This window comes from Oceanobacillus salinisoli, from assembly GCF_009733865.1.
GTDB lineage: Bacteria > Bacillota > Bacilli > Bacillales > Amphibacillaceae > Oceanobacillus > Oceanobacillus salinisoli.
Genome location: NZ_WOFB01000001.1, coordinates 288,358 through 346,028 on the forward strand (window position 1 = coordinate 288,358; position 57,671 = coordinate 346,028).

The 57,671-nt window shown below is 38.0% G+C and carries 53 protein-coding genes, 1 riboswitch and 1 other annotated feature (1 of these 55 running past the window's edge); of the genes, 30 read left to right on the forward strand and 23 right to left on the reverse strand.

Features of this window, described 5'->3' with window-relative positions; genetic code table 11:
- A protein-coding gene (locus GMJ66_RS01295) for a 3D domain-containing protein (RefSeq protein WP_156288531.1) crosses the window boundary here: on the forward strand, nucleotides 1–107 show its 3' portion. Its footprint begins 577 nt before the window's first position; the window shows 107 of its 684 coding nt (coding positions 578–684); its start codon lies beyond the left edge, outside the window; its stop codon occupies nucleotides 105–107.
- Nucleotides 108–152: 45 nt separating this feature from the next.
- Here the strand turns inward: GMJ66_RS01295 and GMJ66_RS01300 are convergent, their stop codons facing one another.
- The gene (locus GMJ66_RS01300) at nucleotides 153–626 is read right to left on the reverse strand and encodes a divergent PAP2 family protein (protein ID WP_156288532.1); all 474 of its coding nucleotides are present in this window, start codon (nucleotides 624–626) and stop codon (nucleotides 153–155) included.
- A gap of 531 nt (nucleotides 627–1,157) precedes the next feature.
- Nucleotides 1,158–1,865 (reverse strand): purine-nucleoside phosphorylase, encoded by a 708-nt coding sequence (deoD, locus tag GMJ66_RS01305; RefSeq protein ID WP_156288533.1) that lies wholly within the window; start codon nucleotides 1,863–1,865, stop codon nucleotides 1,158–1,160.
- Nucleotides 1,866–2,081: 216 nt separating this feature from the next.
- Between deoD and GMJ66_RS01310 the strand changes: the two genes are divergently transcribed.
- Nucleotides 2,082–2,345: a phosphocarrier protein HPr gene (locus GMJ66_RS01310; RefSeq protein WP_156288534.1), complete on the forward strand. Its 264-nt coding sequence runs from the start codon at nucleotides 2,082–2,084 to the stop codon at nucleotides 2,343–2,345.
- A 66-nt stretch (nucleotides 2,346–2,411) separates the two neighbouring features.
- Here the strand turns inward: GMJ66_RS01310 and kapB are convergent, their stop codons facing one another.
- Nucleotides 2,412–2,816 (reverse strand): sporulation phosphorelay system protein KapB, encoded by a 405-nt coding sequence (gene kapB / locus GMJ66_RS01315; RefSeq protein WP_156288535.1) that lies wholly within the window; start codon nucleotides 2,814–2,816, stop codon nucleotides 2,412–2,414.
- Nucleotides 2,817–2,936: 120 nt separating this feature from the next.
- Here kapB and GMJ66_RS01320 point away from each other — a divergent pair, with 120 nt between their 5' ends.
- Nucleotides 2,937–3,140: a hypothetical protein gene (locus GMJ66_RS01320; protein ID WP_231514776.1), complete on the forward strand. Its 204-nt coding sequence runs from the start codon at nucleotides 2,937–2,939 to the stop codon at nucleotides 3,138–3,140.
- Between the two features lie 154 nt (nucleotides 3,141–3,294).
- Entirely contained in the window at nucleotides 3,295–3,888 is a 594-nt protein-coding gene (locus tag GMJ66_RS01325; RefSeq protein ID WP_156288536.1) for a superoxide dismutase family protein, read from the forward strand.
- Between the two features lie 55 nt (nucleotides 3,889–3,943).
- Here GMJ66_RS01325 and GMJ66_RS01330 read toward each other — a convergent pair whose 3' ends face one another.
- From GMJ66_RS01330 to GMJ66_RS01350, 5 genes are all read right to left on the reverse strand, one after another.
- Nucleotides 3,944–5,113: a MalY/PatB family protein gene (locus GMJ66_RS01330; protein WP_156288537.1), complete on the reverse strand. Its 1,170-nt coding sequence runs from the start codon at nucleotides 5,111–5,113 to the stop codon at nucleotides 3,944–3,946.
- Between the two features lie 482 nt (nucleotides 5,114–5,595).
- Entirely contained in the window at nucleotides 5,596–6,942 is a 1,347-nt protein-coding gene (locus GMJ66_RS01335) for a glucose-6-phosphate isomerase (protein WP_156288538.1), read from the reverse strand.
- Between the two features lie 814 nt (nucleotides 6,943–7,756).
- Nucleotides 7,757–8,146, reverse strand: coding sequence for a S1 domain-containing post-transcriptional regulator GSP13 (yugI, locus tag GMJ66_RS01340; protein ID WP_156288539.1), 390 nt, complete (start codon nucleotides 8,144–8,146; stop codon nucleotides 7,757–7,759).
- A gap of 139 nt (nucleotides 8,147–8,285) precedes the next feature.
- Nucleotides 8,286–9,284, reverse strand: a complete 999-nt coding sequence (locus GMJ66_RS01345; protein ID WP_156288540.1) for a potassium channel family protein — start codon at nucleotides 9,282–9,284, stop codon at nucleotides 8,286–8,288.
- Nucleotides 9,285–9,605: 321 nt separating this feature from the next.
- Nucleotides 9,606–10,151: a thioredoxin family protein gene (locus GMJ66_RS01350; RefSeq protein ID WP_156288541.1), complete on the reverse strand. Its 546-nt coding sequence runs from the start codon at nucleotides 10,149–10,151 to the stop codon at nucleotides 9,606–9,608.
- A gap of 117 nt (nucleotides 10,152–10,268) precedes the next feature.
- Between GMJ66_RS01350 and GMJ66_RS01355 the strand changes: the two genes are divergently transcribed.
- Nucleotides 10,269–11,327 (forward strand): M20/M25/M40 family metallo-hydrolase, encoded by a 1,059-nt coding sequence (locus GMJ66_RS01355; RefSeq protein WP_156288542.1) that lies wholly within the window; start codon nucleotides 10,269–10,271, stop codon nucleotides 11,325–11,327.
- A 476-nt stretch (nucleotides 11,328–11,803) separates the two neighbouring features.
- Complete coding sequence (locus GMJ66_RS01360) at nucleotides 11,804–12,415, forward strand: YdcF family protein (RefSeq protein WP_156288543.1); 612 nt, start codon at nucleotides 11,804–11,806, stop codon at nucleotides 12,413–12,415.
- A gap of 114 nt (nucleotides 12,416–12,529) precedes the next feature.
- Here the strand turns inward: GMJ66_RS01360 and GMJ66_RS01365 are convergent, their stop codons facing one another.
- Complete coding sequence (locus tag GMJ66_RS01365; protein ID WP_156288544.1) at nucleotides 12,530–12,919, reverse strand: hotdog fold thioesterase; 390 nt, start codon at nucleotides 12,917–12,919, stop codon at nucleotides 12,530–12,532.
- A gap of 236 nt (nucleotides 12,920–13,155) precedes the next feature.
- Nucleotides 13,156–14,094: a 1,4-dihydroxy-2-naphthoate polyprenyltransferase gene (locus tag GMJ66_RS01370; protein ID WP_156288545.1), complete on the reverse strand. Its 939-nt coding sequence runs from the start codon at nucleotides 14,092–14,094 to the stop codon at nucleotides 13,156–13,158.
- 302 nt (nucleotides 14,095–14,396) lie between these two features.
- Here GMJ66_RS01370 and GMJ66_RS01375 point away from each other — a divergent pair, with 302 nt between their 5' ends.
- The 8 genes from GMJ66_RS01375 (at nucleotide 14,397) to ytkD (ending at nucleotide 22,997) form a co-directional block, all read left to right on the forward strand.
- Nucleotides 14,397–15,788 (forward strand): isochorismate synthase, encoded by a 1,392-nt coding sequence (locus GMJ66_RS01375; RefSeq protein WP_156288546.1) that lies wholly within the window; start codon nucleotides 14,397–14,399, stop codon nucleotides 15,786–15,788.
- Nucleotides 15,788–17,542 carry a 2-succinyl-5-enolpyruvyl-6-hydroxy-3-cyclohexene-1-carboxylic-acid synthase gene (gene menD / locus GMJ66_RS01380; protein WP_156288547.1) on the forward strand — a complete coding sequence of 585 codons (1,755 nt, stop codon included), beginning with the start codon at nucleotides 15,788–15,790 and terminating at the stop codon, nucleotides 17,540–17,542. The genes GMJ66_RS01375 and menD overlap by 1 nt, the downstream gene beginning before the upstream one ends.
- A gap of 4 nt (nucleotides 17,543–17,546) precedes the next feature.
- Entirely contained in the window at nucleotides 17,547–18,347 is an 801-nt protein-coding gene (menH, locus tag GMJ66_RS01385; protein ID WP_231514777.1) for a 2-succinyl-6-hydroxy-2,4-cyclohexadiene-1-carboxylate synthase, read from the forward strand.
- Nucleotides 18,348–18,371: 24 nt separating this feature from the next.
- Nucleotides 18,372–19,190: a 1,4-dihydroxy-2-naphthoyl-CoA synthase gene (gene menB, locus GMJ66_RS01390; protein WP_156288548.1), complete on the forward strand. Its 819-nt coding sequence runs from the start codon at nucleotides 18,372–18,374 to the stop codon at nucleotides 19,188–19,190.
- A gap of 372 nt (nucleotides 19,191–19,562) precedes the next feature.
- Complete coding sequence (locus GMJ66_RS01395) at nucleotides 19,563–21,017, forward strand: o-succinylbenzoate--CoA ligase (RefSeq protein ID WP_156288549.1); 1,455 nt, start codon at nucleotides 19,563–19,565, stop codon at nucleotides 21,015–21,017.
- 471 nt (nucleotides 21,018–21,488) lie between these two features.
- The gene (locus GMJ66_RS01400; protein WP_156288550.1) at nucleotides 21,489–21,809 is read left to right on the forward strand and encodes a hydrolase; all 321 of its coding nucleotides are present in this window, start codon (nucleotides 21,489–21,491) and stop codon (nucleotides 21,807–21,809) included.
- A 137-nt stretch (nucleotides 21,810–21,946) separates the two neighbouring features.
- Complete coding sequence (locus GMJ66_RS01405) at nucleotides 21,947–22,489, forward strand: hypothetical protein (protein ID WP_156288551.1); 543 nt, start codon at nucleotides 21,947–21,949, stop codon at nucleotides 22,487–22,489.
- Between the two features lie 28 nt (nucleotides 22,490–22,517).
- Nucleotides 22,518–22,997 (forward strand): RNA deprotection pyrophosphohydrolase, encoded by a 480-nt coding sequence (gene ytkD, locus GMJ66_RS01410; RefSeq protein WP_156288552.1) that lies wholly within the window; start codon nucleotides 22,518–22,520, stop codon nucleotides 22,995–22,997.
- 545 nt (nucleotides 22,998–23,542) lie between these two features.
- Here ytkD and GMJ66_RS01415 read toward each other — a convergent pair.
- The 4 genes from GMJ66_RS01415 to pckA all read right to left on the reverse strand — a co-directional run bounded on the left by GMJ66_RS01415 (nucleotide 23,543) and on the right by pckA (nucleotide 28,046).
- On the reverse strand, nucleotides 23,543–24,343 hold the full coding sequence (locus tag GMJ66_RS01415) for an ABC transporter permease (protein WP_156288553.1): 801 nt from the start codon (nucleotides 24,341–24,343) through the stop codon (nucleotides 23,543–23,545).
- Nucleotides 24,340–25,116: an ABC transporter ATP-binding protein gene (locus GMJ66_RS01420; RefSeq protein ID WP_156288554.1), complete on the reverse strand. Its 777-nt coding sequence runs from the start codon at nucleotides 25,114–25,116 to the stop codon at nucleotides 24,340–24,342. The genes GMJ66_RS01415 and GMJ66_RS01420 overlap by 4 nt, the downstream gene beginning before the upstream one ends.
- 13 nt (nucleotides 25,117–25,129) lie before the next feature.
- Entirely contained in the window at nucleotides 25,130–26,119 is a 990-nt protein-coding gene (locus GMJ66_RS01425; protein ID WP_156288555.1) for an ABC transporter substrate-binding protein, read from the reverse strand.
- 340 nt (nucleotides 26,120–26,459) lie between these two features.
- Nucleotides 26,460–28,046, reverse strand: a complete 1,587-nt coding sequence (gene pckA, locus GMJ66_RS01430; protein ID WP_156288556.1) for a phosphoenolpyruvate carboxykinase (ATP) — start codon at nucleotides 28,044–28,046, stop codon at nucleotides 26,460–26,462.
- A gap of 491 nt (nucleotides 28,047–28,537) precedes the next feature.
- Nucleotides 28,538–28,645: riboswitch (SAM riboswitch) on the forward strand.
- 210 nt (nucleotides 28,646–28,855) lie between these two features.
- Here pckA and metK point away from each other — a divergent pair.
- Nucleotides 28,856–30,052 carry a methionine adenosyltransferase gene (metK, locus tag GMJ66_RS01435; protein ID WP_156288557.1) on the forward strand — a complete coding sequence of 399 codons (1,197 nt, stop codon included), beginning with the start codon at nucleotides 28,856–28,858 and terminating at the stop codon, nucleotides 30,050–30,052.
- Between the two features lie 475 nt (nucleotides 30,053–30,527).
- Here metK and GMJ66_RS01440 read toward each other — a convergent pair whose 3' ends face one another.
- On the reverse strand, nucleotides 30,528–31,049 hold the full coding sequence (locus GMJ66_RS01440; RefSeq protein ID WP_156288558.1) for a gamma carbonic anhydrase: 522 nt from the start codon (nucleotides 31,047–31,049) through the stop codon (nucleotides 30,528–30,530).
- A gap of 112 nt (nucleotides 31,050–31,161) precedes the next feature.
- Here GMJ66_RS01440 and GMJ66_RS01445 point away from each other — a divergent pair, with 112 nt between their 5' ends.
- Both GMJ66_RS01445 and GMJ66_RS01450 read left to right on the forward strand, forming a co-directional pair.
- Nucleotides 31,162–32,238 (forward strand): tetraprenyl-beta-curcumene synthase family protein, encoded by a 1,077-nt coding sequence (locus GMJ66_RS01445; RefSeq protein ID WP_156288559.1) that lies wholly within the window; start codon nucleotides 31,162–31,164, stop codon nucleotides 32,236–32,238.
- 59 nt (nucleotides 32,239–32,297) lie between these two features.
- Nucleotides 32,298–32,585, forward strand: a complete 288-nt coding sequence (locus GMJ66_RS01450) for a TIGR04104 family putative zinc finger protein (protein ID WP_156288560.1) — start codon at nucleotides 32,298–32,300, stop codon at nucleotides 32,583–32,585.
- Between the two features lie 591 nt (nucleotides 32,586–33,176).
- Here GMJ66_RS01450 and GMJ66_RS01455 read toward each other — a convergent pair.
- The gene (locus GMJ66_RS01455; protein ID WP_156288561.1) at nucleotides 33,177–33,743 is read right to left on the reverse strand and encodes a class I SAM-dependent methyltransferase; all 567 of its coding nucleotides are present in this window, start codon (nucleotides 33,741–33,743) and stop codon (nucleotides 33,177–33,179) included.
- A gap of 178 nt (nucleotides 33,744–33,921) precedes the next feature.
- Nucleotides 33,922–34,147, forward strand: a binding site (T-box leader).
- Nucleotides 34,148–34,398: 251 nt separating this feature from the next.
- On the opposite strand from GMJ66_RS01455, the gene leuS reads away from it, so the two are divergent.
- Nucleotides 34,399–36,816, forward strand: coding sequence for a leucine--tRNA ligase (leuS, locus tag GMJ66_RS01460; protein WP_156288562.1), 2,418 nt, complete (start codon nucleotides 34,399–34,401; stop codon nucleotides 36,814–36,816).
- A gap of 1,825 nt (nucleotides 36,817–38,641) precedes the next feature.
- On the opposite strand, the gene GMJ66_RS01465 is transcribed toward leuS, so the two are convergent.
- Complete coding sequence (locus GMJ66_RS01465) at nucleotides 38,642–39,403, reverse strand: hypothetical protein (protein WP_156288563.1); 762 nt, start codon at nucleotides 39,401–39,403, stop codon at nucleotides 38,642–38,644.
- Between the two features lie 328 nt (nucleotides 39,404–39,731).
- Here GMJ66_RS01465 and GMJ66_RS01470 point away from each other — a divergent pair, with 328 nt between their 5' ends.
- Nucleotides 39,732–40,280 carry a phosphatase PAP2 family protein gene (locus GMJ66_RS01470; RefSeq protein WP_156288564.1) on the forward strand — a complete coding sequence of 183 codons (549 nt, stop codon included), beginning with the start codon at nucleotides 39,732–39,734 and terminating at the stop codon, nucleotides 40,278–40,280.
- 311 nt (nucleotides 40,281–40,591) lie between these two features.
- Nucleotides 40,592–41,734 (forward strand): glycosyltransferase family 4 protein, encoded by a 1,143-nt coding sequence (locus GMJ66_RS01475; protein WP_156288565.1) that lies wholly within the window; start codon nucleotides 40,592–40,594, stop codon nucleotides 41,732–41,734.
- A 172-nt stretch (nucleotides 41,735–41,906) separates the two neighbouring features.
- On the opposite strand, the gene GMJ66_RS01480 is transcribed toward GMJ66_RS01475, so the two are convergent.
- The 3 genes from GMJ66_RS01480 to GMJ66_RS01490 form a co-directional block, all read right to left on the reverse strand.
- A complete protein-coding gene (locus GMJ66_RS01480; RefSeq protein ID WP_156288566.1) occupies nucleotides 41,907–43,076 on the reverse strand; it encodes a dicarboxylate/amino acid:cation symporter in 1,170 nt (389 codons plus the stop codon).
- Nucleotides 43,077–43,232: 156 nt separating this feature from the next.
- The gene (locus tag GMJ66_RS01485) at nucleotides 43,233–43,406 is read right to left on the reverse strand and encodes a hypothetical protein (protein ID WP_156288567.1); all 174 of its coding nucleotides are present in this window, start codon (nucleotides 43,404–43,406) and stop codon (nucleotides 43,233–43,235) included.
- A gap of 112 nt (nucleotides 43,407–43,518) precedes the next feature.
- Nucleotides 43,519–44,790 carry a BaiN/RdsA family NAD(P)/FAD-dependent oxidoreductase gene (locus GMJ66_RS01490; RefSeq protein ID WP_156288568.1) on the reverse strand — a complete coding sequence of 424 codons (1,272 nt, stop codon included), beginning with the start codon at nucleotides 44,788–44,790 and terminating at the stop codon, nucleotides 43,519–43,521.
- 998 nt (nucleotides 44,791–45,788) lie between these two features.
- On the opposite strand from GMJ66_RS01490, the gene GMJ66_RS01495 reads away from it, so the two are divergent.
- The 5 genes from GMJ66_RS01495 to GMJ66_RS01515 all read left to right on the forward strand — a co-directional run bounded on the left by GMJ66_RS01495 (nucleotide 45,789) and on the right by GMJ66_RS01515 (nucleotide 50,740).
- Entirely contained in the window at nucleotides 45,789–47,411 is a 1,623-nt protein-coding gene (locus tag GMJ66_RS01495; RefSeq protein WP_156288569.1) for a putative polysaccharide biosynthesis protein, read from the forward strand.
- Between the two features lie 18 nt (nucleotides 47,412–47,429).
- A complete protein-coding gene (locus GMJ66_RS01500) occupies nucleotides 47,430–48,143 on the forward strand; it encodes a pseudouridine synthase (RefSeq protein WP_156288570.1) in 714 nt (237 codons plus the stop codon).
- Between the two features lie 11 nt (nucleotides 48,144–48,154).
- Nucleotides 48,155–48,724, forward strand: coding sequence for an RNA 2',3'-cyclic phosphodiesterase (gene thpR, locus GMJ66_RS01505; RefSeq protein ID WP_156288571.1), 570 nt, complete (start codon nucleotides 48,155–48,157; stop codon nucleotides 48,722–48,724).
- Nucleotide 48,725: 1 nt separating this feature from the next.
- The gene (locus tag GMJ66_RS01510) at nucleotides 48,726–49,697 is read left to right on the forward strand and encodes an NERD domain-containing protein (protein ID WP_231514778.1); all 972 of its coding nucleotides are present in this window, start codon (nucleotides 48,726–48,728) and stop codon (nucleotides 49,695–49,697) included.
- A 230-nt stretch (nucleotides 49,698–49,927) separates the two neighbouring features.
- Entirely contained in the window at nucleotides 49,928–50,740 is an 813-nt protein-coding gene (locus GMJ66_RS01515; RefSeq protein WP_156288572.1) for a phosphotransferase family protein, read from the forward strand.
- On the opposite strand, the gene GMJ66_RS01520 is transcribed toward GMJ66_RS01515, so the two are convergent.
- Entirely contained in the window at nucleotides 50,732–51,019 is a 288-nt protein-coding gene (locus GMJ66_RS01520; RefSeq protein WP_156288573.1) for a YtzH-like family protein, read from the reverse strand. The two genes, GMJ66_RS01515 and GMJ66_RS01520, sit on opposite strands and share 9 nt — an antisense overlap.
- Nucleotides 51,020–51,099: 80 nt before the next feature.
- Between GMJ66_RS01520 and trmB the strand changes: the two genes are divergently transcribed.
- The 3 genes from trmB to GMJ66_RS01535 all read left to right on the forward strand — a co-directional run bounded on the left by trmB (nucleotide 51,100) and on the right by GMJ66_RS01535 (nucleotide 53,937).
- Nucleotides 51,100–51,741 carry a tRNA (guanosine(46)-N7)-methyltransferase TrmB gene (gene trmB, locus GMJ66_RS01525; RefSeq protein WP_156288574.1) on the forward strand — a complete coding sequence of 214 codons (642 nt, stop codon included), beginning with the start codon at nucleotides 51,100–51,102 and terminating at the stop codon, nucleotides 51,739–51,741.
- 289 nt (nucleotides 51,742–52,030) lie between these two features.
- Nucleotides 52,031–52,531, forward strand: coding sequence for a spore coat protein (locus tag GMJ66_RS01530; RefSeq protein ID WP_156288575.1), 501 nt, complete (start codon nucleotides 52,031–52,033; stop codon nucleotides 52,529–52,531).
- Between the two features lie 791 nt (nucleotides 52,532–53,322).
- Nucleotides 53,323–53,937, forward strand: a complete 615-nt coding sequence (locus GMJ66_RS01535) for a YitT family protein (protein WP_156288576.1) — start codon at nucleotides 53,323–53,325, stop codon at nucleotides 53,935–53,937.
- A 2-nt stretch (nucleotides 53,938–53,939) separates the two neighbouring features.
- Here GMJ66_RS01535 and GMJ66_RS01540 read toward each other — a convergent pair whose 3' ends face one another.
- Together GMJ66_RS01540 and GMJ66_RS01545 are read right to left on the reverse strand one after the other, a co-directional pair.
- Entirely contained in the window at nucleotides 53,940–55,157 is a 1,218-nt protein-coding gene (locus tag GMJ66_RS01540) for an MFS transporter (RefSeq protein WP_156288648.1), read from the reverse strand.
- Between the two features lie 46 nt (nucleotides 55,158–55,203).
- Entirely contained in the window at nucleotides 55,204–55,704 is a 501-nt protein-coding gene (locus GMJ66_RS01545; RefSeq protein WP_156288577.1) for a DUF3231 family protein, read from the reverse strand.
- Between the two features lie 170 nt (nucleotides 55,705–55,874).
- On the opposite strand from GMJ66_RS01545, the gene GMJ66_RS01550 reads away from it, so the two are divergent.
- Together GMJ66_RS01550 and GMJ66_RS01555 are read left to right on the forward strand one after the other, a co-directional pair.
- Nucleotides 55,875–56,834, forward strand: a complete 960-nt coding sequence (locus GMJ66_RS01550) for a sulfonate ABC transporter substrate-binding protein (protein WP_156288578.1) — start codon at nucleotides 55,875–55,877, stop codon at nucleotides 56,832–56,834.
- Nucleotides 56,835–56,860: 26 nt separating this feature from the next.
- Nucleotides 56,861–57,625, forward strand: a complete 765-nt coding sequence (locus tag GMJ66_RS01555; protein ID WP_156288579.1) for an ABC transporter permease subunit — start codon at nucleotides 56,861–56,863, stop codon at nucleotides 57,623–57,625.
- Nucleotides 57,626–57,671 lie beyond the last annotated feature (46 nt).

The window sequence follows — 57,671 nt, forward strand, 5'->3', positions numbered from 1 at the left end:
ATGTGGTTGAACAAGGTGATGGAAGTCTGACGGAAGAAGAACTGACAGTATTAAATGAAAATGAAGCATTGCAGGTATTCAGACAGCAAATTGTATCTGAGGAATAAAAGCTAAATAAAGAAGACTCCAAAAGTGGGAGTCTTCTTTTTCTTTTAAAAAAGTGGATAAAGCACAAATGCAACAATGACACCTGTAATTAAACCAAAAAATACTTCACTGGGTTCATGTCCAAGCAGTTCTTTTAATTCCTTACGTTTTTCATATTCTTCTTTTCTGTTCCAGTCTTTAGCGTGCTCGAAAAATAATTGGAAGTCATCAATCAACCGATTCAGGGCTACAGCATGTCTACCAGCATGGCGACGAACTCCGGAAGCGTCATACATTGTGATGACACTAAATATGGCAGCAATCGCAAACATGGATGAGGACACTCCTTCTACCATGCCAATAGCTGTAGTCAGTGCTGCCACAGCAGCTGAGTGACTGCTTGGCATACCACCGGTACTAAAAGCGATACTTGGTGTAAATTCTTTTGTAACTAAAAATTTTATTGGGACTTTAATTATCTGAGCAAAAACAATGCCAGAAAACGCAGCCCATATTGGAAAGTTAGTAAATATTTCCATGTACGTATAAACACCTTCCTAGTCTAATTTTCATTTTTTCTAAGGTAAAACATACTATTTGATCTTTACTAAATTTGAGGAAGAATGTACTTGAAAAGATCATAAATTATCGTCACAAAGTTCAAAAGTATGATAAGTTTAAAAACATATTAGTGATTTCACGTGGTTAACTGGAACGGATTTAAAATTCAATTTATGGGATATGAAACCCGGTAATTGTATATTATGTAGATGTAGTTATTTTACCATACCGATTTAGGTAGGTAAACGAAAGAAAAAAGAGAGTGAAGCCGTGAAAATCTAGGCTGGATGCTTATTTAGAGTTATTTCTTGATAAAAACATTCTTTTTCATAATGGAGTAATTTGTTAACATTGCCGTTCAGAGGTGAGGGAGGTCTCGCTACAGCTTTACAAGTGTAGTGTATTTCCGGAGCGGTTAACCGCACAGAACATCATTTTAAGTTATATGTCGTACTCTGTACATCTTTTAGAAAAAAAGCCAATAAAAAAGACGAGGATATCCTCGTCTTTTATTTAATAATCGTATCTAATGCAATTTCCATCATTTCGTTAAATGTGGTTTGACGTTCTTCTGCTGTTGTCTCTTCCCCGGTTAAAATATGATCAGATACTGTTAATACAGATAATGCATTACGGCCGTATTTCGCAGCAAGTGTATAAAGTGCAGTAGTTTCCATTTCAACAGCGAGCACCTGATAACTTGCAAGCAGCTCATTGATTTCCTGTCCATTATCACGGTAGAACGAATCACTTGTGAAGACATTTCCAACTTGAAGGTTCAATCCTTTTTCATTTCCAATTTCATAGGCATTTTTTAGAAGTTCAAAATCTGCTAATGGGGCGAAATCAATGCCATTAAATATGAGACGGTTTGTTTGAGAATCTGTGGTAGCTCCTTGGGCTAAGATTACGTCACGTACTTTGACATCTTTTTGTAATGCACCACAAGTACCAACACGGATTAGTTTTTGAACATCATATTCACGAATTAATTCGTTCACGTAAATGGAGATGGATGGTACCCCCATTCCTGTTCCCTGAACAGATACTCGCTCACCTTTATATGTTCCGGTAAATCCTAACATACCGCGTACCTCATTGTACTGTTTTACATCTTCCAAAAAGTTTTCTGCAATAAACTTTGCACGTAATGGATCTCCAGGTAATAAGATTTTATCGGCAATTTCTCCTTTTTTTGCCCCAATATGTACACTCATTGAGTATTAATCCTCCTTTACAGTATTCAGTTTCAGAACTAACGGTATCATATTGTAAAAAAGAAGACAAATTTTAGTAAAAGACTCCATTCTTTATATACTTTTTGGTTTCATAAATCAATATAATTGTATATAATAAACATAGTCATTTCGTACATACTATAGTTAGAAACGTACGATCATGAATTTTAAAGTACTGGAAGGATGAATATATTAATGAAAGCACAAACATTTAAAATTACAGCGGAGACTGGAGTTCATGCAAGACCAGCAACATTACTGGTTAATAAAGCAGGGCAATTTGAATCCGAGATTAATGTAAACTATAAAGGGAAGAGTGTAAACCTAAAATCTATTATGGGTGTCATGTCATTAGGTATTCCTAATGGGGCGGAAATTGAAGTCACTGCAGAAGGAAATGATGAAGACGCTGCAATTGAAGCGTTAGCAGAGGTTATTAAAGAACATTTGGGTGAATAATAGATGAACTATTGATACGCCGATTTCCTTAAGTGGGATCGCCATATAAAAAGCTAGAGGCAATCTCTAGCTTTTTACATGGTAATAACGTTTTTTGTAATAATTCTCTTCCAAATTGCTTAATGTTTGTAGAGCTTGTTTATGATAAGCAGTATCTTCCTGGAGCAGTTTTTCTTTGTAGCTGTTCACAGCTTCTTTTAATGATTCTCCATAAGGTGGAACTTCTTCATCATAGAGATGTACAGCAGGTTTCTTTACATTCATTTTCTCCCGATAAAATAATGCTTTCCGTTCATGGAAAAAGACATTCTCCACTTTTCCGGGATTATGCAAATCTCCCTGCATTGGATGTTTATAAACAGATAATACTTCTACAAGATAATTGGCTCCGCGGTCTTCTATGACCCTACCTATGTACGTACCAGAATGATAATGTGCTTTTACAATATCTCCAATGTTTACTTCTGCCATAACATATCACCTCTATTATGTATTTTGCCAAAAATAGAAGGAATTAGCGAATAATAAGATTAGAATGGTTTGGTATATAGTTTATATTTGCTATAATAAGAATGGAAGGAAGGGATACGAATGTATATTTTTATGCCATTTCTATATTTTCCAGAAGATAAAGCAGAATATATTCCTGCAGTTATTTCTTTAGCCGTTTTCATGGCTTTAGCAGGTTTTGCCATGTACTTATTTTATAAAAAGTCCAAGAAAGATGAAGCTGAATTTAACAAAAAATATGAAAAAAGATTGCAGGAAGCTGCTAATCCCCCAAAAAGTGAATAACAAGCATATAAAAATAGTCCTCTAATAGTAAAATGAGGACTATTTTTTGCTTTCGACAAAATTGGGAAGTGCCAGGCACCTAAGGCGGTATAAATTTAATAGTGCTAGTGAATAATAACGGTAAAAGCGACTTACTTTAAAAGGAGTTTAATACATGCGTCTATTTATCTTAGCTTTTACGGTATTATTATTAGCTTCTTGCAATGGAGCGGGAGGAAACGATGAAACAACAAGAACGGTCGAAATGTATAATGGTGCAGGAGATATGGTTGGAACAGCTACATTAAATGAAATGCCTGATGGCGTTCAAGTTAAATTAAAATTAGAAGGACTGGAACCAGGATATCATGGAATTCATGTTCATGAATTTCCTACCTGTGAAGGGCCAGATTTTAAAAGTGCCGGAAACCATTTGGATCCGGAAGGGAATGAACATGGTCTAATGCATCCTGAAGGTGCGCATTTAGGTGATTTACCGAACGTTGAAGCAGATGGTGGGGGCTTGGTGGATGCGGAATTAATGCTTGCAGGTGCTACGTTAGCGGATGGGAAAAAGTCAATTCTCCGCGGAGAAGGAACATCACTTGTTGTCCATGAATCTCAGGATGATGGAGTTAGCCAACCAGCAGGTGACTCTGGTAATAGAATTATTTGCGGGGAGATTGTTGCTGACCCAGATGCTGGTTCAGATTCGAATACACAGGAAACCCCTAGTGACCCTACGGAAACAAATGAAGAACAGGAATAAAAAATAAAAACCCCGCTAACGCTTTAGCGTTACGGGGTTTTTCCAGTAACTATTTTTATTTGTGGTTTACCGCATCGATAATTCGTTTTACACCTTCTTCTATCGTTGCGCGTGGACATGCAATATTCATGCGCATAAATTGTTTTCCTTCTTCTCCGTAATCAATTCCGGCATTTAGGCCAACCTTTGCTTCATGAATCATAAACTTCTTCAGTTCCTTGGCATCTAAACCTAGTGCACTGCAATCAATCCATACTAGGTAAGTTCCTTCAGATCGTATAACTTTTAAATCAGTATTTCTTTGCAATTGCTTTGTTACGTAATTCTTATGTCCTTCCAGCACAGTGTTAAGTTCATCCAGCCACGGAGCACCGTGGTTATAGGCGGACTCTAAGGCTGTATTGGCCATCGTGTTTAGCCCATTACCATGTCCTTGCTTATTAAATTGAGCGATTAATCGGTCCCTTTTTTCTTTATCGCTTGTAATGACATAGGATGCTTCTAAACCAGCCAGATTAAATGTTTTCGATGGGGCCATACAAGTTATTGTATGTTGAGCAATCTCTTCGGAAAGAGAAGCGATTGGAATATGTTTTTCACCTGCAAATACGAGGTCAGCATGAATTTCATCGGAAATAACCAATACATCATGTTTCAAGCAAAGCCTCGCCATTTCTTTTAATTCTTCTTCTTTCCAAACCCTACCTACAGGATTATGTGGAGAACATAAAATAAATGCTTTTACACCGTTCTTTAATTTTTCTTCAAAATCTTCAAAGTCAATCGTGTAATAATTGTCATTTTGAACGAGAGGGTTTTTTACTATTTCTCGGTCATGTGTCTCTATCACTTTGTAAAAGGGGCTGTAGACAGGTGTTTGAATGAGAATTTTGTCTTTTGGGTCTGTAAACGCCTGTACAGCCATATGTAAACTTGTTACAACACCTTTACTGAAGGATAGCCACTCACGTTTGATATCCCAGCCATGTCTCGTTTTTACCCAATTTACAATGGAGTCTTTTACATCATTATCAACAACGGTATACCCGTAAATACCATGCTCTGCACGTTTTATTAAAGCTTCATTGACTTCCTTAGGTGCTTTAAAATCCATGTCAGCAACCCACATTGGTAATACGTCTTCCGTTTGAAAAACAGCTTTGCGCATATCCCATTTCATGGAGCGGGTTTTTAGTCGATCATGTACTTCTTCAAAGATACTCATATGTATATGTAAACCTCCTAATTGTTAATTATTGATTATTATTATATCAGAAAAAGAGTGATAAATTGAAAAAAGTCTCTTAGAAAACGAACACATTCGCTTGTCCCTAAGTGTATGTGTTTGTTTTACTTAGCAGGTAATCCAACTTTCAATTTATACTCTTCTATGAGCAAAAAAAAAGCAAAGCGTCGAAACGCCTTGCATACAGGGGGAATACGAGAAAGTCTTACGTTATTAGTTATACCCATGTATAAAAATTATAAACCTATTTTCCGAAAAAAATTTAAAAAAGTTTTTTTGTTGTTGATTCATTCGTTCATTCTTAGTTGAAATGAACAACAGAGAGGTTGGAGATAACTGTTAAATATATGGTGCTGTAATTTGAGAATCATTGTAATCATGAAAGATGGGGTTTGGAAATGATGATGGATATGTAGAGGATAAAGAAAAGCACCTCATATTAAAGTGAGGTGCTTTCTTTATTAAAGACGTTTTTCCAATTCTTCTTTTTCACTTTCAAATCCAGGTTTACCTAATAGGGCAAACATATTTTTCTTGTATGCTTCTACACCTGGTTGATCGAATGGATTTACACCCAATAAATATCCACTCATACCGCAAGCTTTTTCAAAAAAGTATACTAGGTAACCAAATGTATAGGCATCAAGTTCGGGTACTTCCACAATTAGGTTAGGAACGTCACCATCCGTATGTGCAAGCATCGTACCTTGGAATGCTTTATCATTGATTTCATGAATGGTTTTACCAGCTAAGTAGTTTAAGCCATCCGAATTGTTTTCTTCTGCTTCAAGTGTTAAGTCTTTTTTCGATTTATTTACATGAAGAATGGTTTCGAAAATATTGCGGCGTCCTTCTTGAATATATTGACCTAGTGAGTGAAGGTCAGTTGTAAAGTTAGCAGAGGAAGGATAAATCCCTTTTTGGTCTTTTCCTTCACTTTCGCCAAATAATTGCTTCCACCATTCAGAGAAATATTGCAAGCTTGGTTCATAGTTAATAAGAAGTTCTGTTACTTTCCCTTTGCTATATAATACATTCCGAACTGCTGCATATTGGTATGCTGCATTTTTATCTAAAGATGGCTCTGAAAAATCGTTCATCGCATCTTTTGCACCTTGCATCATATCATCTGTATTTATTCCACTTACTGCAATTGGAAGCAAGCCTACAGCTGTTAATACGGAATAACGGCCACCTACATCATCAGGAATAACGAATGTTTCATAGCCTGCTTCATTTGCGGAAGTTTTTAATGCGCCTTTTTCTTTATCTGTAGTTGCATAAATACGTTTTTTCGCTTCTTCTACACCATATTTTTCTTCCAGGTATTTTTTGAAAATACGGAAAGCAACAGCCGGTTCTGTTGTTGTTCCACTTTTTGAAATCACATTGATGGAGAAATCTTTATCTTTTAACACATCAAATAATTCACTCATGTATGTAGAACTTAAATGATGACCAACAAAAATGATTTGTGGAGCATTTCTTTCTTCCTTAGAAAGTAGGTTTTGGAATGAATGGTTTAGCATTTCCAGGGCGGCTCTCGCACCCAGGTAAGATCCGCCAATCCCAATTACAAGCAATACATCGGAATCTTTCCTAATTTTACTAGCTGCCGTTTTAATGCGGGAATATTCTTCTTTATCGTAGTTTTCAGGTAGGTCTACCCAGCCTAAAAAGTCACTACCAGCTCCGGTTTTATTATGTAACATGTTGTGTGCTGATTCTACAAAGCCACTAAGGTTGTCCAATTCACTTTGATTGAAGAACGATAATGCTTTATCATATTTAAATGAAACATGTGTCATGGTGAATCCTCCTCATAATAAGATTTAAGTATTTATACATATACATACTTTATCGAATTCAACATCGTAAATCAAGAAAGAGATTGTAAAATAATGCACAAATGAGGGAATTTTTGTAAAAAAGCCCGGATTCGCTCCTGTTAACGTCTTACCTAAACATGAAAGATTTCAAGTTAATGAAGATTTAACTTTGCAGTAGATATAAAGTACGAACTAGTATAGTGTTCCGCCCGATTCCGCTACAATCAACCATTTTAATAGTAATTAACCAACAGATGGTATAAGGCAACAATTATAATATGTTAGGAAGTTACAATACTCAACAATAGCGTAGTGTATTTCCGTAGCGGTAATTTTAGCTCCACCATAATATAAAGTTACTTTGCAGTCTATGTATTTAGTGAAAAAAATAACAAATAATTCGGTGGGATGGATAACTCAGTCCTATCCTTTTAGAAGTTAGAAGACAGCCTTATAGAATAAAAAAAATCCGAACGAATTCGAATTCTAACTAAAGAATTTTGAATCATCGTTCGGACTTTCTTTAACAGATAAGAAAGTATAAATTTTTTGCTTTGATGTCTAGCTCCATCGCCCAGCGACTAGCGGACTTCCCTCACCTCCGTACGATAAGTCAACATCGACTCACTCCGTTCGTCGTGTTTTCTTTATCTCCTGCGGGGACTGTTCGGTTAAAACCGCCGCTTTGCGCGGCAACACCGAACCACCTGGCATGGCCAGGCGCAGTCCGTACGTCGCTAAACGGGCGCTTGCGCTTTTCTTAACTGAAACACTTTTGTCTCAGCCTAAATACTTATTTTTTGAATGTACCTTCACGTTCTTCGGATTGTTCAATCCACTCTTGAAGTTTGTCTTTTAATGTATTAAATCCTGCTGCTGTTTCTGCTTCCTGTTTAGGTGCTTGAACTTTATTCGGCTTAGAAACAGGTCTTTTAGGTGCTTCTTCTGTTGCGCGGATGGACAGGGATACTTTATTTTTCTCATCGTCCACATTTAATACTTTTACTTTTACTTCTTCTCCAACTGATAAATGATCATTAATATCTTTAACAAAACCGTGAGTAATTTCAGAAATATGAACTAACCCTTGAGTTTCTTCATCTAACGCGATAAACGCTCCGTATGGCTGAATTCCAGTAACTTTTCCTTCTAATACTTGACCAGCCTCAAACTTATTTGCCATGCTGAACATCTCCTATTCGATTCTTTTCACACAATATATTATTTTAGCATATAATGGAGATTCCCGCAAAGACTTATTTGTAAACCTCTAGCTTTCGAAAGTTAGCAGGACAAGATGTTTTGCTCAAAAAATATTTATTTCACCATTTTATTAATGAAAATAACACATCTTTTTCTTTCAAAACAAAATCTGGTGAGGGGTGAATTTGATAGGTATTATCACGAATAACTCCAAGTAAAAGGTGTCCTTGCTTTAATAAGATTTGTGATGCTTCGATGAAAGACAGACCCATTAGTTCTTTTGGACACTCTTCATGCGAAAATTGCTTTTGACTTAGGATGTGGATAATATCCTCAAACGGTGTAGCTGTCTTTTTATGGGATAGTTCATGAAAAAATAAAAGACTCATAAAATCATTGGACCTTATAATTGTGGTAGCACCTGCTCTTAAAGCATTTTCAATTTGAACCTTTGATAAGATTTCTGCAATAATTGGAATATCCTTGTTATTTCCACGAATAGCTAATGTAGCAAGAATCGTCCAGTTATCGGCTTGTCTTTCATTTTTGGAATCATCTGCTGTAATGAGAACCCTTGAACCCTGCTGAATGTTTGCCATTTCCAGAACATGATCCTCGGTTGCATCCCCATGAATAAAATGAACAGGATATTCATTATAGAAAATATGTCTTTTCGTTCGGTCAATTAAGACGATTTCAATTTCAGGAAACTTATCCGAAATGGTTTTCACTAGTTGTCTGGTGCGCTCATTCCATCCAATAAAAATAAGGTGATGGTGACCTTTATATTTTAGTTTTCCGTGCTGAAGGTCATGTTCTTTCCTGATTGTTGCAGAAGAAACGGAAGATACATAAAATGCAATCATCGTTCCCCCAGTAAGCATTAATGTTATAGCTACTATTCTTCCAATGGGAGTTAAAGGTACATAATCACCATATCCAACTGTTGCTGCAGTAACAAAAGCCCACCAAATTCCATCAAATATGGTAGGAAACTGAACAGGTTCAACAAAATGTATGATCGCACCAAAAAGAGACATAAGGATAAAAACGAATAAAAGCAGTTTGACAAGAATGGGAAGACGGAAATAAAGATATTTAAATAATTTAATCGTCATGTGTGTCACCTATTAAGGATTTTGTTCTTAATAGTATGGACAAAGTTTTTTCATTGTTATACATCATTTACTATTGGGAAGATAAGGTGTGGGGAGGATAGACCTGAAGAGGAAAGGCTGCGGCAGCGTTACATCGTTGTAGAAAAAGTAAATCAATGAAGTGTTCTTTCGAGCAGGCTGAAGTGTTGTTCTAAGTGCGCATCTACACATAGCTGATTGGGCAGACGCGCACTTGTTTTGCAGTTTCACGTGATTAACCGGCAGTAAGACTCCCACTTCAAGAATTCACGATATTTCAGGAGAATTATCATTTATAAAAAGTTATAGAACCGCTTTAATACTTTGATACACTTCGTCCCAGAAGTCTGTATTGGTTTGGAAGGTTTGCTGCATGGATGTGAACAATTCTTTGAGTTGTTCCTGATAATCAGCAGCATCCTGAGAGGGAAGGGTGCTTCGCTTTTGATCAACACACTCCTGAACTTTTTTGGCGCGCGGTCCCCATTTTGCCACTTCATTACCTTGTTCATCGACAAAAATGAAAATAGGAATAGAACGCGATTTTCCGTTAGTTAAATACTGATCCATTAATTCCAGATTCTCGTCACGTAGCAGCATCCGTACTTCCATTCCCGCTTTTTCAGCAATTTTTAGCAGAATAGGGATATTCAGCATGGCATCTCCGCACCAGTCTTCGGTTAGTACAATGGCACGGAGATTCTTATTTTGTAAATCTTTAAACCAATCCAGGCCTTCTGGTGTATGGAAATGCTGGTAAATATGTAATAATCCTTCCTTATTTTTTTCCATGTTTTCAATATATTCTCTAGCAGGCATCGCTTTTTCAAACCATTGATTTAGTTCCATTATCGACACTCCTTTTCTTTTTATTTTATCGATGTTATCTATCACCGTAAACAAATGTGCTCTTGTGGTAAATTTTTGCTATGATTAATGTAGATGCTGAACGAGGAGGAATTACATATGACGAAATTTAATCAGGAATTTTTAATCGAGCTTTTAAACACTCCATCCCCATCAAGTATGGAGATGCAGATTCAGAAGAAATGGATAAATTATGTGAAAGATTTTGCAGATAATATCATAACCGACAATGCAGGGAATGCTATTGGTGTGTTAAATCCTGATGCCGAGTTTAAAGTATTACTTGCCGGGCACTGTGATGAAATTGCATTAGTAATCAATCGAATTGACGAAAGCGGCTTTTTGCATTTTGAAAAAGTGGGTGGAATTAATCCGAAAGCGGCAGTAGGAATGCATGTTACTGTTTTAGGATATGGAAAAACAGTTACTGGTGTCATCGGAGTGAATGCCCAGCATCATGGAGGATTAAAGGATGATTTTGGGTTAGGGGATTTATTTATTGATTGTGGCTACCAATCCAAAGTGGAAGCGGAAAAACATGTACAGATTGGTGACTTGTGCGTTTATAAAACAGAACCGGAAATTTTAATAGAACGTTATGTATCTGGGCGTGGATTAGATAATCGTACAGGTGCCTTTATTGTTGCGGAGGTTTTAAAACGATTGGCTGAAAAGGGCACAAAGGTTGGCGTATATGCTGCCAGCACGGTAAATGAAGAAACGAATATGGGTGGAGCATATTTTGCTGCAGCGGGAATTGAACCGACCATGGCTCTTGCATGTGATGTAACCTTTGCAACGGATTATCCTGGGGTAAATAAAAACAAGCATGGGGACGTCCGTCTGGAGAAAGGTCCAGTGTTAGCAAAAGGTGCTCCAATCAACATTAAAATCAATCAATTATTGGAAAAGACGGCCAAAAAATTAAATATGAATGTTCAATATGAATTGACACCACGTATGACTGGAACCGATGCGGACAAGATGCGCTTGACTGGAAAAGGAGTTCCCGTTTCACTCGTGTCTCTACCACTTCGGTACATGCACTCTCCAGTTGAAACAGCAAGTTTGAAAGATATAGATGAAGAAATTGACTTGCTCGTAACCATGATTGCAGATTTGACAGGGAATGAGAGCTTAAATCCACTGGAGGACTAAAGAACTACAGAGAAGCAGGCAACTGATTGATCAAGTTGTCTGCTCTTTTTATAATTTAAGAAGAAGATAGGCAATTATTACTCAATCTGAATAAAAGTTTTGAAGATTTAGTTATTCCCCGGGAAATTTACTTATTTCATTCTTTACCCTTCATTTAGTAGATATGAAGTATAATAATTCTGATTATTGTATAAATTTGGTGATTAAGAAAAACCTTTGGAACAAGAGGGTTAGCTTGGCATTTCAGCTGCTAAAGGTGGCGATTCCCCAAAAAGCCCCCACTTTAAGCAACCTGTAAGGGTCGTAAGTTGGATTAGTTTACAAAAATGAGTAATTGGATAGAACAACAACAAACAAAATTTACATAGATTATATAGGGAAGCCAATCCAAAGTGGGTTAGCTTTCCCTATAAAAAATATTAGGTATCATATTTTTAAAATAAACAATTAAACGTTGACCAAGCGAGGGGTAACCAATGTTTATATCTAAATTGGAAAGTGAAAATCTCACAGTTCAACAAATGACAAACCTTTTATTTACTGGTATTGAGGATGATAAAAATACTGGAGATTGTATTTTTGTAGCGGGCAGCAGTACAGCAGTACACTATCGTTTACCTAAAGCGATAGAGCTTTATAAACAAGGGAGGGCTCCTAAAATATTATTTTCAGGAGGTGTGAAGTGGAATGGAAATGGACTTCCAGAAGCAATGATACTAAAAAACAAAGCCATGGCATTAGGAATCCCTGAAAAGGATATTTTAACGGAAGACCAGTCATTACACACACTGGAAAACGTGCTTGCCTCCCTATTGGTGTTGAGCAGGGCATTTCAATTGCACCAAATGGAAAGAATTTTAATTGTAACCACTGCTTATCATATGAGAAGACTGCATTTAACTATGAAAACATATATGCCAAACTGGATAAATTTTAGCTTGTGTCCAGCTATTGATCAAAATACGAGAAAAGATAATTGGTTTCGTAGTGTAGAAGGAAGAAAGCGAGTTGAAGCAGAATGTACGAAGATTATCAACTACGTGAAAAAAGGAGCTTTGAAGGATGAAGATATTAAACTATCAAATTAATATTTACTGAGCGGATTGGTGTTTTTTTAGCTACGTAGAACCTGCTTCTTGTCCAACATTCTCCTAACACGCAAAAAAGCTCTGTCATCGATCAGAGCTTTTTTGCATATTATTCTACTTCCTCTTAGGTACAATCCCAATGGTGCATCTTGATATACATACTAGATTATCCTCTTCATCCGTAATCCTAATTTCCCACACTGCAGTAGTTTTACCCGAATGAATTGGTGTACCTTTAGCAGTAACTATGCCTTCTTTTTTGCTCTTTATGTGGTTGGCGTTAATTTCAATGCCAAACACATTATATTTTTCCAAATCGACATTTGCTGCTGCACCTACACTCGCTACGGTTTCAGCAAGTGCTACAGATGCACCGCCATGCAAGTAGCCAGCAGGTTGATGGGTTCGGTGATCTACTGGCATCGTCATAATAACTTCTTCCTTGTTAATGGAACTTATTTCTATCCCTAAGGATTCCATAAGTGTATGGTTAAAGTTTTGCATGATATTCCCCCTTTTAGAGGATGTTCAAAAAGTCCGGTGAAAAGGACACATCGATAGAGGACCTTCTACTAAAACCGCCCACGTCCTGTGGGCAACGTAGAAGTCACCACCTCCTGTGGAAGCTCGTTGGCTCGCTTTTCCGTTGCTCACGTATTAACTTTATACGTTCCGCTACTCAAAGCTTCGCCGCCTCGAACTTCTCGGTCCTTTTCATCCTCCTTTTTGAACACGCACTTTTAAATGAAATGACTAATGAATAAGGAAATCCCTAACAGAAACCCGTAGATGGTATTTGTCTTTCCAGTTGCTTTCATTGCTGGCATCATCTCAAGTGGTTCGGTTTTTCCACGGAAATTTTTAATCACATTTTTAGCGATAGGTACACTAATAAATGTGAGGAGCGACCATAATGGCAGCAGACCGAGAGTGATATAAACGGCTGTTAAGAAATAAGTAATAATAAATAGAATTGCCATAAATGTAACGGACTTTTCTCTTCCTAATAAAACAGGGATTGTTTTCCGGCCACCTTTTTTATCTCCATCACGGTCTCGAATGTTATTAGCTAAGTTAATGCTGCCAATAAGAATCATAATCGGAATAGAAATCCAAACTACTTTTCCGATTAACACGTCAGTTTGAATGAAATAGCTAATTCCGATAATGACAGAACCCATGAGTAATCCAGATGCTAACTCTCCAAATGGGGTAGAAGAGATGGGCAATGGTCCACCCGTATATAAGTATCCTACTGCCATACAAGCTAAACCAATCACCATAATCCACCAGTTTGATGCAAAACAAATATATACACCAAGCATCATGGCAAAAATGTAAAGAGTAATGGCCAGGTTTTTAATGGTATCTGGTTTAATCCCATCGCGTACAATGGAACCGCCTATTCCGACAGATTCTTCCGTATCCAATCCACGTTTAAAATCATAATATTCATTAAATAAGTTCGTTGCCGTTTGAATCAGCATAGAAGCAATGAGCATGGCCAGGAACAATATCCAATCAATGGAGCCGTCAATATAGGCCAGCATTGTTCCTACAAATACCGGTATAAAAGAAGCGGTAAGAGTATGCGGACGAATCATTCGCCACCATATGTGGAACCCATCTTTTTCATTTAAAGCTTCTCTTAAATTATTATTTTTTTTAGTATACTGCATGGAAGTTTTCCTCCTGAAATGGATTCTACGATAATTTGCTTTTCTGAGAAGTAGTTTAGCATCCAGTTATACTATGCTTGGACTTTATATGTACTGCATGGTTAAGAAAATAACAAAACTAACGAAAAATGCCTTTTTAAATTATCATATTAATTTTAGGAGAATTGTCAGGGGGTGTCAATGATTTCCGCTAGTTGTGATAGACTAATTATGAAAAGGTAAAGGGATTTTCTTGAGAAAGATACAAAAAGAGAATAAAATGTATATGGGTGCTTTTGTCACATATCGGAGGTTTACGTAAAATGATTGAAATAAAAGAGGGACAAGTTGATGTTTTGCTGGAAAAGGCAATAGATAGTCTGGAACATGATGAGGACTTTCAGCTTGTTAGTGTTACGAAAAAAATCGAAAAATATAACGCTCTTCACTTCTTTGAAGGGGCGAAACATATAGAGAAGAATCGTACATTTTGGACGAGTACACAGAAGGATTTTTGCTTAGTTGGTATTGGACAGACCTACGAACTCATTGCCACGGAGTCCCGGTTTGCCAAAACCAAGAAAGCGTGGCAGGAAATATTGGATAAAGCGCTGGTTTATAATCCATACCAAACGCCAGGTACTGGTATTGTTGCACTTGGTGGCATGTCCTTTGACCCGGAAAAAGCTTCCACCTCGTTATGGAAGAATTTTAAGCCGAGTCATTTTACGATTCCGGAATTTTTATTAACGATGAATAATCAAGAATATTATTATACCACCAATACTTTAGTTAGGAAAAATGACCATCCTGCACAATTAGCGAACGAGCTTAAACAAATGGAGGAGAAGCTTTTTTCAGGAACATCGGTATCCAAGCAAGTATTGTCTATTGAAGGAAAGCAGGAAATAATGCCGCTGGAATGGAAAGAAACGGTACGTAAGGCAACCGAAGAAATTCGCCATACCGAAGCGGAAAAAATTGTATTGGCACGAGAAATGCGCTTAACATTTAACGAGAATGCAAATGTAGGGTCCATTATCCAGAAATTAATGGATACCCAGCCAAATAGTTATATATTTGCTTTTGAAAAAGAAGAAGATTGTTTCATTGGTGCAACACCGGAAAGGTTAGTCAAACGTGAAAAAGACCGTCTGCTATCTACCTGTTTAGCTGGAACTGCTCCAAGGGGAAAAACGTTGGAGGAAGATTGGGAACTTAGTGACAGACTGTTACATGATCAGAAAAATCGGGATGAACATGATTTTGTTGTGCAGATGATTAAGCAGGCAATGGAGGATTACTGTTCCGATTTAGATGTTCCAAATGAACCAGTGATATATCCTTTAAAAAATCTCCAGCATTTATATACACCTGTAAGTGGAACATTAAAACCTGGATATAGCTTGTTTGATATTATAGAAAATTTACACCCTACACCAGCCTTGGGTGGAACACCGAGAGATTTATCCCTTGCATTTATTCGAGAAAATGAACAGTTGGACCGAGGCTGGTATGGAGCGCCGATTGGCTGGTTGGACAGCAATCAAAATGGCGAGTTTGCAGTTGCTATTCGTTCAGCACTTTTACAAGAAAAAGAAGCTTCATTATTTGCGGGCTGTGGTGTTGTTAAAGACTCCAAGCCAGATGAAGAATATGAAGAAACAAACATCAAATTTTTGCCGATGTTATCTGTTCTAGGGGGACAGCCATAATGGATCATACGGAAACACTAACTAGATATACCGCAAATTTTGTGGATGAACTAACAAAGAGTGGTGTGATGGATGTCGTTATTTCACCTGGATCTCGTTCCACACCACTTGCCTTAACATTTACAGAACATCCAGCGATGAAGGAATGGGTGCTTGTAGATGAGCGATCCGCTGCATTTTTTGCATTAGGAATGGCGAAGCAAACAGGACGTCCTGTTGTCCTTGTATGCACTTCAGGTACGGCCGCAGCTAATTACTTTCCAGCGGTTGTTGAAGCACATTACAGTAGAATCCCATTAATTGTTCTTACAGCTGATCGTCCGCATGAGCTCCGTGATGTAGGGGCACCACAGGCTATTGAACAAATTAACCTGTACGGGGAATATGTGAAATGGTTCCATGAAATGGCTTTGCCTGAAGCAACCCCGCAAATGCTGCAATACGTAAGGAATAATGCTGCTCGTGCCGTTTATATGGCCGGTGAAGGAAATCCGGGAGTAGTTCATTTGAATTTTCCATTTCGTGAACCACTGACACCTGACTTTACCATAGAAAATATTTGGGAACCAGTTGGTGTCGAGAACTGGGAGCAATCTAGTACGTTTGCCTACGATGGCTTAAAGCAGCTTAATGCTTATCAGCTTCAACTCCTTGTGAAGAAACTGGAGAATCAGGAAAGAGGGTTAATTGTTTGTGGTCCGCAAACAGATAAAAACCTAGCCGAAGCAGTTTCAGAGCTTGCTAGGGAATGGGGGGTGCCTGTACTGGCGGATCCTTTATCCCAAGTGCGAGCAGGTGGTCACTCCATCGACCATATCATTGAAGGCTACGATGCTTTTTTACGAAATAAAACCATTCGTGGCTTATTAAAGCCCGACTTCATTATCCGATTTGGTGCCATGCCTGTTTCTAAGCCGTTCTTATTTTACATGAAAGAAAACAACGATGTGATGCAGTTTGTTGTCGAAAAGCATGCTGGATATAGAGAACCGACTGGCAATACAACGGAATTTATTTTTTCAGACCCAGTTAATTTATGTGAGGATTTACTTGCAGTTGCCGATTTTGAGGAAGAATTTGATGCAGAATGGCTAAAATACTGGCAGGGTATGAATCACATTGCAAAAAAACATTTGCAGGGAAGCAGTGGAGAAAGTATTACAGAAGGAGAAGCCATTCGAAGCTTGTTTAATGTTACTCCCAATGACAGTTATGTCTATGCTGCCAACAGTATGCCAATTCGGGATGTAGACAGTTTTATGATGACAACGAAAAATCAGGTGACGGTCCTTGCCAATCGTGGGGCAAATGGGATTGATGGTTTGATTTCAAGTGGTATGGGAGCAGCAGCTTCTGGGAAACCGGTAACTATTGTTGCAGGTGATTTATCCTTTTATCATGATATGAATGGTTTGTTGGCTGCAAAACAATATAACTTAAATGTGACGATCCTTTTAATTAACAATAATGGTGGTGGAATTTTTTCTTTCTTGCCTCAGTCTAATGATAAGAAACATTTCGAAACTTTGTTTGGAACACCGCTTGAAATGGATTTTAGATATGCTGCCTTTATGTACGGCGGAAAATACGGGGTTGCCCGCACAGAAGGAGAATTAAAAGAATTACTCCTGACGAGCTACAATCAAGAAGGCTTGCATGTCGTTGAAATAAAAACAGACCGAAAAGAGAATGTGACCTGGCATCGTCAAATATGGAGTGCTATTGAACGAGAGATTCTGGAGCGTTGGGGATGATGATTTGTATTACTCGATAAATGATGCCATGTATTGGTATGAGGTTCATGGAGAGGGAGTCCCTGTTGTATTGCTCCATGGATTCACTGGCAGTACATCGACATGGAAGAATTTTACAAAATTTGCTGAAGGGTTCAGACTTATTACTGTCGACTTACCTGGACATGGAAAAACGAAAATTCATACACCTAGAAATATGGAGGAGTGCTGTAACGATATAGAGCTCCTGTTTCGCTCGATTGGACTGGATTCCTTTCACCTTCTTGGTTATTCCATGGGGGGAAGGACGGCATTATCTTATGCCATCATGCATCCTGGAGGAGTCCGATCACTGATTTTAGAAAGTGCTTCTCCAGGTTTATCGGAAGAAAAAGACCGCAACAAACGGATCAAAAATGATGAACAACTAGCCAAAAAGATAGAAAAAGAGGGAATACGAGCGTTTGTGGACTTTTGGGGAAATATCCCGATGTTTGCCTCGCAAAAAGAATTATCTCCGGAGGTTCAGCAGGAAATCAGACAGGAGCGACTTTCCCAATCAGAGGAAGGTTTGTCAATGTCCTTAAGATATATGGGAACAGGAAAGCAGCCATCCTGGTGGGAACACCTCCCATCTATGCGAATTCCCGTTTTATTACTTGTTGGGGAACGGGATGAAAAGTTTATCCAAATCAATAAAAAGATGCAAAAATTGTTGATTTCGTGTAAGCTAAAAATATGTGAACAAGCAGGACATGCAGTTCACGTGGAAAAGCCAGATATTTTTGGTAAACTAGTAACATCATTTATGAAAGACAATACATAACAGTTATAAAAAAGGAGGATTCGTATGACTGCTGAATGGAAAATAGCAAGGGAATATGAAGAAATAATTTATGAAAAATATAATGGGGTTGCGAAAGTAACTATTAATCGTCCAGAGAAACGCAATGCATTTACACCACTTACCGTGAATGAAATGATTGACGCATTTGCCGATGCACGTGATGATTCAGATATTGGTGTGATTGTGCTTGCTGGGGAAGGCGATAAAGCATTTTGTTCTGGTGGAGACCAATCTGTTCGTGGACATGGTGGATATGTAGGTAGTGATGAAATTCCACGTTTGAATGTACTCGACTTACAGCGACTAATCCGTACTATTCCGAAACCGGTAATTGCTATGGTTTCAGGGTATGCTATTGGTGGTGGACATGTGCTGCATGTGGTTTGTGACATTACGATTGCTGCAGATAATGCTATTTTTGGACAAACTGGACCAAAAGTAGGAAGCTTTGATGCGGGTTATGGCGCAGGATACCTTGCGCGTTTAGTAGGGCATAAACGTGCTCGTGAAATTTGGTACCTATGCCGTCAATACAATGCAGAAGAAGCATATGAAATGGGCTTGGTCAATAAAGTCGTACCCCTGGAAAAACTGGAAGAAGAGACATTACAATGGTGTGAAGAGATTCTAGAAAAATCACCAACAGCACTTCGTTTCCTAAAAGCTTCCTTTAACGCTGATACGGATGGATTGGCCGGATTGCAGCAGCTTGGTGGAGATGCAACATTGCTTTATTATACAACAGATGAGGCAAAAGAAGGACGAGACGCTTTTAAAGAGAAAAGAAAACCAAACTTCAAGAAATTCCCGCGTTTCCCTTGATTTTGTATTGTAATAAATTAACTTTCCCCCCCTTGCTTTGTGGAGCAAGGGTTTTTCATTTATAATCATTTGTTTACATTAGCGCAGGATGAATTTTGATGGAGTATGTGTAAAAATATAGGCTATTTCTAAAAGATTTGTTTTAACACTATATACATAAACTGCTCACCAGCCGCCCGCGTAGTGTATTTCCGGAGCGGTAGGTGTAGCTCCAATATTATCTCAAGTTAGTTCGCACTTTACATCAACTGTAAGGATTAAAGAGTTGCAAAAATTACGAAAAGAACCTAGGAAATAAGAAAAGTACTACATTCACTAAATAAAGGGAATGACTTTTCAATCTGACAACTATTTTAAGAAAGGGAAATATCTATGACAGAAACGATTCCACATTGGCTAACCAAACAAGCAGATCTCGCACCAAATCAAATTGCTATTGAACTCGATAATGGAGAGATATGCACCTTCAATGAGCTGAAGGTGAGCAGTCAAAAGTTTGCCAGGAAATTAGCGCAATCGGGTGTTCAAGAAGGTACACATGTTGGAATTTTATCGAATAACAGCATTTCCATGATTGCTGCCATCCATGCTCTTAGTTACCTTGGAGCGGTGGGGGTTTTATTGAATACCAGATTAACTGCAGAGGAACTGAATTATCAAGTAAAGGATGCAGATGTATCCCTATTGTTAACTGCAGAGGAATTAAAAGAAGAAGGAAGGCAGTTACAGGTGGATTCCATCCAAAGCTTTTCAGAGATCCATTATTTGCCGGAAAAGGATGTAAGATTAAGGACAGAACTTAGACTCGATGATACATTTACAATTATTTACACATCTGGAACGACTGGTTTTCCAAAAGGAGTCATTCATACATATGGAAATCATTGGTGGAGTGCAATAGGTTCCGCACTTAATTTAGGCCTGAGTGAACATGATAAATGGCTCATCGCGTTGCCTATTTTTCATGTCAGTGGATTGTCCACATCCATTAAAAGTGTCATATACGGGATGCCTATTTACCTTTTGGAAAGCTTTAATGTTACAAAAGTACATGATGCCCTGATGTCGAAAAGGATTACTATTATCTCTGTTGTTACTATGATGGTTCAAAACCTGCTGAATCAATTAGGGGAGAATACATACCCTGACACAGTGAGATGCTTCCTGCTTGGAGGAGGCCCGGCACCAAAACCGATGCTGGAAAAAGCAAAAGAGAAGCGTGTCCCAGTTTTTCAATCCTATGGTATGACCGAAACTTCCTCACAAATTGTTACATTAAGCCCAAAAGATGCACTTGAAAAAATAGGATCCGCTGGAAAACCGTTATTCCCGGCTCAATTAAAAGTTGAACATCCAGACGAGAATTCTGTTGGAGAAATCATGGTAAAAGGACCTATGGTAACCAAAGGATACTATAAAAAGGATGGTGTAAATAAAAAGGCTTTTAAAGACGGGTGGTTAGCAACCGGAGACATGGGCTATCTGGATGAGGATGGATTTTTATATGTGGTGGATCGCCGAAAAGATCTAATTATTTCTGGAGGAGAAAATATTTACCCATCGGAAATTGAAAGTGTGCTTACAGGAATGAAGCAAATTAAAGAAGTCGGTGTAACCGGAAAACCGGATGATACTTGGGGGAAGGTTCCTGTTGCATTTATCGTAAAAAATGAAGCTGTTAAAGCAGAGGAAATCTTAGCTTTTGCAGAAAATCGTCTTGCCAAATATAAACTGCCAAAAGAAATTTATTTTGTAGACAAACTGCCAAGGAATGCATCCAACAAGCTGGTCAGAAGCAAACTCCTTGAGTTACAGGATAATTACTAATTACGAAAGATTGTTTTCTAAAAAAATGTTGGTTTTGCGACAAAATTGAAAAAGTTAGACATAAGCGTAACTTGATTTCAGCTACGGACAGTAGTTTTCTGCGATCAAAAAACGCTTACTGAGGAGTTTCATCGTCTTCGCTTTCTCTTAGTAGTAGACTGCCGTCCGCTCTAATCAACCATTACGATAGTCGATAAATAAATCAAGTATAATCAAACAAAAAAGTTACAAAGGACTATACCAGCGAAGGAAATACACGGAGACTCCTGCGGGAAAAGAGGCTCACCAGACGCCCTAAGGTGCGCGTAGTGTATTTCCGTAGCGGTAGATAAAGCTCCAACATTATCTAAACCTATGTTGGACATCCTCTCAACTACGATGATGAAATATAGGAACAAACTTACTAAAAGAGCTTTTATGGGAGAATAGTATCTATATTTGAAGCCAAATTAGTAATAGGAGGTGTTCTGTATGGAAAGAAGAAAATATTATGTAAATGTTGCAGATGGAGAAATCTCACATAGAAAACATGACAACCATGATTATTTGGAAATTCATGCAACCGACTCGGAGTTAAGTACATTACGAAGAAAATTTAACAACATGCATGATGCCGGATTCGGTACTTTTGTCCGAGCCCACATCCCGATTATTGAATACCATAATGATTCTTCTAATGATCGCTATGACGAAAATTTACTGGATGTTTATCAAATGCTGCATGATTTAGGAAATAAAAAAACTAGAGAGCATATTGAAAGTATGGGAATACTGGACGACAGACCTATGTGAAAATGTAAGTGAAATATGTTATCTTATATATAGTTGCTCGTCCAATAAATATGGAATACTAAATTTCCTGTCGCATCGAGGTTTAACCCCTTAGAAAAAAAGGAATAGTATGATAAAGAATACTAAGGGGGATACACATGAAAAAAATGGCCGTCATTCTAGGTGTTTTATCTGTATGTTTTATCGTCGTTATTTTAAGTATAACGAATGAAACTGCATTACCGGTATCCGCTAAGAATCATCAGCTGATTTCATCTTCACTGGAAAAGGATGAAATGCTGCGAATCAATCATAATAGGCAATTAAACCACGAGGAAATTGTAGTGTTAACCGATGAGTTTATGGATATATTAGTTCAGGACACAGGAGAAGACTATAAAGTAGCGGACTTTCATACAGTCGAATCGTTGCTTACAGAATTTAAACGTGTAGCCACTAAAGAAGCTGCTTCTCCTTATGTTGAATATTACTATGAAGAAGAGCCAGATGGATTATATATATTACCAACGGAAACCCCGCCATGGTTTATTGCTGATAATGACTATGAAATAGAGTATATCAGTGATAATCATGTGAAAATCATACAGGAAAATACAACCGATATGTACGGAGAGTATGTGATAGAAATCGAATTTACATACGATTCCACCTGGAAAATATCCAATATTACACATCGATAGCAAGTTGGGAAAAAGGCAGTTGAAGTTTTTGAAAACATTTAGAGATTATTACAATAATGAAGTAACCTTATCCTTTAAGGACCATCCTTTTACAAATAATCCAAAACATGTTTGGGTTATTTGTAAATATCAGAATAACTGGCTCTTAACCAAGCATAAGGAAAGAGGATTGGAATTTCCTGGAGGCAAAGTGGAAGCAGGAGAGGATTCTGTACAGGCAGCTATCCGTGAAATTAAAGAAGAAACTGGTGGAATCGTTGCTAATATACACTATATAGGTCAGTACCATGTAAATGGTAAAAGTGATTCGGTGGTTAAGAGTGTGTATTATGCCGTGATTGACAGGCTGGAAGAACAGGAGACCTATTATGAAACCGATGGACCCATTCTCCTAGATAAAATTCCGGCAAATGTTAAATATAATGAACGTTTCAGTTTTATTATGAAAGATCACGTACTGGATTATTGTCTGGAACAAATAAAATGTATGTCTAAGATCAGATCATGAATGATTTGGTCTTATTTTTTTCAAAGAATGTATTCCATATTTGATATAAACTTTGAACTAATGAAAATTCCCAACGTGATGCTCTCGCTTATACTAATGATTATAGCGTGCTTCATCCGCTCCGGCAGAATACTTACGGTTCGTGGGCACGACCTAAAGCCTCATCAAGGAAAAGCGTAAGTGCGCCTCTAGTCTTCTATTAACGCTCCTTAGTAGGCTTCCTCGGCGCAAGGGAACAAAGAAGATTACTCAAGTAGTAACCGCGCTGCTAAAGTATAGACACGAGTGATAAATGCCCTCTAATGGTTGATATCCCGCTTGCGCTGGTTGATATATGCTTTCTTTGTGTTGATATTTTGCGTAACGGTCGATATCTGCTTCTTTATGGTCAACCGCGGAAGTCGCAGTGTATTTCCGTGGCGGTAAGTTGGTGCTCCAACATCATTTAAAGTTAGTTCGCAGTTTATATATATTCCATAACAACAAATTTTTCGAAAAGAAACTATTTCAAAGTAAACAAGAAATCGGTGAATTCCGATTTCTTGTTATGTGGTATGCTTGATTAGCCATCCTTCTAGTTTTTCTACTACTTTATACATAATTGCAGCGAGTATGGCGATGATAACGAGGCTTGACATGACGAGAGTGAAGTCAAATACCTGGAACCCATAAATGATTAAATAACCTAAACCTTGTTTGGAAACTAGATATTCTCCAACAATTACCCCGACCCAGGATAAACCGACATTTACTTTTAACATAGATATCATTGTTGGCATGGTTGCCGGGAACACAGCTTCTTTAAAGCATTGCCATCTTGTTGCCCCAAAGCTCTTTAATACTTTGGAATAGTTCGGATCGACTTCATTAAAAGCAGAATATACAGTCAATGTTGTAATGACAACGGAAACAAGGAACCCCATCGTAATTATGGCAGAATATCCCGGACCTAGCGCAACAATGATGATTGGACCAAGTGCCACTTTTGGCATCGCATTTAATACAACAAGATAAGGATCCATAATTTTTGAAAACCGGGTAAAGGACCATAACAGCGTGGCAAGAATTACCCCGCCAATAGTACCGATAATGAAGCCTAAAATAGTTTCAAATAACGTGACAGATAAATGGGTAAACATGGAACCATTTGAAAATCGTTCAAAAAGTAATTCGAAAATTCGACTTGGCGAACTAAATAGTAGTGGGTCAATCCAATATAATCGACTGGAGAATTCCCATAAAACAAAGAATGCAAATAGAATGATGAATTGCCACATTGTTACAATGTTGTTTTCCCTTTTGCTTTTCTTTAAATAATTTTCAAATAATTGTTCATCATTCTTCATTTGACACCACCTTCTCTTCTGTCCAGTTCTTCCCAAACCTTGTCAAATAACGGTTGATATTTAGGATGTTTACGGGCATTTAGTGGTGTTGCCTGGCGTATTTCGATAGGTACTTCAAACGTTTTGGAAATACTGCCAGGGTTGGAACGCATTACTAAAATTCTGTCACTCATCGCAATCGCCTCACCGATATCATGGGTAACAAGAATGGCTGTTTTGTGATAATTCTTTAACAGTTTTCCGACTAAATCTTCCAGTTTAAGCTTTGTCTGATAGTCAAGTGCGGAAAAAGGCTCATCCAGAAGTAGAATTTTAGGATCATTCACGAGAGTCCTAACTAGTGCTGCCCGTTGACGCATGCCCCCGGATAAGGAAGAAGGATAATTATTTTGAACATCTGTTAATCCTACTTCTTTCAGCATTTTGATTGCTGTATCCTTCCATTCATTTGTAGGTTTTTGATTAATCTTCGGTCCAATCAATACATTGTCAATAATCGTCTTCCAGGGAAAAAGATAATCTTCTTGAAGCATGTATCCAATCGCAAGTTTTGATTCCTGAATTGGTTTTTCTTCGAGTAAAACCTTTCCTTCCGTTTGTTTGATGATTCCAGCGATAATTGAAAGTATAGTTGATTTGCCGCACCCACTGGGACCAAGCAATGCAACAAATTCTCCTTCTTTTAAGGAAAAAGATATATCTTCCAGTGCTTTTGTATATCCAGTTTTGGAAAAATAGTGGTGTGAAACATGTTCTAAGGTTAGAAATGACAACGTATTTCCCTCCTTAGTTATTAATAACTTCTTCAGCAAAGTCTGTGTTTACCAGCTCTTCATATGGGACATCTTCTGGAAGTTCTCCGGCTTCATCCATAATTTCTTTTAATTGCTCCCACTCTTGTTGATCCAAAATTGGATCAGTTGCAAAGGAATCCTGATTCTTATAACGGTCAATGGAGGATGCTAATAATTCAACATCTGTATCTTCAAAGAATGGAGAAACAGTTTCGGCAATCGTTTCTGCATCATTTTCCTGTACCCATTGCTGTGCTTTGTATAGTGCTCGGGTAAATTTTAAGACTGCTTCTTTGTTGTCATCCAAATAGCTCTGCTTTGCCATAAATCCGGTATAAGGTACGGTTCCTGATTCTTCTCCAAAAGAAGCAACAATATGTCCAGTTCCTTCTCGTTCAAATACACTTGCTGTTGGTTCGAATAATTGTACATATTCATAATCCCCTGAAGCAAATGCACTTGGTATGTTTGCAAAATCGACACTTTGATCCAGGTTTACATCTTCATGTGGATCAATTCCGTGCTTTTTCAAAACATATTCACCAACCATTTGTGGCATTCCACCAACACGCTGGCCTAGAAAGTTGCTCCCTTTTAAGTCATCCCAGTTAAAGTCAGGTTTTGGTTTCTTAGCTACCAAAAATGTCCCATCTGTTTGTGTTAACTGGGCAAAATTAATGGCATAATCTCTGGAATCCTGTGCGTACACATAGATGGATGTTTCCGCACCCACTAATGCAATATCCGCACCATCTGACAATAGGGTAGTCATTGTCGTGTCGCCACCCCATGTAGTTTGCAGATCAACTTCCAATCCTTCCTCCTCAAAGAATCCATGTTCTAATGCAACATACATTGGTGTATAAAAGACCGATCTCGTTACTTCAGCTAAGCTTATTTTTGTTGTCCCGTTTGAACTGCAAGCCGATAGAAAGATAAGCAATCCAATCGAAAATAAAGCGAAAAATCTAATCTTTCTCATGTCATTCGACCCTTTCACGTTAAGATAATCTTACTTAAAATAGATTATGTTTGGGCGAAAAATGTGTGAATGCCTAGATGAATTTTTGGAGCAGAGAGGGGAAGGGTGGAGAATCACCGAAAAAGAGGAGGGAAATCTAAAGTTTAGTGGAAACCCCAAAGGTCGATTAGAAAAACAATGTATTAGCTAAATGTTAAGCTCTACAAACGAAAAAATACCGGTCTCCATTCAGAGACCGGCTGTCAGCATGTTACTGTACTATTAGTTTTCACTCATATAAATAAATCCTTTTGGGATGAGGAAATAAATTTATTTGGTTCAATAATAAATGGAACCTTTTTTACCCTTTATACAATGGTCCTGCTTGCCTGATATCTTCAGACGCTTCGGTGAATTTCATGAAATTATGATGGAATTTCAATGAAAGATCTTTTGCAGTAAGATCATAGGCTTCTTTATCTTCCCAGGTTTGTTTAGGAATTAGCACTTCATCTGGAACGCCTGGAATATGAAGCGGAATTTCCAGCCCGAATATTTCATCTGTAACTGTTTCAACATTGTTTAATTCACCTTCAAGTGCAGAATGAACCATTGCACGTGTATGAGAAAGTTTCATGCGCTTCCCAACACCATAAGATCCACCAGTCCAGCCTGTGTTAACAAGAAATACATTGGTATTGTACTGGTCAATTTTTTCGCCAAGCATTTCCGCATATTTGGATGGAGCTAACGGCAAAAATGGTGAACCGAAGCAGGCTGAGAATGTAGCTTGTGGTTCTGTTACACCACGCTCTGTACCTGCTAATTTACTTGTGTAACCACTTAAAAAATGGTACATGGCCTGCTCTTTTGTTAGTTTACTAATTGGTGGTAATGTTCCAGATGCATCTGCCGTTAAAAATATGATCGCATTTGGATGACCAGCAACACTTGGTGTCACAATGTTATTTATATTTTCCAACGGATATGCTGCTCTTGTATTTTCTGTTAAAGATGTGTCATTATAATCCGGCAGTCGTGTTTCTTCATTTAATATTACGTTTTCCAGTACGGAACCAAACCGAATCGCATGATAAATCTGTGGTTCCTTTTCTTCTGATAAGTTAATGCATTTTGCATAGCAGCCACCTTCGATATTGAAAACTCCATTTGGTCCCCATCCATGCTCATCATCACCAATTAGGCGGCGATAAGGATCTGCGGAAAGTGTCGTTTTTCCAGTACCTGAAAGTCCAAAGAAAAGAGCAACATCTCCTTCCTGACCAACATTTGCTGAGCAGTGCATGGATAATACATCACGTTGTGGGAGCAGATAATTCATGATGGAGAAAACGGATTTTTTAATCTCCCCAGCATATTCTGTCCCACCAATTAAAATGACACGTTTTTTAAAAGAAATGATGATAAACGTTTCCGAATTCGTTCCATCGACAGCTGGGTCTGCTTTGAAATTCGGTGCAGAAATTACCGTAAATTCACTTTGGTGATTTTCTAACTCCATATCTGTTGGTGTAATGAATAATTGACGGGAAAACAGGTTATGCCATGCATACTCATTAATAACCTGGATTGGCAAGCGGTACTTTTTATCTGCTCCTGCAAATCCTTTAAAAGAAAAAATTTCGTCTTTCTCTTTTAAATAGTCAACGACTTTTTGATACAAGTTATCAAAGTATTCTTCTTCAATTGATTGGTTAACTGGACCCCAATCAATAAATTTTTCGCAAACTTCATCTTTTACTATAAATTTATCTTTAGGAGATCGCCCTGTATAGGTACCTGTTGTTGCCCGAACGGCTCCTGTTTCAGATAGAACAGCTTCTTTTCGGCCTAGGATTCGTTCCACTAACTGTGGCACTGATAAATTCTCTTTGATGTTTTTGTGAATGTAAAGATCCTTTAACAATGTTCTTTCCACCATTTTCATTTGTTTCTCCTGCCTTTTTTTGATGGGTTACATGCGTATAAATAACAATCCACCATATATTTTACTTGATTTGTTTATTAGTATAACACATTTATAAAAATAGTCCATACTATTTGTAGTTAAATTTTGTAAATTTATACTCAAAAATAATATTGATTTTTTTACCTAATTAATTGACTGTAAGAAACAAGCTTCAAGAATGAGAAGAGAGGGGCTGTAGCCAGTAAATTCCTGATTCCTTCAGTGGCCTTTAGGTCATACCCTTATGGTACTAACAATTAGTGGGGAAAGAAAAATCCACTGATTGAAAGTCATTTTATGAATTCGAATTTCTATTTCTGACTAAAAATTTAGGTTCATTTCGTAAAGAAGCAATGGGCCGGCCCTAATCTTCGTTACTAAAAATAACAGTTTCATTTATATAAGTATGCCCATATAAAACTGTTGACATTAACAGTATGTTTCGTTACGATAAACTTCGAACGGATACTCTCTTATTCAGAGTTGGTGGAGGGACAGACCCTATGAAGCCCAGCAACCATCACTACCCGTGAAAAGGTGCTTACCTGAAGCAAGGATAATTCCTTGGACAATAAGAGTGAAAGGACCGGTACCCCTTTCCTCATTAGAAGGAATGGGATTTTTTACTTTAATGAAGAAATTCTTGCTCTTTATTGTATAAAAAACATCGGCTTTTCCAATGCTTAATATAGATAAAATATAGCAGAACAGAAATGCCTGAGGTGTACTTTTATTATGCATGAATGAATAGAGTTCCGTAACATCGATTAAAGGAGAGAATGAGCCTAATGGCTGAAAATCGTCGTTTATTTACATCTGAATCTGTAACAGAGGGGCATCCGGATAAAATGTCTGATCAAATTTCCGATGCTATCTTAGATGAAATTTTAAAAGAGGATCCAAATGCCCGTGTGGCATGTGAAACAACTGTAACTACAGGACTAGTATTGGTAGCTGGTGAAATTTCAACCGATACATATGTGGATATTCCAGCAATCGTAAGACAAACCGTAAAAGAGATTGGCTATACACGTGCAAAATACGGCTTTGATTCTGATACCTGTGCAGTACTGACTGCAATTGATGAACAATCACCTGACATTGCAATGGGTGTGGACAAGGCACTGGAAACACGTGAAGGTAAAATAAGTGATGAGGCAATCGCTGCAATTGGTGCAGGAGACCAGGGTCTAATGTTTGGCTATGCTTGTGATGAAACAGAAGAGCTCATGCCACTGCCGATTTCACTGGCACATAAGCTATCCAAGCGCCTAGCAGATGTGCGTAAGGAGAATGTGGTGGATTACTTACGTCCGGATGGGAAAACACAGGTAACAGTCGAATATGATGAGAATAATAGACCAATACGTATCGATACGATTGTTATCTCAACACAGCATCATCCGGAAGTGTCGCAGGAACAAATTGAAAAAGATTTGAAAGAACAAGTGATTCAACCAGTTGTTCCTGCTGAATTATTGGATGAACACACGAAATACTTTATTAACCCAACAGGCCGATTTGTTGTTGGTGGACCACAAGGGGATGTTGGTTTAACAGGGCGTAAAATCATTGTTGATACATATGGTGGCTATGCTCGTCACGGTGGGGGAGCTTTTAGTGGGAAAGACTCTACCAAAGTGGACCGCTCTGCTGCATATGCTGCACGTTATGTGGCAAAAAATATCGTTGCAGCCGGACTTGCCAAATCTTGTGAGGTCCAATTAGCTTATGCCATTGGAGTGGCTGAACCAGTTTCTATTTCTATTGATACATTTGGGACCGGCAAAGTATCTGAAGTGGATTTAGTGCATGCTGTTCGTGAATTATTTGATCTCCGTCCAGCAGGAATTATTAGTATGCTTGATTTACGAAAACCAATTTTTAAAAACACGGCTGCTTATGGTCACTTCGGAAGAACCGATATTCAATTCCCTTGGGAAATGACGGATAAAGTGGAAGAATTAAAAGCCTTAGTAAAATAACTTTTTTTAAAATTTAAGTCACTTCGCTCACAAAGGAGCTAGGTGACTTTTTTATTAAGTTTCTTTTCGTAAAGTTTGTTGTTATGAATTTATATAAACTGCGAACTAACTTTAAATGATGTTGGAGCACCAACTTACCGCTACGGAAATACACTACGACTTCCGCGGGCGACCATAAAGACTAATGAAAATTCCTATGGTGATGCTCTCGCTTGTTCTAATGATGATAGCTACTTTATTCGCTCCGGCATAATACTTACAGGTCGTGGGCACGACCTAAAACCTCATAAAGGAAAACCGTAAGTGCGCCTCTAGTCTTCTATTAACGCTTCGTAGTAGCCTTCCTCGGCGCACAGGAGTTTATATTAAATGCGACATTAAATTTCCATTTAAAAGCAACAATCTTTTAGAAAACAGCCTTTATCAGTGAAATAAATTGCCACCAAGCAACATGTACCTGCCTAATAACACCACTTTATTTTCCTAAATCTGTATGATCTTTATAATACTGCCCTTTTTCCACGTACGATTTTCTCACACGTTCCATTTCGGCATAATCTGCTTCCGTTAATTTTCGGACAACTTTGGCCGGGCGTCCCATAACCAGTGTGTGTGGTGGGATTTTCTTTCCAGGGGGAACAAGGCTTCCTGCTCCAACGAATGCATTTTCTCCGATTTCTGCGCCATCCAAAATTTGGGAGCCCATACCAACCAGTGCATTTTTCCGGACAACCGCAGAGTGCAAAGTAACCTGGTGACCTACAGTAACATCATCCTCAACAATTAATGGATTGTTTGGGCTTTGATGAAGCATGGACAAATCTTGTATACTTACTCGTTTTCCGATATGAGTTGGTGCAACATCCCCACGAATAACGGTTTTAAACCAAATACTGGACTCTTCATCAATCGTGACATCTCCAATGATAACCGCATCTTTGGCAATAAATACGGAGTCATGAATATTTGGTTTCATTCCCTTATAGTCTCCAATCATGGATCATTTCTCCTCCTATTATCTATTTATATATTTTTAAATGTTCTGCTATGTTGATATAATAAGTATAGCAAACAATTAGGATTGGAAAAAAGTGATTGGAGGAAACACTTTGTCCCACGTACCAACAACTTCACTAACATTAGTGACTACTGTCTTTCGAAAAATATTTCCTGCTGTTAATGAGGAATTGCATAAGTGGAGATCACAGGCAGAACAAATACCTAATAAAGAACTGCGTACACAAGCGCTTAACAGCATAAACTCTAAACGATTTCATTGCCAGGGCGGAGCGGTGTTTGCTCTGCTTGCTGAGGAAAAGTGGAGGGAGGCTGTTCGCTTTATTGTTGCTTATCAAACCATCAGTGACTACTTAGATAACCTTTGTGATCGAAGTACATCGCTGAATCCTGATGATTTTGAGCTTTTACACCTGGCAATGGAAGATGCACTTACTCCAGGAAATGAATGCAAAAATTATTACGAGCTGCGTGATGATCAGGATGACGGGAACTATTTAAAAGAGCTGGTTCAAACATGTCAGCAAGTAATAAATAGGTTAGGCAAGCGAGAAGCAGTGACGGTACCATTATTACGATTAGAAGAAATGTATGCTAATTTACAAGTCCATAAGCATGTAAAAGTGGATGAACGTATTCCCAGACTTACTAATTGGTATGAGGGTAACAAAGAACAAGCACCGACACTGAGCTGGTATGAGTATGCAGCAGCAGCAGGTTCAACGCTTGGCATATTTTGCCTTGCTTCCTATGCCTTATCGGATCGCATGACAGAGCAATTAACAAAAGATGTTTTTCACAGCTATTTTCCATATATGCAAGGTTTACATATCTTGTTAGACTATTTTATTGATCAGAATGAAGATATAGAAGAAGGGGATCTGAACTTTTGCAGTTTTTATACGAATAATAAAGAAATGAGGGAGCGGTTTGCTTATTTTATAAAGCAGGCAGATCAAAGGGTTCAATCTCTGCCAAATTCTCAGTTTCATAAAATGATACATCATGGATTGGTCGGACTATATTTGGGAGATAAGAAGGTGATGACCATCGAGGGAGGAGCGGGTTTAGCGAGGGAACTCCTTGAAATCAGTGGCGGGAGTGCGAAATTCTTTCATTGGAACACGAAGTTGTATTATAAATTCAATAAAAAAAGAAGTGCTGGATAAACTAGGGAGCTATGTATTGCTGCTTCGTATAAAATCATAACAGAAGGGGGAGTTTTTTTATGCCAAACTGCCAGACCTGTGGAAGGAAATGGACATGGATGCAGACGGTTAAGTCACTTCGCAATATCTGTCCACACTGTGGAACAAAGCAATACCCATCACAAGCATCCAGAAAGAAAAACCTTATATCTACTCTCATTCTGCTTATTTTGATATTTGCTGCGAATGGTTTATTTGATTTTTCAATTGGATGGTCGACTGTTATAGTGATTTTCGTTACTTTAGCAATGATATCCATACATCCGCTCTTTTTGGAATTATCCAATAAAGAAGAGCCGTATATATAATATTTCTCTAGAATACAACGATTTTTTCTTTTTTACGAGTAACAAGCAGTCTGGCGTAGTATGATATGTATCTTTTTCATAGAATAAATTAAGATTTATCTTCAGAAGAAAAGAAGCTTACTATCAAACGTCCCTTTAAGTTATAGCTATACATAAATCAGAAAACCAGTACTAGCGTAGGCAGAATACGTAGACTCCTCGAAAATAAAAACCGATTTTCTCGTACGATGTAGAGCAGCAGACCGCCTTCCTTGTCCTGTGGGAACAGCACGTTCTAGACCTTTCAGCGAGGGTACTACTTGAGTAATCTTCTTTGTTCCCTTGCGCCGAGGAATTCTACCACGAAGCGTTACTAGAAGACACAGGCGCACCGGTTTTCCGTGAGGAGGCTTTAGGTCGTGTCCACGAACTGTAAATATTCTGCGGGAGCGAATGTATGCACGCTATCATCATTAGAATAAGCGAGATCATCACGATAGGAATTTTCATTAGTCAAGAGTTTATATCAACAGCGGAGATTGAGAGCAAAAAAATTACGAAAAGAACTATATAATAAAATGAAAAATGAGATGTAAGAAGAATCTTCACATCTCATCTTTTCTGGATTGCGATTATAAACGGGGGATCATTTTTTTGATTAATGAAGCCATATTGCAGTACTTTATACTCTTTTTGATTTAGTTTCAATACATGCTTTAAGATGGCTTCTTTTTCTTCCTTCCCGCCTTGATGACCATGATAGACAACAAGAACAACCAAACCATTTCGTTTTAGGGAATCTAAGATAATATCTATCGAGATAATAGTTGATTGTGGCCTGGTAATTACTTTTTTATCGCTTTTAGGCAAATAGCCAAGGTTGAAAATTGCCCCACCAATGGTTTGATTTTTTTCATTAGGCAAGTAATCTGATATATTGGCATGACTATCATGAATTAACGATACATTAGAGATTCCATTTTTAATAAGTGCATCTTTTGTCACTGCAATAGCCTGTTCTTGGATATCAAACGCAAGTACATGTCCATTTTCTCCAACTATCTCACTTAAAAATAGTGTGTCATTTCCATTTCCACATGTTGCATCAATCGCTGTTTCACCTTCATGAATGGATTCTTCCAATAAATAATGAGCATAATTCAGAATTCCTTTTAACATAGCTATCACCTCATTATATATGTATTTTTGATTTATTACTCGTTTTTATCTGGCTGTAGGTCCCATAGTAAAGTAACATTTTTAAAAAAAGTGCATATCTTATATTTTAACATATATGTATGGATTTTGGATGTGTTGACAAAGATGTTACTATTATTTATAATTTCGATATAATATGACAACGACTTTGAGAAGGATTAGTAGTAAATAGTTTCATGGCATAGAGAGGCAGTGGCTGGTGGAAACTGTCGCTTGAGCGTTTATGAACTCACCTTCTTTGTTGCAGGTTCGAATCGTTACCAGTAGTTCCTGCCGTATATCTGCGTTAAAGATATAAGTGAACGTAATGAATCAGTACGTTAAATTGGGTGGTACCGCGGGAGTAAAAGCTTCTCGTCCCTTTATAGGGATGAGTGGCTTTTTTTTACTGTGGGAAAGCATAAAGTTTTAGGCCAGGAAGTGAGTTCGAGGCAGCTAAAATTTTAAAGCCCTACGAAAACAAATCTGCTTTGTCGTGTTACATGAATATTTAGGGGAGCAGCACTCCTTATAATGCTACTAGAAGGTGGTAGCTCTAAGGAGTTGCTTCGCTAAGTAACCTGCAAAGGCAGGTTTTTCTGATGTTGTTGTTTTTTAGAAAAGGGAGGAAAAGACATTGAGTTTTGATCACCGGAAGATTGAGAAAAAGTGGCAAGCCTATTGGCAAGAAAATAAAACATTTAAAACCAACACATTCTCTGACAAAGAGAAGTTTTATGCGTTGGATATGTTCCCGTACCCGTCAGGAGCAGGACTTCACGTTGGTCATCCAGAGGGATATACTGCAACAGATATTCTGTCACGAATGAAGCGGATGCAAGGGTATGAAGTGCTTCATCCGATGGGGTGGGATGCTTTTGGACTACCTGCAGAACAGTATGCGATTGATACAGGGAATAGTCCGGCAGAATTCACGGAACAAAACATTGCAACTTTTAAAAGACAAATTCAGGAACTGGGTTTTTCTTATGATTGGGATCGCGAAATTAATACAACAGATCCAAGTTATTATAAATGGACACAATGGATTTTCGCTAAACTTTATGAGAAAGGCCTTGCCTATATTGATGAGGTGCCGGTAAACTGGTGTCCTGCACTTGGGACGGTTTTGGCGAATGAAGAGGTAATCGATGGAAAAAGTGAACGTGGCGGACATCCAGTTATTCGTAAGCCAATGAAACAATGGATGCTGCGTATCACTGCATATGCAGACCGCCTTCTCGAGGATCTGGATAATTTGGATTGGCCGGAAAGCTTGAAGGAAATGCAGCGTAATTGGATTGGAAAATCAGAAGGTGCGGAAGTGAAGTTTACCATCGATGGTCATGATGACAAAGATTTCGTCGTCTTTACTACAAGACCGGATACTCTATTTGGTGCTACTTATGCCGTACTGGCACCGGAACATCCTTATGTTGCGGACATTACTACAGCAGATCAAAAGGAAAAAGTGGATGCCTATCTAGATGAGGTAGAGAAGAAATCCGATCTAGAACGTACGGATTTGGCAAAAGATAAAACGGGTGTATTTACTGGTGCCTATGCGATTAATCCAGTGAACAATAAGAAAGTTCCAGTCTGGGTTGCTGATTATGTACTGATGTCCTATGGAACAGGTGCTATCATGGCCGTTCCAGCCCATGATGACCGTGACTATGAATTTGCCCAAAAATTTGACCTGCCGATTGTAGAAGTTGTTGCTGGTGGTGATGTAACCAAAGAGGCTTATACAGGAGATGGCGAACATGTCAATTCGGACTTCCTAAATGGACTAGGTAAAGAAGAAGCAATTACGAAAGCCATTGAATGGTTGGAAGAAAACGGAAAAGGGGAGAAGAAGATTACGTATCGCCTCCGTGATTGGCTATTTGCAAGACAGCGATATTGGGGAGAGCCAATCCCGGTTATTCATTGGGAAGATGGTACGATGACAACAATACCTGAGGAAGAACTCCCGCTAGAACTTCCAAAAATGACGGAAATTAAACCGTCTGGAACTGGTGAATCCCCACTAGCTAATAATAGTGACTGGGTAAATGTCGTTGATCCGGAAACTGGTAAAAAAGGACGCCGGGAAACAAATACTATGCCACAGTGGGCAGGAAGCTCCTGGTATTTCCTACGCTATATTGATCCGAATAACACAGAAAGAATCGGTGATCCAGAAGCATTAAAAGAGTGGCTGCCTGTCGATGTTTATATTGGTGGTGCAGAGCATGCGGTATTACATTTGCTATATGCACGTTTCTGGCATAAATTCCTTTATGATCTTGGAGTCGTACCTACAAAGGAACCATTCCAAAAACTGTATAACCAAGGGATGATTCTTGGTGAAGGTAATGAGAAGATGAGTAAGTCAAAAGGAAATGTAGTAAACCCTGATGATATTGTTTTATCCCATGGTGCTGATACCTTGCGTTTGTATGAAATGTTTATGGGGCCATTGGATGCCTCTGTAGCATGGTCTACAAATGGTCTGGATGGTGCAAGACGCTTTCTTGACCGTGTATGGCGTCTATTTGTGAATGAGGAAGGGTCCTTATCTGAAAAAATAATGGATGAAATAAATCCTGATTTAGAAAAGGTATACCATGAAACAGTTAAAAAAGTAACAGAGGACTTTGAACATCTTCATTTCAATACGGCAATTTCGCAAATGATGGTATTTGTAAATGAAGGGTACAAAGCAGATAAACTTCCAAAAGAATATGTAGAAGGATTTGTAAAACTTCTTTCACCAGTAGCACCGCATATTTCGGAAGAGCTATGGGAGAGACTTGGTCATTCGGAAACGATTTCTTATGAAGAATGGCCAACATTTGATGAATCGAAGTTGGTCGAGGATGAAGTAGAAGTTGTTCTTCAAGTCATGGGTAAAGTTCGCTCAAAAATTAGTGTTGCAAAGGATATATCCAAAGAGGAGCTTCAGAAACAAGCACTCGAAGACGAAACATTGCAAAAGTGGCTGGAAGGTAAAACAATCCGTAAAGTAATTGTCGTTCCAGGAAAACTAGTTAATGTTGTTGCTAATTAAATGAAAACAACAGTAGCTTTTGCATCCTCCACTGGTTATTAGATGAAGGCTAACTGGCTGCCCGCCCCAACTTTTATTTCTTAAAGTAGGGGGACCTACAGCCAGTTAATTTTTATATGTTTTGTTGTTTTTAACCTTGCAGTAGATACAAACTGCTAAATAAGTTTAGATGTCGTTGGAGCTAAATTTACCGCTACGGAAATATACTACGCGCACTTTAGGGCGGCTGGTAAGCCTCCTAGTGCTGACGCGTCTTTAGGGTTCCCACCGATGCCTCTTTTCCCACAGGATAAGGAATGCGGTCTGCGGCTATACATCGCACGCAGAAAAGTGGTTTTCTTTTTCAAGGAGTCTCCGTGTATTTCCTTCGTTAGTTTTGTGATATTATCTTCCCAGCATTTGATTTAACAACTTATGTGTTGGCATCGTTAGAAACTTTTAAACTGATTAATTGGAGACTAGGACAATCAGAGACTGATGAAAAAAGCACCTTTTTTAAAAAGGTGCTTTTTCAAGTGGTCTCGGACAGGTTCTACGTGCCCGAACGAACTTAAGAATCATTCGAAAGGAAACGTAGAGATTTTCTACGTGCCTGAATGAGCACGGGAGTCAACCAAAAGGAAACGTAGAAAGGCTCTAGGTGCCCGAATGAGCTCGGCAATCACCCAAAAGGAAACGTAGAATGATTCTACGTTCCAAATGAACCTGGGAATCACCCAAAAGGGAACGTAGAGGAGTTCTAGGTGCCCGAATGAACTTGGGAATCACCCAAAAGGAAACGTAGAAGAGTTCTAGGTGCCCGAATGAGCACGGGAGTCACCCAAAAGGAAACGTAGAAGAGTTCTAGGTGCCCGAATGAGCACGGGAGTCACCCAAAAGGAAACGTAGAAAGTTCTAGGTGCCCGAATGAACTTGGGATCACCCAAAAGGAAACATAGAAGAGTTCTAGGTGCCCGAATGAGCACGGGAGTCACCCAAAAGGAAACGTAGAAAGGTTCTAGGTGCCCGAATGAACTTGGGAGTCACCCAAAAGGAAACGTAGAGATTTTCTAGGTGCCCGAATGAGCTCGGGAATCAACAAAAAGGGAACATAGAAACATTCTACGTTCCCAAATGAGCACAGAATGAGCCAAGGAACGAAAGGGAGGTACACTTCCTTGTTTTGCCTTCAGACATAATGGGGTAAGCTACCTGTCCAATTTAACCGGAAAAGTCCATTATTTTATAGATAAGAAAGTATAAATTTGCACTTTGATGTCTAGATCCATCGCCCAGCGATTAGCGGACTTCCCTCACCTTCGTACGATAAAGAAGACTTGCCGATTGGTGAAACCAGAGCTTAGTCGCACTTATACCCTTGCGGTGAAAGTCAACATCGACTCTGGTTTTTAGGAAGGCCGACTAAAAGCGGGCTAGCGCTCAGGCGTAGGCATACCCCTATGAAGGGGCATGTTTCCCTTTATCTCCTACGGCAGTGGAATGTTCGATTAAGACCGCTGCTTTGCGCGGCAACATGGACCACCTGGCATGGCCAGGCGCAGTTCGTACGTCGCTAAACGGGCGCTTGCGCTTTTCTTAGAAAAAGGGTGAGAACCTACTATCTGTAGGAACTCACCCTAATACTTCAACTTATGTCTTGTTAATGGAAATTGTTTTGTTAATTTTTCAGTTTTTTAACACGTTAGGAAAGTATAAAATTTTAGCATGAAGAGGATTCGACGTAGTTAAAATTTTAATGTACCAAGTATAAGGAAAACTTAGACATTCTCTAAAGGACGAGTGAATGTGAGTTTTACTAATGCCAACGTAACTGTATTTAAATATTTTATGATGGGTTAGCTTCTTTCCATTCTGACTGCAGGACTATCCACTCGCCATCTGTATAGTACCAAATCGATTCAATGGTACCAAGCTTATCGGCATGATACGCTCCACTAACCTGTTTAAAACTTCGAAGACCATACCCTTTTCGGTCAGTTAATTTAACTGGTTCATAAAAAGCAATTGGATCAATCATAAGAGATCTGGACTTTGATAATTTACCTTCTTTATTATATATTTCCAGGCTAATATATTCCTCCGCCCGATTACTTATATCCATTTCAATCGGTTTCTCATTAGGAGAAATTCTAATTTCGGCTATAAACTGATTGGTAAATTCTCCGGAAACATATTTTAATTTAGGAAGAGGTATCTCTGCCAGCTCATTGTCAGCAATGGTATGTAAATCATAATGATATAATCCTCCACCTCCACCAGTAGGACTCTGAAAAAGCATATCCTGTACTTTGTCATGATTTACATCCACGAATTGAATGGTTGGTTCATATCCATCACCATAATTAATTTTCCATCTGCCATCATCCTGACTTTTGCTTTTTATCTCCGCCCATATATTATGGAAATAGTCCGCATCTTTAGCAAAGGGAATTCCTTTTAAATTAATATCATCAAGTATGCCGTCACCAGTTACATCCGCTTGATATGTATCAATAATAACGGCTTCCTGTTCCTTTGAAATACCAGTAACAGGAACGGAAGAGGTGAGCGTAATGGCAGCAATTAGTACAAGTCGTAAAAACAACATCAGCAATTTCTCCTATTCCATCATTAAATCAATTTTATGTTATGTTGTGTTTGAATACGTAATTCTATTCACGTCTACATAGAAATGCTTTTTTTATATCCTGCAGTTTAGGATGGTTCTAGGTGGAAGTGTGGTGCCACGTAGAGCGGAAGAATTAATCGGTAAAGGACTTAATTACATTCTCTATTTATTCATTTTTTAAAATACTAAATCCCCCCTCAAACATCAAATAAAGATTCCCATTCTCATTTTCTAACAATAAATTTACAAAACATTATAACTTATTAAACATTAACTTTTTATAATAAAGATGAAAGAGGTGGTTTAGATGGCAAAAATGTTTATTCTTTTTTACGAGGCCGAGTGCCAGTTTATTCGGTATATGAACCAGTATTTTGAGCAAAAGTATGTAAATCTCTTTTTCCGTACGGTGACACACTTGGGAGGTGCAAAATTTACCATTGGAATTATTCTATTACTTAGTTTATTCACTAATCAATCCGTGCAAATCACAGCTGTTTCCAGTGCTTGTGCATTAGCCATTAGTCATATTCCTGTAGCAATTTCTAAAAAGCTACTTCCAAGAAGAAGGCCTTATTTAGTCCTCGATCAAATAAATGTTACACAAAACCCATTACAGGATCATTCTTTTCCATCCGGACATACGACTGCAATCTTTTCTATTGTTATTCCCTTTATTCTATATGAACCAATACTTGCTCTTTTGTTATTACCTATTAGCTTCCTAGTGGGACTCTCGCGTATTTATTTAGGATTACATTATCCCTCAGATGTTCTTGCTGGTGTTTTATTAGGAAGTTTTATTGGTGTTGGATCATTTGTCTTCTGGGATAGTCTGTTTAATATATTAGTCTGAAGTTACCTTTTCATCAATTGTGGAAACTCATAAACCGAAATTTTGGTGCTTAGAATGTACTAATGTGCTAAAGGACCTAAGGATAAATGGATATTGTCACGTGATGAACTGGCTGTATGACCCTTAGAGAGAAGAATTCGGGGCACTTCAATAAATGGGGATTGGGCAGTCAGTAAATTCTTAATTCGTTCATGCAACAATTAGTGGGGACGAAAAATCCCCTACTGATTGAGGATTCACATTTTAAGCGGAATGGTTGCTATAAAATAACTTCCCTGTAGCCCGCGAAAATTTTTTGATGGAGGTCAATCATGAAAATTGCTATTTTTACGGATACGTATGCACCTGAAGTAAACGGAGTGGCAAAAACATTAGAACGTTTGACCGCGTATCTAGAAAAAAATAACGTGGAATTTCGAGTGTTTGCACCAAAAAAGCATAATTCGGACCTATTTTCAAAAAACATTCACGGATTTACCAGTTTGCCATTTTTTATTTATAAAGAATGTCGGTTGGCAATACCTAACATGCCGCTGGTAAAGGAAGAGCTGATGGACTTTCAACCCGATTTGATTCATGTTGCGACACCTTTTAATGTTGGGTTATGTGGATTATATTATGCGAAAAAATTGGATATTCCGATTGTTGGATCCTATCATACCGATTTTGATAAATATTTGGACTATTATAATCTTCAATTTTTAACAAAGATATTGTGGAAATATATGGGCTGGTTTCATCGTCCCCTCCGTAAGATTTTTGTTCCCTCTATGGATACGAAGCAGCATCTACAGCGTCATGGATTCACGAATCTGTCCATCTGGCCAAGAGGTGTAGATTGTTCCCTGTTTCATATGAATTTTGATAAGCAAGTTATAAAAGAAAAATACGATATAAAAGAGAAGTATATATTGCTTTATGTTGGGAGGATTTCTCCAGAGAAGGATATTATGTTATTGCCTAAGATACATGCATCCCTACCTGATGGTATAAAAGACGAGGTGCATTGGCTAATTGTAGGGGATGGACCTGATAAAAAAGAATTAGAGCAGGTAGCACCACGCAACATGTCGTTTGCTGGTTTCTTGTCAGGGGGAGATTTAGCACATGTGTATGCTGCCGCCGATTTATTTGTTTTTCCTTCTGCGACGGAGACGTTTGGAAATGTAGTTTTGGAATCTATGGCAGCAGGTACACCGGTTGTTGGGACAAATGCTGGTGGTGTTAAGACGATTATTCAGGATAATCAGACAGGTGTATTATGTGAAGAAAAAAATTTGGAACAATTTGCATCAGCGATCGTTTCCTTATTAGCGATGGATAATAAAAGGGAGATAATGGGGTTAGAGGCAAGAAATTATGCCCTTACTCAATCATGGGATGCTATCTTTTATAATCTTCTTTTGGAATATGAAGAAGCGATTCAAAAAGATGTGGAAACGTTCTATGCTTAAGATTCGCAATGTAATCTAAAAGCGTGTATTCAAAAAGAGGGATGAAAAGGACAGTGCAGTTCGGGATGAGCTGAGCCGTCACCACGAGTGTACAATGAAAGGTACATGAAGGAGCGGTAAAGCAAACCCTATGTCGAAAAAGTGTCCTTTTCATCTGGCTTTTTAAATTTGTTTAGTCTGTAATCTTTTTCTTCTTGTTAATGGAACTTACAATCGATGCAATAGCTCCATCACCTGTAACATTCGTAGCTGTTCCAAAACTATCCTGTGCAAGGTATAAGGCTATCATTAGCGAGACCATCGTTGGTCCAAAACCTAGCATGCTTTCGAGCAATCCTATTGCAGCCATGACCGCACCACCTGGAACACCAGGTGCTGCAATCATTGTAACACCGAGCATTAAAATGAACGGCAAATAGGATTGAAGGGAAGCTGTTTCTCCCTGAAGGAATAAAACGGCCAATGAGCAGCTTACAAGTGTTATCGTACTACCCGATAAGTGAATATTGGCAAACAAAGGAATCGTGAAGTCTACCACATTTTCACTCGATTTGACCTGCTTTGCCTGCTTTAAAGTCACTGGTATTGTGGCAGCAGATGATTGTGTACCGAGTGCTGTAAAGTAAGCTGGTGACATTTTTTTTAGCATGCCAAACGGGTTTTGTTTGCTTAAAGATCCTGCAATCGAATATTGGAAAATTAGATATAGTAGATGGAGAATAATAATCATCACAAATACTTTTAAAAACACACTTAAGATTGTTGCCACTTGCCCGGTATAAGTCATATTTGCAAATATCCCAAAGATGTGAAAAGGAAGCAATGGAATAATAAATTTCTCAATCACAAGTTGTACGATTTGGCGAAAATCAATCGTAACATTTATTAGTGTATCTCCTTTAATGACAGCCAGGCCAATTCCAAGTACAAAAGAAAATAAGAGTGCTGTTATAACCTCCATAGGCGGTGCTATTTCCAATGTAATAAATGCTTCACTTAAACCCTCTGTTGGATCGGTAAATGCTTGCAGGGATTCCCCGCTAAGTATTGCTGGATAAATATTTTTTGCAACAAGAAAGGCAAATAAACCTGCTAGCATGGTGGACAGATAAGCAAAACTTGCACTTATTCCAAGTAATTTTCCAGCACCACGCCCCATTGTTCCTATTCCCGGTGTAATAAATCCAATAATGATAAACGGAATGATGAAGCTTAAAAAGCTCCCAAACAATCCATTGAAAGTCGCAAATAAACGAATAAAGAATTCATTTGCAAACGAACCTATAAGTATACCCAAAATAATTGCTGTAATAATTCGGGCTAGAAGTCCAAATCGTTTCATTTCATCTCTCTCCCTGTATTTTAAGAATGTATATATTTTTCCATTTTACTACAAAATTATAGGAATACAATTAATTGTTTATTCCATAAAAAAGCACGCCTATTATGGCGCGCTTTTTATCGTATCCTAATGGGGCAATAATTTCAATCAAATCGTTTACTGCTGACCTTGCTGCTGTTGCTGTGTTCCACCCATACCAGTCATAAATGGCATCATTTTTTGTACAGTTTGGCCGAGATTTTGATTATTTCTAGTCATTGTATAATAAGTTGCAGCTCCAACACCAATAGAAGCAACGATTGGTAACCAATTCTGATTCCTCATTTGCATCCCTTATCATCCTTTCCAAGATTGCCCTCATTATAAAATGGGCGGATTTGTCCGTTGTCTGAAGGCCAGACATTTATAGGTTGGCACAGTTTGAACCGTTACATGCTAGGTATCATCTACCAGTTACGGCTAAAGGTTCTTGGGCTGCATTCATACCTGCCAGTCTTCCGGTAACAAGTGCTGAGGTTATATTATACCCGCCAGTGTAGCCATGAATATCAAGGATTTCTCCACAAAAATATAGTCCATGCATCAATTTGGATTGCATTGTATTTGGTACAATTTCTTTAATGGAAACTCCACCACCAGTTACAAATGCTTTTTCCAAAGGAAGGGATCCATTTACTTGGAACGAAAAGTTTTTCATCGTATGTACGATTGAACGGATTGTTTCCTTAGAGACATTGGCACATTTCTGATCATCGCTGACTTTATTTTGATTTAAAATATATGTTAATAAACGTTCAGGGACCATGCCTTTAACGATATTTTTAAATGCCTTCTTCGGGTTATCATTTGCTGTTTTCATGATGTTTTGAAATATTGTTTCTTCATGTTCATCAGGCAGGGAATCCAAAACCATTGGAACTTTGTCGCGGCCACGCATTAATTCCTTTACAACAAACTGTGAACAGCGAAGTACGGCAGGCCCGGAAACACCGAAATGTGTAAAAATCATATCCATCCGGTGCTGAATGATTGGTTTATTCCTTTTATTTAATACAGATAAGGTCACATCTCTAAGGGAGAGACCTTGTAAACTTTTATTTTTAATAAACTCTTCGTCTGATTTAAGCGCCACCTCTGTTGGGTAAAGCTCGGTAATGGTGTGTCCTGCTTTTTTGGCCCAGGCATATCCATCGCCTGTCGAACCAGTGTGGGGAACCGCTTTTCCTCCCGCAGCAATAACGAGTGCGGATGTTGTTATTTTTTCGCCTTCTTGTAAAATAACGGTGTGTTCATTTTCATCATAGTGAATCGCTTTAACTGGTGTATTTAGCTTTACTTTCACGTTGAGTTCTGCCATTTTGTTGACTAGCGCATCGACAACGGATTGGGCCGAGTTGGATATTGGAAACATTCTACCATGATCTTCTTCTTTAAGTGCAACGCCCATATTTTCAAAAAAATCGATGATATCGTAGTTATTAAAAACAGAAAAAGCACTATATAGAAACTTCCCATTTCCCGGAATGTGTTTAATAACTTCATCTTCTGGCAGTCGGTTGGTTACATTACACCTGCCGCCACCAGAAATAGCCAGCTTCTTCCCTAATTTCTTTCCTTTTTCAAGCAGTATGGTTTTTGCGCCATGCTCAGCTGCAGCAATCGCAGCCATTAACCCGGATGGCCCTCCTCCAATAACGACTACATCATAATTCAATGTTCTTCATTCCTTTCGCTAGTATCATACCACTAACATTGGTACTTACTCAATTTCCATTCGAATATATTTGAAACTAGAAAAAACATTCCAAGAAGTTATACTATTTATTTGCTACAAATCTGAATTATGGCTATGTTTTGAAGTTTGTTCTTTTAACATAAGGCGAAAGCTAATTTCTAAAGGTTTTTTTCGCAAAGTTTGTTGTTATAGAATTTATATAAACTTCAGACTAACTTTAAATGATGTAGGAGCACCAACTTACCGCTACGGAAATACACTACGACTTCCGTGGGTGACCATAAAGAAGCAAATATCAACCGTTGTGAAAAATATCAACACAACGGGCGCACATATCAACCAGTATATGCGAGATATCAACCATTAGAGGTCATTTATCACTCGTGTTTAGACTTTAGCAGGGCGGGCACTACTGAGTAATCTTCTTTGTTCCCTTGCGCCGAGGAAGCCTACTACGGAGCGTTAATAGAAGACTAGAGGCACACTTACGGTTTTCATTGATGAGGCTTTAGGTCGTACCCACGAACCGTAGTATTCTACCGGAGCGACTGCATGCACACAATTATCATTAGAACAAGCGAGAGCATCACCATAGGAATTTTCATTAGTCAGGAGTTTATATCAAATATGGAACAACTTTTCTGCCACTATATCGATAGAGTACGACTTAAGTGAGTGTACTGTTGATTTTCGCTGGGGGACTTCAGACACGTGCTGTTCCGGCAGGAGTCGACTACCTTCTGCCCCAATCAATTATTCTTAATAGTAATTAGCTTATATTTGGTTCACAGCAGCACCATGCAAATAATGTGAAGTGAATAGAGAATCAAGGTCTACGGAATAGTCAATAAAAAATCTTATGCAGCTAATGATGTTACGTTATCTGTCCGAGCTTGTGATATGATAAAATTACGTGTATGTATAAATAGAGAAATGATTTGAAAATGAAATTAGAATTTAGAAATTAAGGTGAAAACATGTCGAATATCGTAAAAGGTGCATTTATTTTAACGGTTGCATCTTTTTTATCCAAATTTCTCGGAATGATCTATGTTATTCCGTTTAACGCGCTAGTAGGTGAAACAGGTGGTACGTTGTTTAGTTTTGCCTATACGCCATATAGTATATTCATTAGTCTTTCTACGGTTGGTATTCCTGTTGCTGTATCTAAGTTTGTTTCCAGATATAATTCGCTGGGGGATTATGAATCCGGAATGCGGATGTTTAAAGTAGCTAGTGTGATCATGGCGATTACGGGTTTTATTGCATTTTTAGTTATGTTTTTGAGTGCGGAATGGCTTGCCCAGTGGATGATTACAAGTGAGAATCCAGAGAATATCACAGTGGAAGACGTCACTTTTGTTACGCGGATGGTAAGTGTTGCATTGCTGATCATTCCAATTATGAGTATTGCCCGCGGGTTTTTCCAGGGGCATGAATCGATGAAACCGACAGCCGTCTCACAGGTAATTGAGCAAATTGTACGCATTGCTTTTATTTTAGTAGGTGCTTTCATCATTATAAAAGTATTAGATGGTTCGATTGTAACAGCTGTTGGATTTTCTACATTCGCGGCGTTTATTGGTGCATTAGCATCCTCTGTTGTACTTATGTATTACTGGAGAAAAAGCAAACCGCATTTTCATCAGAAGCTTCAACTACAAAAACAATCCTATTCTATTTCAACAAAGGAACTGTTAATGGAGCTGTTCAGCTATGCCGGACCATTTATTTTAGTTGGACTGGCTATCCCATTATATCAATTAGTTGATCAGTTTACGTTTGAAAGAGCCATGGTTGCAGCTGGATTAAAAGAAACATGGGAGCTGGCATATGGTGTCATAAACTATTACGGACATAAGATTGTCATTATTCCAATGACGATAGCAACTGGTTTGTCACTATCCCTTCTTCCAACATTGACAAAATCCTTTACACAAAATGACCGGAATTTATTAACTCAGCAAATTAATCAGGCATTGCAAATTGTTCTAGTTCTTGTTATACCAGCAGCGGTTGGTATTGCTGTTCTTTCTGAAGAAGTGTATGGTGCATTATTTGGTCTTAACATTATTCATATTGCAGGACCACTCTTAGCTTGGTATGCTCCAGTTGTTTTATTATTTGGTTTATTCAGTGTTACTGCAGCTATTCTGCAAGGTATTAATGAACAACGATTTGCAGTCTTTAGCTTATTGGCAGGACTATTGGTTAAAATACTGTTAAATGCACAGTTAATTCATTGGTTTGGTGCAAAGGGTGCGATATTTGGTACTGCCTTGGCTTCAGGAATCGCCGTTCTGCTTAATTTCTGGCAAATCAAAAAAGCAATTGACTTTAGTTATAAACAAACAGGCAAACGTACTCTGCTAATTGGGATTTTCGTTATAATTATGATAGTGGTGATATGGATTGTGAAAGCTGTGTTTGGTTTGTTTATACCTGAAGACACTCGATTGGGCATAATCTTAATGCTTGCATTAGGAGTTAGTATCGGTGGGGGAGTATATTTATACCTGGCCAATGTTTCTACATTGCTGGAACGTGTCCTGGGAAAACGGATCTCTATAGACTTATTAAAAAGGAAACGCAGCAGATAGTTTGGAGGAAGGGATATCATGCGATTAGATAAGCTATTAGCAAATATGGGCTATGGGAGTAGAAAAGAAGTAAAAACAATTCTGAAGAAAAAACAGGTAACCGTAAATGATGTGATTGTAAAAGATGGCAGCAAACATATCGATACAAATCAGGATATGGTAAAAGTAGATGGAAATAAAGTGAACTATCAAAAATATATTTATCTTATGATGAATAAGCCTTCAGGGGTTATCTCAGCAACCACCGATCAACGTGAAAAAACGGTAATTGATTTGTTAACGGATGAATATCGATTATTTCAGCCGTTTCCAGTAGGAAGACTGGATAAAGATACAGAAGGGCTGTTACTTCTAACGAATGATGGGGAGCTTGGACATCGCTTAACATCACCAAATAAAGAAGTTGGAAAAACTTATTTTGCCAGAATAAAAGGAAAAGTAACCTCCGTTGATGTGGATAAATTTAAACAGGGAATCATACTGGATGATGGTTATCAGTCTAAACCGGCTGAACTCAATATCCTTCAAACTGGTGATATATCCGAGATAGAGGTCACCATTACGGAAGGGAAATTTCATCAAGTGAAACGGATGTTTGAGGCAACTGGAAAAAAAGTGAACTACTTAAAACGGCTTCGCATGGGCAGGCTAGAGCTAGATGATTCGTTAGATGTGGGTGAATATCGGGAACTGAATAAAGAAGAGTTAACATATTGTCAATCATTGAAATAGGAGGAAAGCTCATGGGAAATGCACCGCATTATTTTATTGCCATTCATTTACCAGAGCATCTACAGGATTTCTTTTCCGTTTGGCAGGATGCATTATATGATAAGTTACCGTATAAGCAATGGTATAATAAAAAGGACTTGCATATTACATTAAAATTTCTCGGTGCAGTAGAGGAGCAAAAATTTGCCGAGCTTCACAAAGCATTAAAAGAAGTTAAGAATTTACCTGCATTTAATGTGAACGTAGGTTCTATAGGAACGTTTGGAAATCCAAAGAAACCACGTGTTCTATGGGCAGGAGTAGAAAAAAACGATAATATAATGGCTGTTTGGAAAAAGGTAGAACAAGCCGCAATTCAAGTAGGCTTTCCTAGAGAAAATCGGGAGTATCGCCCCCATATTACATTGGCTAAAAAATGGATGGGAGAACAAGCAGCTTCCTATGATGAAGTTTTGTTTCATATAAAAAAGGACTTTACTGCAATTGAAAACATGTTCGTTGATGAAGTAACTATTTTTCAAATTCATCCTTCCAGAAGTCAGAAATATGAACCGGTAGGAAGGTATTCATTGAAATCTTGAGATGACACAAACAGATATGAAGGGGGTGATTGTCATCGCACAATTAATAAAACTGCAAGATTATATCTCCCGTTATGAATGGGATACGTTTAGATATCCTACACAATACATCCGTGTTAAAAAACAGAACTGGGATAAATTGTATGAGAAGTGGGCTGAACCGGAACGTCCTGTTTATTTTGAAGCAGAAGCACAGAATGAATCGGAGGAAATGTCTACATTCGCCAAGTTTAAAGCCTTGTTCAGGAGAGAATCGCTTCTGGATTCCGAAGAAGATGAAGAGCCAGTATCCGAGCCATTACCGGATACGGAAGAGGAACTAAAACAATATTTTTTAGATAAAATATTCCACTTCCAATTAAAATGGGCTACATCAACGGTTAATCGAATTTCTTTTGTACATAAAAAGTATTATGACGACCCATTGTTAAAATATTTACTGCAGCGTTTTCCAGATACATATCTGTTGATGTATTATCCTGTCTTTAATATAAAGAAGGCACCAATTGATGGGGAAATTCTCTTGATTTCACCTATTGGTATTGAGATTATTTATTTTATGGAAGAAGATGAACAAGCTGTTATTATGGCAGGGGATGAGCGAACGTGGACGGTACAAAAACCGAATTCCTCCGCGAAAGTTTTAAACCCGACAATAGCCTTAAAGCGAACGGAACATATTATCAACCGTATTTTACATACGCATGATGTAGAATTCCCAGTTTATAAAACCGTGCTTTCCCGCACCAACTCCATTGTATTTGCAATGAAGCCATACCAGACAGAGTTAATTGGAAAGAATGAGTATCCAAACTGGTTTCAGGAAAAGCGCAAGTTAACGTCCAGTTTGAAAAATAAGCAGCTTAAAACAGTAGAATTACTGCTCCGTCATTGCCAATCCATTTCTGTTCAGCGTCCGGAATGGCAAGAAGATGTTAGCTTACGTACGATTGGCGATTTGGAGGAATCGTAATTTACCCACGATGCAAAGTATGAGAAACAACGAATGGTCATGTTGCAGGATGATTCAATAAAACAGCCCTCCGTAAAGCTGGAAGAACTTGAATTAGTAGAAAATTATACAGTAACTTAAAGGCGTTGCTTTGTACAAACTGGATAAAAAGCAATTATATGGTTGTAATTTGAACTTTATACCTATAAAATATGTAGAGGAATGCTAATTTTGAAAGATGTGAAGACTATATGTTGGAATGGCTTGAACAAGCATTAGGGGATGGTTGGAAGTTAACACCGGCTGGTGGATTAACTGGAGAAGCATTTTTTGCCAAAAAGGAAGATAAACGGCTGTTTTTAAAGCGTAATTCTTCCCCGTTTTTAGCAGTGCTGTCAGCAGAGGGAATTGTCCCGAAGCTTGTATGGACAAAGCGTATGGAAAATGGAGATGTTATTACGGCACAAGAATGGCTGGAAGGACGAGAATTAAAACCGCATGATATGAAGGATCAGCGAGTGGCTGATCTTTTACATAAAATTCACCATTCCACCGAGTTACTCGATATGCTTATGCGACTTGGAATTATGCCTTTAACTTCAGATGACATATTCCAATCGATAAAAAAAGAACTTCATGCTATGAATTTAGTTAATAAATATAAAGAGGTTGAAATTGCATTAGGTAATCTTGAAATATTATTACCTAAAACAAGAAATCAGAAGCTGGTTGTTTGTCATAGTGATTTGAATCATAATAACTTATTAATGTCCAAAGAAGGACATCTTTATTTGATTGACTGGGACAATGCAACGATTGCTGATCCAGCTTCTGATTACGGATTGGTTTTAAAATGGTACATTCCAAAAGAAAATTGGGAAGACTGGCTTAAAAAATATGGAGTGGAAGAAGACGATTATATACTGGAACGAATGTATTGGTATTTACTACATGACTCACTCCATTATTTAGTATGGCATCTAAAAAGAAAAGAGCCCGCAAAAGTAATTGAAAGATTGCGGGATTTACAAGAACTGAACGAACAAGTCGAGGACTTAGTGTAAATTAGCATTTTCTATTGCACTCATCCAAGTTTCTAAATTTGTTTTATTTGCTGTGATATGTTCTTCCATATTTTGGGCGTTTTCGCCTTGTCTTCCGTAATTATAAATTTCCGGAAGCAGTTGCAGTAGTTGTTCATCATTTATTTCATTATTTGCCATCATATTTTTTACTAATCTCTTGATTTGCTGATATTCAGATACTTCACCACAGCAGCCAACACATTGTTCATCAAGAATATCGTGTAATAAGGTTAATAAATTATTTTTGTTTAGTGTCATCAGAATCACCTCATGGCACTATTTTTTGTCATATTAAGTTTTCTATACTTGTTAAAAATCAACAAAGAGAGGTATGTTATATGCGTCAACGCAATAAACCATGGGCCGACGATTTTCTAAAAGAACACCAGCATTTTATTATACCAAATCCAACAGAACATAAAGGGAAATGGAAAGCTTTATTTAAAAATGATAAACCGATTCATATTGAAGTTGGAACGGGAAAAGGTCAGTTCATCGTTGGGATGGCAAAACAATACCCAGATATTAATTTTATCGGGATCGAAGTAGCGAAAAGTATTATCGTAACGGCAGCGCAGAAAGTTTTGGATTCCATACCAGAGCATGACAATATTTTATTGTTAAATGAAAACGCCAATGATCTAAGAGAAATGTTTGACGAAAATGAAGTTGCAGGCATTTACTTAAACTTTTCTGATCCATGGCCAAAGAACCGGCATGAAAAGCGGCGATTAACTTATAAAACATTTTTGGAACAATATCAGAAAATCCTTGACCCATCTGGACAAGTTATCTTTAAAACGGACAATCGGGGATTATTTGAATATTCTCTTGTCAGTTTAACTGATTATGGGATGAAACTGGAGGAGGTAAATCTCGATTTACATGCCATCGATGATCCGACTAATGTCATGACAGAGTATGAAGAGAGATTTTCCGCAAAAGGCCAGCCGATATATCGATTAAAGGCAAGTTTTTAGAAAGAGGAACTATACAGGCATAGAATTTAGATTCTTTAGCCTTATAGTTCCTCTATTTATGTAGTGCCTAAAAAGGAATGTGAACGACTTTACCGTATGCTGGTAGTTACGTCGCACTGTATTCTAAATGTAACATAAATTTTTTTGCAAAAAGCAACAATCTTTTTAGAAAACAGCCTATAAAAAAAACGGACAAAATGTGCCCTTGCCTATTTTTTTATTGGTCAAGATACGTATCCTTCTATTTGGAATATAGTAAAAATGTCTAAGTTACTAAAGGAGGAATACGATGGAAGCACATACTGATAGCAGACCTAAGCATTTGGCATGGCATGAGACGCTTGAAATTCATGAATTAGTTGCCTTTCAATCCGTTAGTTTAATGAAATTAAAACAGTTCATCGGTGATATTCGAGACTCGGAACTGCGCGCACTTTATGAACATACCATTCGTGGTGTAGAAACTAACCTCAGAGAACTTCTTGAATTTTATGCATTGGCTCCAAGAGAGGAAGAGGATGAAGACAGGAATTTGGATACAGGATTTTTCGCAGGTGATTTACTGGCATTTGCGAAAACATCTGTACGAAATTATTCAATCGCCATTACTGAAACAGCAACACCTATATTAAGACAGACGTTAAACAAACAATTACAACGGGCAATTCAAACGCATGAGATGGTATTTAATTATATGTACAAAAATAGTCTTTATCCATCATATGATTTGGAAAGATTGCTGAAAAATGACGTGAAGCTTGCCAATAAAGCATTAAAGATGAAGTATTAAAGTGCCATTGCTGCGAAGAAAAAACCTGTATGGAATGAGAGTATCATTTCCATACAGGTTTTTCTTGGGTCTTGATTAATTAGTTATTGCGATTGTTGTTACGGTTACGATTACGATTGTTGTTATTATCGTTGTTGTTGTTGTTGTTATCGAAATCGTTGAACTCGTTCTCGTTCGCAAACTCAACATTGTTTACATTGTTGTTGTTATTATTGTTGTTATTGTTGTTGTTGCGATTACGATTGTTGTTGTTATTCGCCATTAATCGACCCTCCTATTATAAATATTAGATGAAATACTCTTTTTGAAAAGGGTTTCTTTTCAAAATGAAATTTCACCGACAAGACATATTCTGTCCAATATCCTAAAAATAAACCTCAATATCTAATAGATTTATTTTTAATAAAATTCTTAATACTGGTCGGGATAGCGCGTTGCTTGCTTTTCCGTTTCTCATGTACCAATTAATGTACACTCCGGTGACGGGAGCAACGCCGCCTCGAGCTTTTCGCTCTATTTTATCACGTGATTAACTGGGTGTAAGACCCTTAACAAAAAGAATTCGAGATGCTCCAAGAATGATAAGTGGGGGACGACGGCCAATAATCCCCTGATTCGTTCATCTAAGGGATGAAATAAACCCCCACTGATTGAAGATTCACTTTATCCTCCTTTTTGAACACGCACTAAAAGAAGTTTCTTCTATTCATATTCATTATTCGGGGTTCCCTCGAATAAGATAGGATAGATTGTCTAATTGAGACAAGCAGTTCCAGTAAGGAGGAACTTCATTGAAACCATTTTTGACAAAGTTTGGACTAGTTGTAGCAGGAGGCGCTATTCAAGGGCTGGGAATGGGTTTATTTTTATTTCCCCATTCCATTCCATCAGGCGGTGCAGGAGGAATTACAGTACTATTGAATTATTGGTTGAATATCGGAATGGGGTTAGCGCTTTGGATTGTAAATTTCGCTTTATTGTTAGTAGGTGTGAAGATGCTGGGAAAACGGTTTGCTCTATGGACGATTGTATCCATTACAATGACTTCCGTTTCCGTTGACTTTTTTGAACAATATTTTACGATTGCGAATAGGCACCTCGTCTATGATTTGATTTTTGGGTCGTTTTTTTTAGGTACTGGTATTGGGATATTGATGCGTCAAGGTGTTTCCAATGGTGGAATAGGTGTGGTAGCGCTAATTATCTCTACACGAAAAAAAATACTTCCCGGCAAACCGCTATTCATTATTAATATTTGTATTTTCCTGTTTACTTCGATGATTATTGACTGGAAATTAATTTTTTTGGCTCTGATTAGTCAATGGATTTCCACAAAAGTAGTTGACATGGTATGTGAAGTATCTTTTCAACAAACCTATACACTGGATTGGAGAAAAAAATCATAAGTTTACATATAGTTGTATTTGATCTTGTTTTTTTTATGCTTTTTCCCATCTTTGCCGTTCACATGTACTAATAATAAAACTAATAATCCTACTATAAACGTAAAGGACGCAATGGATAGAAACATTCCAGTCCTGGACCAGTCCATTAATCGGGTAAATACGGGCGGACCTAGAGCAACACCTAAGAAACGAACAGATCCATATAAGGAAGAAACAAATCCTCTGCGTTCCTTGCCGACTGCACCGGTAATTAAACTGTTCACACAAGGAAGAACCAAACCAGCGCCAACACTGCTAAGGGCAAGCACGATAAGGAAAGGAATCAGTTTTTCGAAAAGAACAAGTGATCCATAAGATATTGTCATAAATAGCAGACCTAAAACGGAAAGCCGCTTCATCTTCTCCAAGTTCTTCCCAATTTTACTTCCAGTGATATAAGATGTTGTTACCATGACAAGTAATGGGATGGCAAGAATAAGACCTTTTGGAACACCATTAATATTGTATTCAGATTCCAGTACATCAGATAGATAAAAAAGAATTCCGAATAAGGTAAATAGACAGGTGCCTCCAGCTAAATAAATCGTAAATAGCCATCTGCCTTCATGTTTAAATACGCTAAGAAGCCCTTTGACATATTTTCGAAACGGTGGAGGTGCTTGGCGATTACTCTTTTCTTTGACAAATATCCAAACTAAAATAACCGAAATTAAGCTAATAACGGGAAAAGCAAAAAACACGGAATACCAAACAATTAATGCTAATAAGGATCCAAGAATCGGTGATAATACTTTACCTAGACCATTCGATGCTTCAAAAATCCCGAGAATTCTGCTTCGTTCTCCACCTTTAAATAAATCACCAATTAATGCCATTGCAATTGGTGCTGTTCCTGCCGCTCCAATTCCTTGTATGATCCTTCCAATAATAATCCAAACATATGCATTGGAAAAAACAGCGGCACCGAGTCCAGCAAGTAATGCTCCACCACCAAATAAAAGCAAAGAAGGAATTATGACAATTTTACGGGAGAAGCGGTCCGATAAGTAACCAACAATGGGAATAAGGATTGCAGCCGCGATAGAAAACACTGTTATAGTTAAACTGACCTGTAACTGAGAAAGGTCCAGAGAGGATTTCATTTCCGGCAGAATGGGAATCAACATGGAATTTCCCAATGTCATCATTAGTGGAATCGAGCCAATAGCAGCGATTACCATTCCCTTATTTTTTTTCTTCAACGTTCTTACACTCCTTGTGAGGAAATTATTTCACATTAATCGGTGGTGCGACTATCCAGCCTTTTTGTTTGGCCAGGTTAAGGAGATTTTGTTCGTATTCTTCTCTTTGGCTATGAAATTCACCAAATAGTGAACGAATATCTTCACGAATTGCAATTCCAGTAACATAACTGGATAATATTCTCCCTTTCATTAGCTCATTTTGAATGAGTACCGCTATCTCTGGATCATTAAAGCGGGCACCTGCTGGAATATCTTCCACTTCGACATTAGGTCTGTCTGGTGGTGCAGGTGGCAATCGAATACCAGCTTCTTTTAAAATTCCTTCCACCTGTTGTTCTTCTTGCGTTAAACAGCTCTCTACTAAATCCTCCAGATATGTTTTTAATTCCTGATCTCCAGTGTGATTAATAAAAACCTGCATGGTTACCAGAAGATTTTTTGCGCTGTATAAATAGGACCATAAATGATAAACCTCTCCGGAATGAAATGGTTCTTCCGGGGGGTTATTGTTTAACAAACCCATAATATCCCTCCTGTTCATTTGCGTATATAGTTTGCCTTAAAAGATAGATATTATCCTTTCAGAAATCAGGTGATAAAGAAATTGACCTAGGACAGGAACCTACTTTTATTTCATACATAGGCTAACATCAGAGATGGAAAGCAAAGAACTTTTAGAAAGGATTTGAACATATGAATAAAAAAAAGATATGGCTACTTATGATTATTCTTTTTTCTTCTGTTCTTTTTGCAGGATGCAATGATAATAGCAATGCTGCATCAGATTCAGAAGACAAAGAGCAAGTGGTGCGGATTGGGTATCAAAAAAATGGACCATTAATCATTTTGAAATCCCTTGGGACATTAGATGATCGACTGGAATCGATGGGATATTTAGTGGAATGGAATGAATTTCAGGCCGGCCCATTACTAGTGGAAGCACTTAATGCGGAGAGTATTGATTTTGGCCGAACCGGTAATACTCCACCAATTTTTGCGCAAGCTGCAGATGCTCCATTTGTTTATGTTGCTGTCGGTTTTTCCAAATATAAAGGAAGTGGAATTTTAGTCCCACAAGATTCCGATATTCAACAACTTGAAGATTTAAAAGGGAAGACAGTTGGTTTTTCAAAAGGTTCTAGTTCCCATTATTTAATAGTAAAAGCATTAGAGAAAGCTGGTCTGGAATATTCCGATATTAAACCGGCATATTTAAATCCCGGAGATGCAAGGGTTGCCTTTGAACAAGGGACAATTGATGCAAAGGCGGTTTGGGATCCTTACACAGCATCTACGGAGATTAATTCCAATGGAAGGCTATTAGTGGATGGAGAAGGGTTGACAACAGATCGGGATTTCTTTGTTGCAACAAGGGAATTTGCAGAAAATCATGGGGACCTTATGGAAGTCATTTTAGAAGAAATTGAAAAATCCTCTGAGTGGGCGAATACGAATCATGATGAGTTGGTTGAAATGCTCGCCCCAATATTAAATATTGATGAAGCCTCTGTTGAAAAGTCTGTCAAAAGACGCGTTTATGGTATAGAGGAAATAACTGACGACATTATAGAGGAACAACAGGAAATTGCTGACGTATTTTATCAGTTGGAGATTATTCCTAAAGAGCTAAATGTAGAGGAAGTAATGAAGTAATGGGGTAAGAAGGGAGGAATCTTTATATGAAATGGGGCATAAAAAGTTCAATGGAAAAATTCCTTCCATGGTTTATACCTATTTTGCTGATCGGCGGATGGCAATTTTTATCATGGACTGGAGCGATTCCAGAAAGAATATTACCTGCTCCATCACAAATTATTCAGGCTGGCTTTGATTTAACGGTGACAGGAGAGCTGTACGACCACATGTCCATCAGCTTGTGGAGAGCATTGGCGGGGTTTTTAATCGGTGGAATTATCGGTTTTCTGTTTGGCTTACTGAATGGAGTTTTTCGGTTTGCGGATTTATTTTTCGATACATCGATTCAAATGCTTCGCAATATTCCACATCTTGCTTTAATTCCCCTTGTCATTTTATGGTTTGGAATTGGAGAAACTTCAAAGATCTTTCTTGTGGCACTGGGGGTTTTATTTCCAGTGTATATCAATACGTATCATGGAATAAAAACGGTAGATAAGAAATTAATTGAGATGGGGAAAGCGTATGGATTAAGGGGAAAAGAGCTATTTTTTCATGTGATTTTGCCTGGGGCAATGTCTTCCATTCTAGTAGGCATTCGATTTTCGCTCGGAGTGATGTGGCTGACTTTAATCGTAGCGGAAACCATTTCTGCACAGTCTGGCATCGGATATATGGCGATGAATGCCAGAGAATTTATGCAAATGGATGTTATTGTACTTAGCATCATTATCTATGCATTGTTCGGGAAACTATCCGATATGATTGCCAGATATTTTGAAGGAAGATTACTGAGATGGAATAATTAACTTTGATTTCATATTGCTGGATTTAAAAGCATAAAGAGAATTAGCT

Coding starts and splice junctions, on each gene's coding strand:
- GMJ66_RS01345 (WP_156288540.1), bottom strand. CDS start 9,284: ATGACGATTAAATTATTTAAATATCTTTATTTCCGTCTTCCCATTCTT.
- GMJ66_RS01395 (WP_156288549.1), top strand. CDS start 19,563: ATGACAGAAACGATTCCACATTGGCTAACCAAACAAGCAGATCTCGCA.
- GMJ66_RS01480 (WP_156288566.1), bottom strand. CDS start 43,076: ATGAAACGATTTGGACTTCTAGCCCGAATTATTACAGCAATTATTTTG.
- GMJ66_RS01495 (WP_156288569.1), top strand. CDS start 45,789: ATGTCGAATATCGTAAAAGGTGCATTTATTTTAACGGTTGCATCTTTT.
- GMJ66_RS01530 (WP_156288575.1), top strand. CDS start 52,031: ATGGAAGCACATACTGATAGCAGACCTAAGCATTTGGCATGGCATGAG.
- GMJ66_RS01545 (WP_156288577.1), bottom strand. CDS start 55,704: ATGGGTTTGTTAAACAATAACCCCCCGGAAGAACCATTTCATTCCGGA.
- GMJ66_RS01515 (WP_156288572.1), top strand. CDS start 49,928: ATGTTGGAATGGCTTGAACAAGCATTAGGGGATGGTTGGAAGTTAACA.
- menD (WP_156288547.1), top strand. CDS start 15,788: ATGGATCATACGGAAACACTAACTAGATATACCGCAAATTTTGTGGAT.
- GMJ66_RS01335 (WP_156288538.1), bottom strand. CDS start 6,942: ATGACACATGTTTCATTTAAATATGATAAAGCATTATCGTTCTTCAAT.
- GMJ66_RS01320 (WP_231514776.1), top strand. CDS start 2,937: ATGTATATTTTTATGCCATTTCTATATTTTCCAGAAGATAAAGCAGAA.
- GMJ66_RS01360 (WP_156288543.1), top strand. CDS start 11,804: ATGTTTATATCTAAATTGGAAAGTGAAAATCTCACAGTTCAACAAATG.
- GMJ66_RS01550 (WP_156288578.1), top strand. CDS start 55,875: ATGAATAAAAAAAAGATATGGCTACTTATGATTATTCTTTTTTCTTCT.
- GMJ66_RS01450 (WP_156288560.1), top strand. CDS start 32,298: ATGCCAAACTGCCAGACCTGTGGAAGGAAATGGACATGGATGCAGACG.
- trmB (WP_156288574.1), top strand. CDS start 51,100: ATGCGTCAACGCAATAAACCATGGGCCGACGATTTTCTAAAAGAACAC.
- GMJ66_RS01405 (WP_156288551.1), top strand. CDS start 21,947: ATGAAAAAAATGGCCGTCATTCTAGGTGTTTTATCTGTATGTTTTATC.
- GMJ66_RS01500 (WP_156288570.1), top strand. CDS start 47,430: ATGCGATTAGATAAGCTATTAGCAAATATGGGCTATGGGAGTAGAAAA.
- GMJ66_RS01375 (WP_156288546.1), top strand. CDS start 14,397: ATGATTGAAATAAAAGAGGGACAAGTTGATGTTTTGCTGGAAAAGGCA.
- GMJ66_RS01310 (WP_156288534.1), top strand. CDS start 2,082: ATGAAAGCACAAACATTTAAAATTACAGCGGAGACTGGAGTTCATGCA.
- GMJ66_RS01330 (WP_156288537.1), bottom strand. CDS start 5,113: ATGAGTATCTTTGAAGAAGTACATGATCGACTAAAAACCCGCTCCATG.
- metK (WP_156288557.1), top strand. CDS start 28,856: ATGGCTGAAAATCGTCGTTTATTTACATCTGAATCTGTAACAGAGGGG.
- menB (WP_156288548.1), top strand. CDS start 18,372: ATGACTGCTGAATGGAAAATAGCAAGGGAATATGAAGAAATAATTTAT.
- yugI (WP_156288539.1), bottom strand. CDS start 8,146: ATGGCAAATAAGTTTGAGGCTGGTCAAGTATTAGAAGGAAAAGTTACT.
- GMJ66_RS01520 (WP_156288573.1), bottom strand. CDS start 51,019: ATGACACTAAACAAAAATAATTTATTAACCTTATTACACGATATTCTT.
- GMJ66_RS01440 (WP_156288558.1), bottom strand. CDS start 31,049: ATGATTGGAGACTATAAGGGAATGAAACCAAATATTCATGACTCCGTA.
- thpR (WP_156288571.1), top strand. CDS start 48,155: ATGGGAAATGCACCGCATTATTTTATTGCCATTCATTTACCAGAGCAT.
- GMJ66_RS01470 (WP_156288564.1), top strand. CDS start 39,732: ATGGCAAAAATGTTTATTCTTTTTTACGAGGCCGAGTGCCAGTTTATT.
- deoD (WP_156288533.1), bottom strand. CDS start 1,865: ATGAGTGTACATATTGGGGCAAAAAAAGGAGAAATTGCCGATAAAATC.
- GMJ66_RS01355 (WP_156288542.1), top strand. CDS start 10,269: ATGACGAAATTTAATCAGGAATTTTTAATCGAGCTTTTAAACACTCCA.
- pckA (WP_156288556.1), bottom strand. CDS start 28,046: ATGAAAATGGTGGAAAGAACATTGTTAAAGGATCTTTACATTCACAAA.
- GMJ66_RS01370 (WP_156288545.1), bottom strand. CDS start 14,094: ATGCAGTATACTAAAAAAAATAATAATTTAAGAGAAGCTTTAAATGAA.
- GMJ66_RS01365 (WP_156288544.1), bottom strand. CDS start 12,919: ATGCAAAACTTTAACCATACACTTATGGAATCCTTAGGGATAGAAATA.
- GMJ66_RS01425 (WP_156288555.1), bottom strand. CDS start 26,119: ATGAGAAAGATTAGATTTTTCGCTTTATTTTCGATTGGATTGCTTATC.
- GMJ66_RS01465 (WP_156288563.1), bottom strand. CDS start 39,403: ATGTTGTTTTTACGACTTGTACTAATTGCTGCCATTACGCTCACCTCT.
- GMJ66_RS01540 (WP_156288648.1), bottom strand. CDS start 55,157: ATGGTAATCGCTGCTATTGGCTCGATTCCACTAATGATGACATTGGGA.
- GMJ66_RS01400 (WP_156288550.1), top strand. CDS start 21,489: ATGGAAAGAAGAAAATATTATGTAAATGTTGCAGATGGAGAAATCTCA.
- GMJ66_RS01555 (WP_156288579.1), top strand. CDS start 56,861: ATGAAATGGGGCATAAAAAGTTCAATGGAAAAATTCCTTCCATGGTTT.
- GMJ66_RS01455 (WP_156288561.1), bottom strand. CDS start 33,743: ATGTTAAAAGGAATTCTGAATTATGCTCATTATTTATTGGAAGAATCC.
- GMJ66_RS01350 (WP_156288541.1), bottom strand. CDS start 10,151: ATGGAACTAAATCAATGGTTTGAAAAAGCGATGCCTGCTAGAGAATAT.
- GMJ66_RS01510 (WP_231514778.1), top strand. CDS start 48,726: ATGACACAAACAGATATGAAGGGGGTGATTGTCATCGCACAATTAATA.
- GMJ66_RS01415 (WP_156288553.1), bottom strand. CDS start 24,343: ATGAAGAATGATGAACAATTATTTGAAAATTATTTAAAGAAAAGCAAA.
- GMJ66_RS01325 (WP_156288536.1), top strand. CDS start 3,295: ATGCGTCTATTTATCTTAGCTTTTACGGTATTATTATTAGCTTCTTGC.
- kapB (WP_156288535.1), bottom strand. CDS start 2,816: ATGGCAGAAGTAAACATTGGAGATATTGTAAAAGCACATTATCATTCT.
- GMJ66_RS01485 (WP_156288567.1), bottom strand. CDS start 43,406: ATGCAAATGAGGAATCAGAATTGGTTACCAATCGTTGCTTCTATTGGT.
- GMJ66_RS01475 (WP_156288565.1), top strand. CDS start 40,592: ATGAAAATTGCTATTTTTACGGATACGTATGCACCTGAAGTAAACGGA.
- GMJ66_RS01300 (WP_156288532.1), bottom strand. CDS start 626: ATGGAAATATTTACTAACTTTCCAATATGGGCTGCGTTTTCTGGCATT.